At 59.0% G+C, this 50,547-nt stretch carries 44 protein-coding genes, 1 tRNA gene and 2 pseudogenes (1 of these 47 only partly in view); 26 read left to right on the plus strand and 21 right to left on the minus strand.

Translation table 11 applies throughout. The annotated features are described in order from the left end of the window. The 4 genes from D8U69_RS14390 to D8U69_RS14405 all read right to left on the minus strand — a co-directional run. Positions 1-141, minus strand: the beginning of a protein-coding gene (locus D8U69_RS14390) for a universal stress protein (protein ID WP_130907574.1). It extends 744 nt beyond the left edge of the window; only the first 141 of its 885 coding nucleotides appear in the window; the start codon lies at positions 139-141; its stop codon lies off the left edge, out of view. A 51-nt stretch (positions 142-192) separates the two neighbouring features. Next, complete coding sequence (locus D8U69_RS14395) at positions 193-1,098, minus strand: universal stress protein (protein ID WP_056855344.1); 906 nt, start codon at positions 1,096-1,098, stop codon at positions 193-195. A gap of 19 nt (positions 1,099-1,117) precedes the next feature. Further along, entirely contained in the window at positions 1,118-2,041 is a 924-nt protein-coding gene (locus D8U69_RS14400) for a universal stress protein (protein WP_130907575.1), read from the minus strand. An 82-nt stretch (positions 2,042-2,123) separates the two neighbouring features. After that, positions 2,124-2,393, minus strand: coding sequence for a hypothetical protein (locus D8U69_RS14405; protein ID WP_130904846.1), 270 nt, complete (start codon positions 2,391-2,393; stop codon positions 2,124-2,126). A 352-nt stretch (positions 2,394-2,745) separates the two neighbouring features. On the opposite strand from D8U69_RS14405, the gene D8U69_RS14410 reads away from it, so the two are divergent. The 6 genes from D8U69_RS14410 (at position 2,746) to D8U69_RS14435 (ending at position 7,233) form a co-directional block, all read left to right on the plus strand. After that, a complete protein-coding gene (locus D8U69_RS14410) occupies positions 2,746-3,180 on the plus strand; it encodes a YeeE/YedE family protein (protein ID WP_056855346.1) in 435 nt (144 codons plus the stop codon). A gap of 2 nt (positions 3,181-3,182) precedes the next feature. Further along, the gene (locus D8U69_RS14415) at positions 3,183-3,602 is read left to right on the plus strand and encodes a DUF6691 family protein (protein WP_130907576.1); all 420 of its coding nucleotides are present in this window, start codon (positions 3,183-3,185) and stop codon (positions 3,600-3,602) included. A 355-nt stretch (positions 3,603-3,957) separates the two neighbouring features. Beyond that, on the plus strand, positions 3,958-4,443 hold the full coding sequence (locus D8U69_RS14420) for a hypothetical protein (RefSeq protein WP_130907577.1): 486 nt from the start codon (positions 3,958-3,960) through the stop codon (positions 4,441-4,443). Between the two features lie 514 nt (positions 4,444-4,957). Beyond that, positions 4,958-5,650 carry a 3-oxoacid CoA-transferase subunit A gene (locus D8U69_RS14425; protein WP_056855348.1) on the plus strand — a complete coding sequence of 231 codons (693 nt, stop codon included), beginning with the start codon at positions 4,958-4,960 and terminating at the stop codon, positions 5,648-5,650. A gap of 8 nt (positions 5,651-5,658) precedes the next feature. Continuing rightward, positions 5,659-6,300, plus strand: coding sequence for a 3-oxoacid CoA-transferase subunit B (locus D8U69_RS14430; RefSeq protein ID WP_056855349.1), 642 nt, complete (start codon positions 5,659-5,661; stop codon positions 6,298-6,300). A 117-nt stretch (positions 6,301-6,417) separates the two neighbouring features. Beyond that, on the plus strand, positions 6,418-7,233 hold the full coding sequence (locus D8U69_RS14435; protein WP_130907578.1) for a DUF1206 domain-containing protein: 816 nt from the start codon (positions 6,418-6,420) through the stop codon (positions 7,231-7,233). Between the two features lie 15 nt (positions 7,234-7,248). On the opposite strand, the gene D8U69_RS14440 is transcribed toward D8U69_RS14435, so the two are convergent. Genes D8U69_RS14440 through D8U69_RS14460 form a run of 5 tightly spaced genes read right to left on the minus strand, consistent with a single transcriptional unit; the run spans position 7,249 to position 13,159 of the window. Next, positions 7,249-8,976: an ABC transporter ATP-binding protein gene (locus tag D8U69_RS14440; protein ID WP_130907579.1), complete on the minus strand. Its 1,728-nt coding sequence runs from the start codon at positions 8,974-8,976 to the stop codon at positions 7,249-7,251. Between the two features lie 58 nt (positions 8,977-9,034). Beyond that, positions 9,035-10,231 (minus strand): aminotransferase class I/II-fold pyridoxal phosphate-dependent enzyme, encoded by a 1,197-nt coding sequence (locus D8U69_RS14445; protein ID WP_130907580.1) that lies wholly within the window; start codon positions 10,229-10,231, stop codon positions 9,035-9,037. Further along, positions 10,218-10,478 carry an acyl carrier protein gene (locus tag D8U69_RS14450; RefSeq protein ID WP_056855353.1) on the minus strand — a complete coding sequence of 87 codons (261 nt, stop codon included), beginning with the start codon at positions 10,476-10,478 and terminating at the stop codon, positions 10,218-10,220. Before D8U69_RS14450 ends, D8U69_RS14445 begins: the two co-directional genes overlap by 14 nt. A 36-nt stretch (positions 10,479-10,514) precedes the next feature. Beyond that, positions 10,515-11,432, minus strand: a complete 918-nt coding sequence (locus tag D8U69_RS14455) for an NAD(P)-dependent oxidoreductase (RefSeq protein ID WP_177434569.1) — start codon at positions 11,430-11,432, stop codon at positions 10,515-10,517. Continuing rightward, on the minus strand, positions 11,429-13,159 hold the full coding sequence (locus D8U69_RS14460; RefSeq protein WP_130907581.1) for a fatty acyl-AMP ligase: 1,731 nt from the start codon (positions 13,157-13,159) through the stop codon (positions 11,429-11,431). Before D8U69_RS14460 ends, D8U69_RS14455 begins: the two co-directional genes overlap by 4 nt. A gap of 430 nt (positions 13,160-13,589) precedes the next feature. Here D8U69_RS14460 and D8U69_RS14465 point away from each other — a divergent pair, with 430 nt between their 5' ends. The 9 genes from D8U69_RS14465 (at position 13,590) to D8U69_RS14505 (ending at position 22,615) form a co-directional block, all read left to right on the plus strand. Next, positions 13,590-14,732, plus strand: a complete 1,143-nt coding sequence (locus D8U69_RS14465) for an N-acetyltransferase (protein WP_130907582.1) — start codon at positions 13,590-13,592, stop codon at positions 14,730-14,732. Further along, positions 14,716-15,546 (plus strand): nucleotidyltransferase family protein, encoded by an 831-nt coding sequence (locus tag D8U69_RS14470; protein ID WP_130907583.1) that lies wholly within the window; start codon positions 14,716-14,718, stop codon positions 15,544-15,546. The genes D8U69_RS14465 and D8U69_RS14470 overlap by 17 nt, the downstream gene beginning before the upstream one ends. A 54-nt stretch (positions 15,547-15,600) precedes the next feature. Continuing rightward, entirely contained in the window at positions 15,601-16,674 is a 1,074-nt protein-coding gene (gene lptF / locus D8U69_RS14475) for an LPS export ABC transporter permease LptF (RefSeq protein WP_056855358.1), read from the plus strand. Further along, positions 16,671-17,753 carry an LPS export ABC transporter permease LptG gene (lptG, locus tag D8U69_RS14480; RefSeq protein ID WP_130907584.1) on the plus strand — a complete coding sequence of 361 codons (1,083 nt, stop codon included), beginning with the start codon at positions 16,671-16,673 and terminating at the stop codon, positions 17,751-17,753. Before lptF ends, lptG begins: the two co-directional genes overlap by 4 nt. A 116-nt stretch (positions 17,754-17,869) precedes the next feature. Next, positions 17,870-18,976, plus strand: a complete 1,107-nt coding sequence (locus D8U69_RS14485) for a CDP-alcohol phosphatidyltransferase family protein (protein ID WP_241668660.1) — start codon at positions 17,870-17,872, stop codon at positions 18,974-18,976. Beyond that, positions 18,966-19,937, plus strand: coding sequence for an acylglycerol kinase family protein (locus tag D8U69_RS14490; protein WP_241668661.1), 972 nt, complete (start codon positions 18,966-18,968; stop codon positions 19,935-19,937). Before D8U69_RS14485 ends, D8U69_RS14490 begins: the two co-directional genes overlap by 11 nt. A gap of 15 nt (positions 19,938-19,952) precedes the next feature. After that, positions 19,953-20,918 (plus strand): hypothetical protein, encoded by a 966-nt coding sequence (locus D8U69_RS14495; protein WP_130907586.1) that lies wholly within the window; start codon positions 19,953-19,955, stop codon positions 20,916-20,918. 38 nt (positions 20,919-20,956) lie between these two features. Then, positions 20,957-21,718, plus strand: a complete 762-nt coding sequence (locus tag D8U69_RS14500; protein WP_056855362.1) for an aspartyl/asparaginyl beta-hydroxylase domain-containing protein — start codon at positions 20,957-20,959, stop codon at positions 21,716-21,718. A 63-nt stretch (positions 21,719-21,781) separates the two neighbouring features. Beyond that, positions 21,782-22,615 (plus strand): metallophosphoesterase, encoded by an 834-nt coding sequence (locus D8U69_RS14505; protein WP_130907587.1) that lies wholly within the window; start codon positions 21,782-21,784, stop codon positions 22,613-22,615. A 16-nt stretch (positions 22,616-22,631) separates the two neighbouring features. On the opposite strand, the gene D8U69_RS14510 is transcribed toward D8U69_RS14505, so the two are convergent. Beyond that, on the minus strand, positions 22,632-23,441 hold the full coding sequence (locus D8U69_RS14510) for a phosphocholine cytidylyltransferase family protein (RefSeq protein WP_056855364.1): 810 nt from the start codon (positions 23,439-23,441) through the stop codon (positions 22,632-22,634). A gap of 202 nt (positions 23,442-23,643) precedes the next feature. Between D8U69_RS14510 and D8U69_RS14515 the strand changes: the two genes are divergently transcribed. After that, complete coding sequence (locus tag D8U69_RS14515) at positions 23,644-26,004, plus strand: ELM1/GtrOC1 family putative glycosyltransferase (RefSeq protein WP_130904854.1); 2,361 nt, start codon at positions 23,644-23,646, stop codon at positions 26,002-26,004. Between the two features lie 50 nt (positions 26,005-26,054). Here D8U69_RS14515 and D8U69_RS14520 read toward each other — a convergent pair whose 3' ends face one another. Then, on the minus strand, positions 26,055-26,939 hold the full coding sequence (locus D8U69_RS14520; RefSeq protein ID WP_130907588.1) for a LysR family transcriptional regulator: 885 nt from the start codon (positions 26,937-26,939) through the stop codon (positions 26,055-26,057). 166 nt (positions 26,940-27,105) lie between these two features. Between D8U69_RS14520 and D8U69_RS14525 the strand changes: the two genes are divergently transcribed. The 3 genes from D8U69_RS14525 (at position 27,106) to D8U69_RS14535 (ending at position 30,345) form a co-directional block, all read left to right on the plus strand. Next, positions 27,106-28,461, plus strand: coding sequence for an MFS transporter (locus tag D8U69_RS14525; RefSeq protein ID WP_130904856.1), 1,356 nt, complete (start codon positions 27,106-27,108; stop codon positions 28,459-28,461). 15 nt (positions 28,462-28,476) lie between these two features. Further along, the gene (locus D8U69_RS14530; protein WP_130904857.1) at positions 28,477-28,932 is read left to right on the plus strand and encodes a type II 3-dehydroquinate dehydratase; all 456 of its coding nucleotides are present in this window, start codon (positions 28,477-28,479) and stop codon (positions 28,930-28,932) included. Positions 28,933-29,049: 117 nt separating this feature from the next. Next, positions 29,050-30,345: an OprD family porin gene (locus tag D8U69_RS14535; RefSeq protein WP_130904858.1), complete on the plus strand. Its 1,296-nt coding sequence runs from the start codon at positions 29,050-29,052 to the stop codon at positions 30,343-30,345. A gap of 75 nt (positions 30,346-30,420) precedes the next feature. On the opposite strand, the gene D8U69_RS14540 is transcribed toward D8U69_RS14535, so the two are convergent. Then, positions 30,421-31,194 (minus strand): IclR family transcriptional regulator C-terminal domain-containing protein, encoded by a 774-nt coding sequence (locus D8U69_RS14540; RefSeq protein WP_130904859.1) that lies wholly within the window; start codon positions 31,192-31,194, stop codon positions 30,421-30,423. Between the two features lie 145 nt (positions 31,195-31,339). Here D8U69_RS14540 and D8U69_RS14545 point away from each other — a divergent pair, with 145 nt between their 5' ends. The 4 genes from D8U69_RS14545 (at position 31,340) to D8U69_RS14560 (ending at position 36,049) form a co-directional block, all read left to right on the plus strand. Continuing rightward, positions 31,340-32,158: a shikimate dehydrogenase gene (locus D8U69_RS14545; protein ID WP_130904860.1), complete on the plus strand. Its 819-nt coding sequence runs from the start codon at positions 31,340-31,342 to the stop codon at positions 32,156-32,158. 33 nt (positions 32,159-32,191) lie between these two features. Continuing rightward, on the plus strand, positions 32,192-33,970 hold the full coding sequence (locus tag D8U69_RS14550; protein WP_130904861.1) for an FAD-dependent oxidoreductase: 1,779 nt from the start codon (positions 32,192-32,194) through the stop codon (positions 33,968-33,970). Continuing rightward, positions 33,939-34,259: an NIPSNAP family protein gene (locus D8U69_RS14555; protein WP_130904862.1), complete on the plus strand. Its 321-nt coding sequence runs from the start codon at positions 33,939-33,941 to the stop codon at positions 34,257-34,259. The genes D8U69_RS14550 and D8U69_RS14555 overlap by 32 nt, the downstream gene beginning before the upstream one ends. Positions 34,260-34,330: 71 nt before the next feature. Next, positions 34,331-36,049 (plus strand): FAD-dependent oxidoreductase, encoded by a 1,719-nt coding sequence (locus D8U69_RS14560; protein ID WP_130904863.1) that lies wholly within the window; start codon positions 34,331-34,333, stop codon positions 36,047-36,049. A 13-nt stretch (positions 36,050-36,062) separates the two neighbouring features. Here D8U69_RS14560 and D8U69_RS14565 read toward each other — a convergent pair whose 3' ends face one another. Then, positions 36,063-37,508 (minus strand): mechanosensitive ion channel family protein, encoded by a 1,446-nt coding sequence (locus D8U69_RS14565; protein WP_056855366.1) that lies wholly within the window; start codon positions 37,506-37,508, stop codon positions 36,063-36,065. Positions 37,509-37,802: 294 nt separating this feature from the next. Here D8U69_RS14565 and D8U69_RS14570 point away from each other — a divergent pair, with 294 nt between their 5' ends. Further along, complete coding sequence (locus D8U69_RS14570; RefSeq protein WP_130907589.1) at positions 37,803-38,450, plus strand: MliC family protein; 648 nt, start codon at positions 37,803-37,805, stop codon at positions 38,448-38,450. 3 nt (positions 38,451-38,453) lie between these two features. Here the strand turns inward: D8U69_RS14570 and D8U69_RS14575 are convergent, their stop codons facing one another. The 8 genes from D8U69_RS14575 to fdnG form a co-directional block, all read right to left on the minus strand. Continuing rightward, entirely contained in the window at positions 38,454-39,527 is a 1,074-nt protein-coding gene (locus D8U69_RS14575) for an AI-2E family transporter (RefSeq protein ID WP_056855368.1), read from the minus strand. A gap of 109 nt (positions 39,528-39,636) precedes the next feature. Next, positions 39,637-39,732 (minus strand) — tRNA-Sec (locus D8U69_RS14580). Between the two features lie 5 nt (positions 39,733-39,737). Then, on the minus strand, positions 39,738-41,645 hold the full coding sequence (gene selB, locus D8U69_RS14585; protein ID WP_130907590.1) for a selenocysteine-specific translation elongation factor: 1,908 nt from the start codon (positions 41,643-41,645) through the stop codon (positions 39,738-39,740). Then, positions 41,642-43,072: an L-seryl-tRNA(Sec) selenium transferase gene (gene selA / locus D8U69_RS14590; RefSeq protein WP_130907591.1), complete on the minus strand. Its 1,431-nt coding sequence runs from the start codon at positions 43,070-43,072 to the stop codon at positions 41,642-41,644. Before selA ends, selB begins: the two co-directional genes overlap by 4 nt. 51 nt (positions 43,073-43,123) lie before the next feature. Beyond that, positions 43,124-44,050, minus strand: coding sequence for a formate dehydrogenase accessory protein FdhE (gene fdhE, locus D8U69_RS14595; RefSeq protein ID WP_130907592.1), 927 nt, complete (start codon positions 44,048-44,050; stop codon positions 43,124-43,126). A 3-nt stretch (positions 44,051-44,053) separates the two neighbouring features. Next, a complete protein-coding gene (locus D8U69_RS14600; RefSeq protein WP_130907593.1) occupies positions 44,054-44,716 on the minus strand; it encodes a formate dehydrogenase subunit gamma in 663 nt (220 codons plus the stop codon). Continuing rightward, positions 44,713-45,648 carry a formate dehydrogenase subunit beta gene (fdxH, locus tag D8U69_RS14605; protein ID WP_130904869.1) on the minus strand — a complete coding sequence of 312 codons (936 nt, stop codon included), beginning with the start codon at positions 45,646-45,648 and terminating at the stop codon, positions 44,713-44,715. The genes D8U69_RS14600 and fdxH overlap by 4 nt, the downstream gene beginning before the upstream one ends. Then, a complete protein-coding gene (fdnG, locus tag D8U69_RS14610) occupies positions 45,649-48,714 on the minus strand; it encodes a formate dehydrogenase-N subunit alpha (protein WP_153189007.1) in 3,066 nt (1,021 codons plus the stop codon). Positions 48,715-49,132: 418 nt separating this feature from the next. Between fdnG and D8U69_RS14620 the strand changes: the two are divergent. Both D8U69_RS14620 and D8U69_RS14630 read left to right on the plus strand, forming a co-directional pair. Continuing rightward, positions 49,133-50,177: pseudogene (locus D8U69_RS14620) on the plus strand (PatB family C-S lyase). Between the two features lie 232 nt (positions 50,178-50,409). Next, positions 50,410-50,547 (plus strand): annotated as a pseudogene (locus tag D8U69_RS14630) (NAD(P)-dependent oxidoreductase); the annotation flags it as partial.

Here is a 50,547-nt window from a genome sequence, read left to right on the forward strand (position 1 = left end):
CAACCATTTGAACGAAGGGATCAGCGCGGTGATATGCAAACTCGCCCCGCAGGCCTTGGCCAGGGATGCTGCATGGCTCACGGCTGGGGAATGACGCAGTACCGGATTGATGATCAGCAACAAGCGTTGATACAGGCTCATGATAAATCTCCGGGTGACGGAAATATTTGACGCAAACCGCTTATGGATACGTCAGCGTTTGGCCCTGACCGCCAGAATGCTGCCAGGCACGGAGTACAGCGCGCGCTCTGTGTTGCTGCCAATCAGCCGGTCAAAACCCGTACGGTGCACCGTGCCCATTACCACGACATCAGCCAGGTATTGCTCGACAAACTCACTGATAACCGGCACCGGCAACCCCATGACGAAATGCCGACGCTCTGGCGGTACGCTATAGCGCTGCGCCAGTGCGATAAACGCCTGGTGCAAGGATTGACGCAGTTCCTCGATCAGGTCCACGCCCCACCCTCCCCCGGCCAGTGGTGCGTCGCTATTGAAAACGGGCGACAAATCATAGGCGTACAGCAGGTGTAACGGCGCATCGCATTGCAGGGCCAAGGCGTTCGCAGTCTGAATGATCGTATCGTTCAATCCGCTGATTTGTGTCGAAGGATCGAATGGGTCCACTGCCGCAACAACCCTGTGCGGCAAGCTGTAGCGAACCTGGTTGACCAGATGCACGGGGATCGGGCATTCACGCAACAAGTGACAATCAAGTGGCGTAATGAATACCCGCTTGAGCGCTGGCTCAAGGGTGACATCCTTGATCAACAGGTCGGGTTTGAGATTCTCGACCGTCTTCAAAATATCCAGCAACGGATGGGTAGTGAAGACGGCTTTAACCGTTGCCTGTAAACCCAGGTCGCTGAGCCGGTCCAGTTCTTCGGCTTCCCAGCGACGGTAGCGACGCACATAACGCTGTTGCTGTGCATCGTCGACCTGTTCTTCAAAATAATGAATCACCGGCGCAGGTTCGACAAAGACTCGTACATCCAGTACAGCCCCTGCTTCCATGGCCAATGCAACCGCGCGCTGTTGTGCAGGTGACTCATGCAAAGATTGATCGGCGATCAATAGAAAACGTTGGTAATTTCCCATCACACACCTCCGTTCTGCGTCAGGATTGCAGCATTTTTTGTGGTTTGATCGCGAGCAAACTGCAAGGCGCCCGGTGCAGAAGTTGCTCGGCCGTGGTGCCCAGCAGTTTGCTCAAGCCCTTGTGCTGCACCGTACCCATGACGATGACATCGGTATGGTTCTCGCCAACAAATTCACAGATGCTCGGCACCGGAGCACCTTCGATGAAGTGCCTGCGCTGCGGTGGCACGCCGTGGCGCTCAGCGATGGCTGCAAAGGCTTCAAGTTGGGCCGCGCCCAACATTTCGTATATCCCGGTTGCCAAAGGCAACGCGCCAAAACCCATGTCGTGAACGTATGCGGACGTCCAGTCATAAACGTGCAGCAGGTCAAGGCTGGCATCGCAGATCGCCGCCAGTTTCGAGGCTGCGTCGATAATCTGGTCGTTAAGCACATGGCCCTGATCCTCATCGCGAAACACATCAATGATGGCCAGTACCTTATGCGGTCGAGCATTGAGCGGCGTGGTCACCAGATGCACCGGTACAGGACAGTCACGCAGCAACTGCCAATCCAGCGGGGTAAAAAATACGCGCTTGAACGCCGATTCTTCCTGAGCATCCTTGATGATGAGTTTCAGCGGCATCTCGTTGATAAAGGTCAGGATCTCCTCGTAGGGATCTTGCACCCACATCACCTCGGTAGTGACCTGCACCCCATGTTTTCTCATCAATGCGGCCTGGTCGGTGAGCCATTGGCGATGGGTGTGCAGATAGCCGTCTCGAGCCAAATCGAATTGCTCAGGGGCGAACAGCCCTGCCACCGACAGGGCCTGTGAATAGTCGAACGCCACGATGTGCAAGGGTAATTGCATCGCCAGCGCCAACGCTGCAGCCCTGTCGAAGGACGGGGTACGAGTCATGGCTGGAGGGGCGATCAAGAGTAAACGTTGAGTCTGCGGCATGGGGCACCTCGGCACGCGGCCATTACAATCCAGAACCAGAGTCACAGATTGATCAATGCCTGTTCCGGTCATTTGATATTTGTCAGTTACGCACGCGATGTCCGTCAGGAAATCCCCATGCCTGCTCATTGATATCTTTGTTATGGGCGCGAGCCATTTGCCGCTCAGGCATCCGAATGGGTTCTTTTGCCAGGTCAGCGACACTGGGCCAGATATGCGGGGCCTCGATACGTGCCTTGAGTAGACCCACAAATGCCTGTGCTTGGCACAGACTGTTGAAGTTCACTTGCAAGGCATCCATGCACACGACCCAGCAATGGCTTGCCGGTTGCTCCGTGATATCAATGATCATAAAGACCTCCGTATTGCTTTGAGAAACAGCACGCAAAGCCTTCCGGCTTTATCGCGACCTCCTTGACGGCTATTGCTCCTTCAGTGAAAAAGCCGTGCGCTGCACATCCTCAAGACTGCACCGTAGAGACCGGCAAAAGATTGATCATGGTCAATAATTTCGTTATCGGGCGATGTCCACACAACTGCATGTCAGGCTTCGTTCGATCGACTATTTTTGACAAAGATCAAACCTGCCGCCCCTAACCTCTGCAGGCTTGTTGGAAGACTTCCGCCGTGGCTAACGGATCAACCGATCACCTGGTGCAGATGTGTCACCTCTGTTCAATCGCTCTTTGCTCCGGAGAGGCTTCATGAACGTCGACTGGCTGAACTTCACTCCTTGGTCGTCTCTTGCAGGAGGCGCATTGATTGGTCTGGCTGCCAGTCTTTTCGTTATCTTCAACGGGCGTATCGCCGGTATCAGTGGTCTGATTGGCAGTCTTTTGCAGCGTGGGAGTGAGGGTGTGAGTGAGAAAGCACTTTTTCTCCTGGGCCTGGCCATTGCCCCGCTTGTATGGCGTTTGTTTTCCTCGCTGCCGCCAATTGAGTTCAAGAGCGGCTGGTTTGGACTTTCCTTGGCCGGCTTGATGGTGGGCATCGGTACACGATACGGCTCGGGTTGCACCAGTGGACATGGCGTTTGCGGCCTATCGCGTCTCTCGCCACGATCGATGGTCGCTACCGCGTGCTTCATGTTCAGTGGTTTCGCCACGGTGTTTATCGTGCGTCATCTGCTCGGGGGGTGAACGTGATCAAACTGAGTGCATTCATTGCAGGCTTGCTGTTCGGCATCGGCCTGCTCCTGGCTGGCATGACCAATCCGGTGAAAGTACTGGCCTTCCTGGATGTAGCCGGTGCATGGGACCCCTCCTTGGCTTTGGTCATGATCGGGGCCATTGGCATCGCCGTGGGGCCGCTAGCCTGGGCACGCCAACAATCCCGTTCGCTGCTGGGAAGGCCAATGCAGCTTCCGATCAAACGGGAGTTGGATACTCGTTTGATCGGCGGGAGTCTGGTGTTTGGAGTCGGCTGGGGATTAGCAGGCATTTGCCCCGGCCCCGCAGTGGCAATTCTGCTGACAGGACGCTGGCAAGGGATCGTGTTCATGCTGGCCATGCTGACCGGCATGTGCTTGTTTACTGTGCTGCAGGCCCGACGAAACCAATGAAGGGGAAATCGCCATAAAAACGGACACTCGAACCATAGGCCCTCGCCTTTTCGCCCACCCCACCGTTTGATGCGCTGCAACTGGCCTTGGAATTTCTCTTTGGGAACAGTGAACACCGTTGATTTCTTCATCGATGGCTGCATGGTCTCGTTGGCAATGTTTCGTTCCCCACGCAAATGAGGACCCCGGTGTATCAATACGGCATCTGATATATATCAAGGTGCGTTGTGACAGTGCTGCTAATTACTAGGTGGTCGGGCTGTGGTTTTTGATGTTGGCAAAGTGATCTGACGCAAACAGCAATGTTCATTCAAAACCCTGGCTCAGCTCCCCCCACTAAAAAAGGCAGCTAGACATGAAATACAGCAGACTGGCCATGCTCTTGTTTACTGCATCGTTAGCCCCCACAGGGACATTTGCAGCAGAGCAAGCTCAAGTGACGCAGACGCAACAACAAGCTCCAAATGTTGCCGAGTTCGATAAACAGATGGTTCAGGCGCAAGATACCTTCAAGAAAATGCAGGCACAGATGGAGAAAATTCAGCAAACCCAGGATCCCCAGCAAAGGCAGAAGCTTCTTCAGGAACATTGGAGTGCGATGCAGAATGCAATGAGCATGATGAACGGTATGTGGGGGCCGGGAATGATGGGCAGAGGACACATGATGGGTGGTAGCCACAAGATGGGGTGGCATGACTACGCGAACATGACCCCTGAGCAACAGAGTCAACGCCAATACATGATGGACAGGTATACGGGGATGCAACAGATGATGATGGATAACATGATGAAGCATCAGAACTACATGCAAGGGCAGCCGCCTACAAAGCCTGGACAATAGGCACTTGTACTCTGCTTTGTGAAGTGCGTTTTCGGTGGACTGGGAACGCACGCCTCTATCGCTTTTAGCGCGAACAGATTCACTCAGACCTGCCAAAGGTTTCAACGCTTGATAAGGTCAATACCGATGACCTTGATATCCTCAATGTTAGGAAACCTAGCCGTCTTGAGCGACGAGACCTTTTTGCCGACCATACCTCAACGGTATCGTACAGCACTCAAATGATATTAGACCCCGATTGCCTTCGAACTTAGCCTGTGAGTCCTCAGGCTATGCGTACGAATAAAAATAAATGCTTTTTCGAAGCAATCATGAGTTCTCATTGTTCGATACCCCAACGCAATTCATCGCGCTGCCCGCCATGGTTCTGTTCGTTAATCGCACGACATCGGCTGCCGAGCCCCCCGCCTCAACTCATTTCTTGGCACGCTATACACACCTTGGCAATCACCGTGATTCACGTGGCTTGCCGTCAGATCATTCTGTTCAGCCAACATAAAAACAGGAGTATTCCTTGATCAATAAAACATTTGAATCAGTCGCGGCTGCACTAGACGGCATTGCCGATGGTTCGGTCCTCATGGTGGGTGGATTCGGCACTGCCGGGATGCCGTCGGAGTTGGTCGACGGCGTTATTGCTTCGGGCGCTCGCGAGCTGACCATCATCAGCAACAATGCCGGCAATGGTGAAATCGGTCTGGCCGCATTGCTCAAGGCCGGGCGTGTTGCCAAGGTCATCTGCTCGTTTCCACGCCAATCCGATTCCTATGTCTTCGACGAGCTCTACCTGGCAGGAAAGGTTCAGCTCGAAGTGGTGCCACAAGGCAACCTGGCCGAACGTATTCGCGCGGCAGGCTCTGGTATCGGTGCTTTCTATTCACCGACCGGCTACGGCACTTTGCTGGCCGAAGGTAAGGAAACCCGTGTGATCGACGGTCGCAACTACGTGCTGGAAATGCCGTTGCATGCCGATGTCGCACTGATCAAGGCCGAAAATGGCGATCGCTGGGGCAATCTCACTTACCGTAAAGCCGCGCGTAACTTTGGGCCGATCATGGCGATGGCCGCGAAAACGACAATCGCCCAGGTCAATCGGATCGTGGAGTTGGGAGAACTGGACCCCGAACACATCATTACGCCGGGAATCTTCGTTCAGCGCGTGGTCGCAGTGCCCCGCTCCCCTTTCACGAAAGCCAACGTCAACTGAGGTTCGCCATGACTGTCATGAATAAACTATCGCGTAGCGAAATGGCGCAACGTGTGGCCGACGACATTCTCGAGGGCTCTTACGTAAACCTGGGTATTGGCGTGCCTACGCTGGTGGCCAATTACCTGGGTGACAAAGAAGTGTTCCTGCACAGTGAAAACGGTGTGCTGGGCATGGGCCCGAGCCCTGCGCCGGGTGAGGAAGACGATGACCTGATCAACGCGGGCAAACAGCATGTGACACTGCTGCGTGGCGGAGCCTTTTTTCACCACGCCGATTCGTTCTCGATGATGCGTGGCGGGCACATCGACATTGCCGTGCTGGGCGCTTTCCAGGTCTCGGTCAACGGCGACCTGGCCAACTGGCACACCGGAGCCGAAGGTTCCATTCCGGCTGTGGGTGGCGCGATGGATCTCGCAACCGGCGCGCGCCAAGTGTTCGTAATGATGGATCACCTGACCAAGACGGGCGAAAGCAAATTGGTGCCGCAATGTACCTACCCGCTGACCGGCATTGGCTGCGTGACCCGGATTTATACCGACCTGGCTATCCTGGACGTCACTCCAAAAGGCTTGCAGGTCAGAGAAATTTTTGCCGATATCAGTTTTGAGGCATTGCAAACGCTCAGTGGCGTGCCACTGATTCGGTAAAGCCGGTTGGCGCCCACCCCGCGATTGGGCGCCCCTCCTCACCGAATATTCGCCCTTTATCGAACCCCTTCCCGAGCGACAGGTCTGCATCTTTATAACTCCTCGGGAATGAAGCCAATGTCCGCGCAACACACCCTTGTCGTGCTCGCTCGGGGCGGATATGCCGCTCGAGGTGTCCTGTACCTGATCATCGGTATCTTCGCTCTGCTGGCGGCACAAGACTCGACAAAACCCAAGGACAGCCACAAAAGCCTGGAGGCTTTGCTAAGCCAGCCTTTTGGTTACGTCCTGGTCGGGCTGGTGGTGGCTGGTTTACTCGCATTCGCAGGCTGGCGAGTGTTGCAGGCCATTCGCGACGTCGATCATCACGGTACGTCGCTCAAGGGTCTGGTCATTCGTGCAGGGTTGTTCGCGGGTGGTTTGATCAATGGCGCACTGGCGTTTTTTGCGCTGGGCCTGCTCATCAGTGGTATCAGAAGCTCAAGCAATTCAGGCGGCGGGAATACCCGGGATCTGCTGGCGCATCTTTTGTCGTGGGATCACTCAAACGTGTTGATCTACCTGGTGGCGCTGATCCCACTGGGTGTAGGCATTGCTCACCTCATCAAGGGGTGGAAGGCAACATTCGAGAAGTACTTCGAGGCCGACGAAGAGGTGATGCGCTCCATACGTCCCGTATCTCGGTTCGGACTCATAGCCCGAGGCGTCGTGTTTATCGAGATAGCGGTGTTGCTGGTAATCGGCGGCTCACGTTATCAAGTCAAGGATCCCCCGGGCATGAAGGAAGCGCTTGATGCTCTGCAGAATCTGCCAGCGGGAAGCGTGATTCTGATGGTGATGGCTTTGGGCTTGATCGCCTTTTCGGTTTACAGTTTTTCCGAAGCCGCCTGGCGCAAAATCAATATGGATGTGCCTGGAGTCCCGGCATCGTAGTGGCATGACGGCACCTCAGGCTTTCGCTTCTTGCGTGATTGTGCCATCACGATCGGCGGCATTGGGTACTGGCAACACCCTGCCCTCGCGCACTTCAAGAATCTGGTCTGCAATGCGGATCATGGCGGGCCGATGGGACACCGCGATGACGGTTATGCCGGGGGTCAGGCTTTTCAGTACCTGGCATATTTCGGTCTCCGATTCCGGATCGAGCGCGCTGGTTGCTTCGTCCAGAATCAGAAGCTTGGGGCGATGGGCCAAGGCACGTGCGATGACGATACGCTGCCTCTGGCCGCCGGACAGTTTGGCACCTCGCTCGCCGACGATCGATTGCAGCCCGCCTGGACATTCCTGCACAAACTGCCACGCGCCGGCCTGACGTAGCGCACGCTCTGCATCGTCGGCATTCAACGACCTGTCCCCCAAGGTGACGTTCGCCAGAATGCTGTCGTGCAGCAGCAAGGTTTCCTGTGTAACGTAGCCGATCATCCGCCGCCAGGCCCTGCGGTCCAGGTCGTGCAAGTCACAGTCGTCTACCCTGATGCGTCCGGATTGAGGCGCGAGCAGCGAACAGATCAGGTCGAGCACGGTGGTTTTGCCTGCACCGGAAGGACCGATCATGGTGGTGAATGAACCGACCGGAAAACTCATCGACACGCCGTCGAGCACTTGCCGTCCGCCGTAGCCAAAGCTGATGTTTTCAAAAACGATATGGCGCTTCAAGGCAGGGACGCAGTTCCCTCCAACCGGCTCGGCATCGGCCACGGCATTGTCGATTGCTTCGTTGATGGCCCAATAGGCGCTCTCTTGCGCGGCCATCCGGTGATAGCGCTGTTGCGCTTTGTGCAGCAATCCCAGCATTCGCACCACCACGAATATGAGCACCATCACCGAAGACAGCGGCAGTCCGCCGATGACAAGCCCGGCGTAGAGTCCCGCGGCGGCAAGGATTGCCAGCATGGGTTCCTGCAAGGCCCGCAATGTTTCGCGGCTCATCACTTCGCGCTCCAATGCGGTGTTGAGCTCGCCGGCGTGACCGCGCAGCAAGGAATCGGCAATGTCATCCCGGGCCATGGCCTTGAGCGGTTTAACCGAAGCCAGCGTATCCGTCAGGTAGACCAGCAGCTCACGCATCAAGCGGGTCTGGCTTTTGCCCACGCGACGTGACGTCTTGACCAGTCCCCGCACGGCCACCAGCAGGACAAAACCGATCAGCAATGAGAGGAACGCTGCCTGCCAGGAGACGAAAAGCGCGATGATTGCATAGGCCGCTGCCTGGATGCCCAGCGCCAGCATATTGGCCGCATGCTCATAAGCGGTGGAAGCGCGGTAGGCTTCCGTTGCCACGGCGTTGGCCAGTGCCCCGGCAGGCTGGCGCAGATAATATTCCCAGCGACTGCCCAGAGAGGCTTTGATCAGGTCGATGCGCAGGTCGGTCGCCACATGTGCCACCGTGTAGCCAACCTGCCGATTGCCCAGCAATATCAGCAGGTTACTCAGCGTCATGCCCACGACAATAATCACCAGCATGTTGGGGATCGAGGGCTCAAGGCCGAGCGTGTCCATGACGGCGAAGACCTGAACCGCCAGCTTTGAATGCGGCTGGTCTTCAAGCACCGCCGATATCAGTGGCAGCATTGTGCTCAGGCTGACGCTTTCGACCACCCCTGCCAGCAGCAAACTCAGGAGCATCAGGACGGTACGGGCCGGATAAGAGCGGCCAAAGGCAAAAATAATCCGCATGAGTGTCGTTCACTATGACGTAGGTAAAGATTAGCTCACCGACAGCTCGCGACACTGTTCAAGCGCCCACTGTGACGAGGTCCACCGGGCTACGCAATGACGCGAAGGCCTCGATGATCTGGTCTATTTGCTCGGGTGTATGGGCCGCGCTGACGCTGCAACGTATCAGGGTGACGGCACCGGGCGTCGCTGGAGGCAGGACCAGATTGACATAGACGCCCTTCTCTATCAGCGCCCGCCAGAAGGCCAGCCCCTCGTGTGGCGACTTCAGCATCACGGCAATCACCGGACTGGCTTGTGGCCCCAATTGGTAGCCTGACTCTGCCAACCCCTGATAAAGCCGCCGGGCATTCGTCCACAGCTGACGCCGCAGCTCCGGACGTTCCTTGATGGCCTTGAGCGCTGATCTCACGGAGGCAATGGCCGAGGGCGCGGGTGAAGCGGTAAAGATATAGGGCCTGCTGGCGTAGCGAAGCAGGTCCATTTGCGCATCGTGACAAGCAGCGAAGCCACCGACCGCGCCCAGGCTCTTGCTGAACGTGCCCAACAGAATGTCGACTTCCGAGTCCACCCCCAACTCTTCGGCCAGCCCTCGCCCCTTGGCACCCAGCACACCGAAGGAATGCGCCTCATCTACCAGCAGGTAACCTCCGAGACGACGCTTGACCTCGACTATTTCTCTGAGCGGAGCCTGATCACCCAGCATGCTGTAGATGCCTTCCACCAGGATAATCGCTTCGCGCGCGCGGTCGCCGAGCCGGACCATGCGCCGCTCCAGATCAGCGACATCGTTATGGCGAAAGCGGATGATCTCTGCACCACCCAGCTTGCAAGCGTCGTAGATGCTCGCGTGGCAATCGGCGTCAAGCAATACCACTTCGCGCGCGCTCGCCAGGGTCCCGATGACACCCAGATTGGCGACATAGCCTGTGGAGAACACAATGACGGAACGCCGCCCCAGAAAATCGACAAGTTCCTCCTCCAACGCGCTGTGCCCGGCGTAACTGCCATTGGCCATACGAGAGCCGGTGGTGCCGGTCCCTTCAAGCTCCAGCGAGCGCTGCGCCGCCTTGATGCCGTCGGGATCGAACGTCAGCCCGAGATAATTATTGGTACCCGCCAGTATGACTTTTTTCCCCTGGATACTGCCCTCTGTCGGGGAGTACATCTCGTCGATGCGAATTCCAAAAGGATGCGAATCCGAGAGGCTGGCGCGTTCCGCCGCCAGTTTGCCGAACTTGTCAAACAGTCCCATCGGCATGCTCCATCAAGTTGAGAATCGCGTGGGACAGCTGTGCAGGCGTTCGCACATCCATCAGGATGTTGAGGTGGATCGAGATGTCGAATTCGTCCTCCAGCTCCATCAGCATGTCCATCACCTTTATCGACTCCATCCCCAGGTCCTGGGCCAAATCGGTATCCGGGTAGATTGGCGTCCCGGGAGGTGCAAGCCGCCCGATGAGCATTATCACCCGTTCGAGTATCGCTTCTTGTGTGATCATCGTGGGTTTCCTTGAGTTCAGTGGCTCTTTGCCCGCTCAGAACATGTGATTGCGCAACGCTTGCCTTAACAGTATCTGCGGCTCCCAGCCCAGTGACGCGCTGATGCGCGCATTGCTGCAGGTCCAGTCCGGGTGCATCAGTTCATTGACTTTGCCGGGGGTCAGCATGGGTGCCCGGCGGGTGAACCGGGACAGCACCAGGTTCGCTCGTGCAAGGCCTTTCAGTACCCCGGCAGGCACTGCGGCTTGCCGTACCGGCGCATGGCGGATATCGCAAGCGATGCCGGCCAGGCTTGCCCAGTCGTACCCTTGCACCTGGCCATCACACAACTCAAAGGTCTGCGATTGCACGACAGGTGCGTCCAACCACTGCATGACGGCACTGACCAAATCGTCCACATGCAGAAAGCTGAACTGTGAATCGTCTCGACCGAGGGTTACCAGCCAGCCGCGCAAGAGCCAGTCGAACAGCGGACGCAACTCGCGGTCACCGGGACCGTATACGGCGGTCGGCCTGAAAATACACACGGGAATCGCTCCGGCAGCGGCCTTTACCTGGCGTTCGCCTTCGAATTTGGAAGCGGCGTACCAGGACAATGTCGGATGGCGCGCCGCAAGGGACGAGATCAGCAGAAAACGCTCGCAACTGCCGTTAAGGCGTGTCGCCTCCATCAAGTGTTTGCTGCCCTGCACGTTGACCGAGTCGAAATCCCGGGCAGCCCGGCCCCTGACCTTGCCTGCGCAGTGAATAACCGCATCTGCGCCCCGGGTAAGTTCGGCAAGGGCCGGCTCATCATCCAGTGTTCCCTTGATCCACTTCGTTCCATCCTCTGCCGTACCGCTCCCGGAGCGAGCCAACGCTCGTACCTCCACGCCTCGGGCAACAAGTCGTTCGCGCAGGACGCTGCCGATGAAGCCAGTGGCGCCAGTCAGCGCAACCACGCGAGCGCTCACGTCGTCTCCAGTGCCGGACAGGGAAGAACAGCGTTGGCCTGGGCCATGAACCGTTCGAGGGCTTCGGCGCGAGAGGGTTTGCCCGAAGAGGTTCGTGGCAATGAATGAGGTGGCACAAGGTGTACGTCGGCAGCAAGGCCGAACTCACTGATGATCTTGGCCAGCAGTGTCCGGACCAATTGCTCGCGGATTTCCGGCTCACGGACCCGGCATTGAACCTGGACCACGACCTGAGGTTCATCATCGCCGGGCACGACAAACACGATGGCATCGCCAGGCCTCAGATCGGGTTCGGACTCCACCAGGTATTCGATATCCTGCGGCCAGATGTTTCGGCCCCGGACTATGAGCAAATCCTTGCGCCGGCCAGTGATATGCAGCTCGCCCCCGGACAGATAGCCCAGGTCACCGGTGTCGAGCCAGCCATCTTTCAAGGCTGCCTGGGTATTTTGGGGATCATTGAAATAACCCGACATGACGCTGGGCCCCCAGACGAATATCTGGCCTACCTCACGCTCGGCGACCACCCGCCCCGCCGCATTGCGAATTTCCACGCGATGCCCTGGCAATGGCGCGCCACAATTGGTAAACGCACAGCTTCCCGGATCATCGGCAGCACATTTCTGCGCCCTGAGCTGATGTTCCAATGCCTGGCGAGCGACATGATCCACCAGCACCCCTGCCCCGCGGCGGGCGAAGCAGACGGCCAGGGTGCTCTCCGCCAGACCGTAGCAAGGCGTGAATGCAGCCGCATTGAATCCCGTGTCGAGAAAACAATCCGCGAAACGGCGTAACACCGATGCCCGAATGGGCTCCGCCCCAATCCCCGCGACACGCCAGCAGGAGAGATCCAATACGGCTTTTTCCGGGTCCCGGACTCGCCGGGTGCAGAGGTCATAGCCAAACGGCGGGGCAACCGAAACATTCACCCGATTCTGGCTTATCAGTTTGAGCCATTGCCCGGGTCGCGTGGCGAAATCCCGGGTGTGCAAGTAGTCGACTGTCAATTGTGCCGCCATGGGCGCCAGGACAAAGCCCACCAGCCCCATGTCATGATAAAAGGGCAGCCATGACGCACATCGGTCCCCCGGACGAACGCCGATACCGTTCACGACGATGCCTCTGATGTTGGCCATCACCGCACGCTGGGTAATGATCACGCCACGAGGAAATCGGGTACTGCCGGATGTGTATTGCAGGTAGGCGATGTCCTCCGGCAACACGCGGGGAAGCGTCCGCACGGGCGGTAAATCGCTCAATTGCTGGACAGTCCCGACGAACGCCTGAAGCGAGGTCCCCAGCGCTTCCCGTGCATAGGGAAGCCATTCCTCCTGTCCGAGGACGGCTGCCGGCGTGCAATTGGCGAACAGTCCTTTCAGCTTTTCCACGTAGGAATGATGGCTTCCCAAACTGGATGGCACCAAAAGAGGAACGGCGATCAGGCCCGCGTATTGGCAAGCGAAAAACGACTCGATAAAGCTTTGGTGCGTATCGGCGATGAGTGCGACCCGATCACCCTTCTTCAACTTGAGCCCAAGTAGACGTTTAGCCAGCGCGACAGCATTGCTTTTGAGCTCAGCGTATTCAACCGCAGCAATCAAGTGGCAATGCCTGTCGTAGAAGTTCATCCCGGTCTGACCAGACGCGGCATAATCGAGTGCTTCCACTAGCGTGGAAAAGTCCGCGAGACGTTGAGTGAGTGCCTGTTTTGCAACGGTTGCAGACATAAGGAAACACCCATCCATTTAGCCCGAGTAAGGATAAGTCAAATAGCGGGTCGACCCCCTGCGCCAGTAAAACACTTGTCGTTTTACTGCCCCGTTGCCGTTTCCATGGAGTCCAAGCTCCAGGGATAACCGGCTCGCAGAAGATCTTTCGGCTTTTTCAAGTATTTACAAAGCCTAACGCAATACTAATCGGCATCTGGGTGATCGCAAATTTTTTCCCGGATGAGCGACGACCGGCGAACATCGCATGTAGCTGTAGCACCTCGTTCTCAAATGCGACAGCCATCGAAAAGTACAGGGTATTTAAGCCTTAGAGGCGCATTCACGCCAATATTTAGATCACGCGCGCCCGACGCCAAAAGTTCAGCTACGCTCTGACGGCAAATCCGAAGAGAAGCTAGTTCAACTGCTACCGACTTTTGGGCCAACGATGATCAATAAGAAGTTGCCAATCATTACGCGACCCGTCCTTACACGTTTGGAACTCAAGACATTCATCAGCTTCCCCGGCACTCTTTATCGCAACGATCCTTGCTGGATCGAACCGATCCATTTCGAGCGCCAGGAACTCCTTTCCAAAAAGAACCCGGCGTCGTCCCATTTAACGTGGCAGGCGTGGCTGGCCTGGTCGGGAACGGAAGTCGTGGGGCGTATCACGGCACAGATCGACAGCCTTCACCGGCAATTGCACGGCAATGATTCCGGGCACTTCGGGATGTTTGAAGCCGTGGATGACCCGGCCGTAGTCGACAGCCTGTTCGCGGCAGCTGAGGCCTGGTTGCGCGAACGTGGCGCCGCGCGTATCACCGGTCCGTTCAATCTGACCATTAACCAGGAAAGCGGGTTATTGGTGGAAGGATTCGATCATCCCCCCTCTGCGATGATGGGACACGGACAGCCCTACTATGATCAAAGGCTCACCGCCATCGGCTATCGGCAAGCCACGGACCTGCTGGCCTACTGGATGCGCACCGACCAATTGCACTTTCCGCCGGCCTTGTCGGCGATGATGGCGCGCGAGCGAAAGCGCGTGGTGGTCAGGCCTCTGGACACCCGTCAGTTCCGGCGCGACATGCGCATCCTGCGTGAAATATTCAATGACGCCTGGAGCCGTAATTGGGGGTTTGTACCTTTCACCGAATCCGAATTTTTCGAGCTTGGCAGCCAGTTGAGGTTGTTGGTCCCCAAAGACCTGTTGTACATCGCTGAAGTCGATGGCGACCCCTGCGCTTTTATCGTGGCCATCCCTAACATCAACGAGGCGATCGCCTCTCTCAAAGGACAATTGCTGCCCTTTGGCTGGCTGCGGCTGTTGTGGCGGCTTTATGGCAAGGGTACGCGCACCGCACGCGTGCCCCTGATGGGCGTCAAGCAGCGTTACCAGTTCAGCCGCTTGGGACCAACACTCGCCCTGCTGTTGATCGAAGCGCTCAAGCCACCCTTCGTCAAACGGGGCATTGAAGCGTTGGAGATGTCCTGGATCCTGGAGTCAAACGCGGTGATGCGCAAAATCCTCGTCCAGATCGGTGCCACCCCTTACAAGCGCTACCGGATCTATGAAAAGCACATCTGAGGCGAAACAATTCACTGCGCTGGTGCTGGCAGCGGACAGGGGCTCGGCAGATCCGGTTGCCGCAATGGCCGGGACCAGCTGCAAGGCCTTGGTGCCGGTGGCCGGGATACCCATGGTCTGTCGGGTGGTCGGGGCGTTGCAGGACAGCGAGTGGATTGATCGAATCGTACTGGTAGGTCCTGCGCAAAACTTACTCGCGCAAGATGCCTCAATGACGCAACTGCTCGACAGCGCCGGTGTCGGTTGGCTGGAACCCGCCAACTCGCCCAGTGTTAGCGCCGCACAAGCCCTGGCGCTTCAGCCCGCAGACAGACCGGTGTTGGTGACAACCGCGGACCACGCACTGCTTTGCCGGGAGATGGTCGACTACTTTCTACAGCACGCGGCCTCGGGCGGGCATGATTTTGTGGTGGCGGTGACGCCCCTGGACACGGTTCTGGCGCGCTTTCCAGGCACCCGGCGCACCGGCATCCGGCTGCGCGGCGGCCCGTATTGCGGCAGCAATTTGTTTGCGTTCATGACCGAGGACGCCCGCCGGCTCGCCAGCTACTGGCAACGGGTCGAACAGGACCGCAAAAACCCTCGACGCGTCATTGCCGGTGCGCTGGGCTTTACAGGCGTTTTGCGCTACCTGATGGGCCGGTTGACCCTGGAACAAGCGCTACAACAGCTTTCCAGCAAGTTGGGGGTGAGTATCGGCGCGGTGATCATGCCCTTTGCGGAGGCCGCTATCGATGTCGATTCGCCGCTGGATTATCAAATGGTGGAGCGGTTTCATGCGCAGAAAAATCAGTCGATACCGAGCGGTTCCTGATGGATCTGGATGGCAACGCTCCGCGGTTTCGCGAGCGTTGGCAGGGTCCGGATTATGTTTCTGATCGAACGCTATGTGATCGCCGAGATCCGTCGACCGGTGTTGGTGATGGTCAGCATCCTGGTGTTCATCTTTGCCAGTTACTCCGCAGAGCGCTACCTGTCTGACGCGGTACAGGGAACCCTCGCTTTGCAGGCCGTGCTGCAAATGGTGTTCTACAAGGTACTGATTGCGCTGGAAATGCTGGTGCCGGTGGCGTTGTATGCCTCGGTGACCCTGGCGGTCGGGCGCCTGTGCCACGATTCCGAAATCATTGCGATATCGGCCTCGGGGGCAAACCCGCTGCGGATCTATCGGGCTGTCCTGTTATTGGCAATACCGATCTCGCTGGCGGTGGCCATGCTCTCGCTTTACGGGCGCCCCTGGGCCTATACGCAGGCCTATGTACTGGAACAGCAGTCGCGAACAGATCTGGACGTCAATCATCTGCAAGCGCAACGCTTCAATCTGAATAACGAAAACGGCAGGATGATTCTGGCAGAGCGGATCGATCGCACCGATGGCCGGCTCCACGATGTACTGATCTATGACCCGGGCGACTCGAAAACCCGTGTGTTTCGTTCCGCACAAGCGCGCATTCTGGATCCCGATCCAGACGATCCGGTCGTGGAACTGACGCAAGGCCATTCCTACTTGCTCAAGCACAGCACCTCAAAGGATATTTCAGAAAAATTCGAGCACATGCGGCTGCACTTGCTGCCCATCGAAAGGGCTGCCGAAGGTAAGCGCAAGGCGGCTCCCAACCAGGTGCTGGAGGCTTCCAGCGCACCGTTGGACAAGGCCGAACTGCAGTGGCGCCAGACGCGGGGCGTGAGCGCGACCATCCTTGCATTACTCGCCATTCCGTTGAGCCGCACCCGGCCCAGACAGGGACGATTCGCCACCCTGCTGCCCGTAACAGCCGCGTTCGCCCTGATTTATTACGCAGCGGACATCTGCAAGACAATGGTGGGCAACAGCACCTTGCCCCTGTACCCGGGGTTGTGGATCGTGCCGCTGTTGATGAGTCTGGCGCTGCTGATTTTCCTGGCGCGGGATCTGGCACTCTTTCGGTTCGGCCTACGATGAAAATCCTCGATCGCTACATCACCCGTCATGTGTTCTTCGGTTTCGCCGCTGCCGCAGCGCTGTTGCTGCCGTTGTTCACCACCCTCGACCTGGTGGGCGAACTCGATGATGTGACTGCTGACGGCTACCGATTGAGCCAGGCGATCGAAGTCGTCTTCATGACCCTGCCCCGTCGTATCGTCGAGCTGGGCCCGTTCATCGCCCTGCTCGGCGGCATTGCCGCGCTCGGGCAGTTGGCCGCCACCCGGGAACTGACGGTCATGCGCGCCACTGGCCTGTCGATTGCCCGCATCGGGTTCACGGCGACGCTGGCCGGGCTCGCGCTGGCGTTGGCATGGGCGGCGCTGGATGAATGGGTGGCCTCTCCCCTGCAGCAAAATGGCCTGGAGTTGCGCAACGAAGCCATGTCCGCCGGTGCTCAGGCCAGCAACGACCAGGGAAGCGTCTGGGCTCGCCAGGACGACCAAATCGTGCGGGTGGGCAATCTTCAGCACAAACGGCTGCCGGTCAATATCGAAATCTTCCGGTTCGACAACGACCACTCACTGGTGTCCTACCTATTTGCAGAGTCGGCGGACATACAGGACGCAGGCCAATGGCGTTTGAACAACGTCCAGGTCAAACAGTGGAATCAGGGCACCGAAACGACACAGCAACTCGATCATATGGTTTGGCATTCGATTTTTGGCGGAGCGCGACTGGGCGACATTACCCTGCCGACTGAAAGCCTGTCCGTGCGCCAACTCTATCGTTACATCGCCTACCTCAAAGGCTCGGGCCAGCCCTCGGCGCAATATGAAATGGCGATGTGGCAAAAACTCGGGCGGCCGATCCTGACCCTGGCGATGATCCTGTTCGCCATCCCGTTTGCCTTCGCACAACCGCGCTCACCCAACCTGGGGGCGCGGCTGGCGTTGGGTGCGCTGGTCGGGTTAATGGTCTATGTAAGTAATCAGATCATCGTAAACCTTGGTCTTCTGCTAAAGATGAACACACTGATCACTACCTTGGGGCCGGCACTGGTCTTGCTCGCGGTGGCGATCGGGATGGTGGGTTACATGGACCGGGGCAGTCGCTGAGACTGCCCACGCTATTTCAATGAACAGGGCGCTGAACAATGAAGACTCTCGTATACCTGATCTGTAGCAGCCCGGTGCGTCTGTGGGGCCTCACCTCCAGAGAACGAGTGGGCCGTATGCTCGCAAAGTTTCCCGACGCCCACCTCTGCGATGCAGGCGAGCCATTGCCGGCACAAGGCGAGGTCGTGCTGCTGCGCGAAGATTACCTTTACGATGATCGGGTGTTGCGGGGGTTGTTGAAAACGCCTGAGGTCGCCCTGCAAGACCCCAAGACCGGCGCCATCGTCGCCGCCCATGCCAGCGTGGAGCGACTCGCGCACCTGCCCAGCCTGGATACCGACGCCGTCGCCGCATTGCGTAAAGTGGTTCCCGCTACCGTGGCCACCGCCATGCAGACCCAACTGCGCAAGTTCGATCCTCCGTGGGTCGCGCAAATCACCGACAGCAATCAAGCGCACCTTGAAAAGTCGCTGTTCAACGGATCCTACAAAGGTGTCACCGACTTCATAACCCGAGCGATCTGGCCTGTCCCGGCGCGCTGGGCCACCGTCTGGTGCGTGCGGCTTGGGCTCAGCCCCAACCAGGTCACGGCAGCCAGCTATGTGCTGGCTATTCTGGCGGGTGTGCTGTTCTGGCACGGGCATTTCGGTGCGGGCCTGGTGGCCGGCTGGCTGATGACGTTTCTCGATACGGTCGACGGCAAACTGGCACGTGTCACTGTCACCTCCACCCGTTTCGGCAATATTTTCGACCATGGCCTGGACCTGATTCACCCGCCGCTCTGGTATATCGCCTGGGGAATGGGCTATGCGGCGACCTGGGACTCGGACATTCCGCTCAACCCCGTGCTCTGGGCCATTTTCCTGGGCTATGTCGCAGGTCGGTTGTGCGAAGGTGCGTTCAAGTTCGCCGCGCCCTTTTCAATGTTTCTGTGGCGCCCGTTCGACTCGCTCAACAGGCTTGTCACTGCGCGGCGTAATCCCAATCTACTGATACTGACCTGCTTGTGGGCGGTGGATGCCCATGACACGGGATTGATTTGGGTGGCCGTCTGGACCTGTGTTTCGACACTGGTGCTGGGGGTTCGCACAGTGTCCGCCATTGTCTTGAAACACCGGGGCCACCCGCCGCAGCCCTGGCTCAGCCGAATCGACATGGCCGCCGAGCGCGACCGCTTGATCGTGCGGATGTTTGCGCCGCGCTCGGGCCTCAATGATGCGTGACGCTTGTCCGCGGCCGCAGAAAATCGGCATCTTGCTCAACCCTTGCAGCGGCACCCTGCGACGTGCCTTGCCCAGGTTTCGTCTGCTCGCCCGCGACGTCCCCGGCGCCTCTGTGCTCGAAGCCACCTCGGCCGATGAGATCGCCGATGCCGTGTGCGATTTTCAGCTCCGGGAGAGTGACCTGCTGGTCGTTGTGGGTGGCGATGGGACCTTGCAAGCCGCGATCTCCTTTCTGCTGAGCCAAGAAACTGCGTGCCTGCCAACCGTACTGGTCATTCCGGGTGGCACCACCAATATGAGCGCGATCGATCTGGGGGCGCGCCTGAGCGCCGAAAAGGCCTTGACGGGCTTATCCGCCTGGCTCGCCGGCGATGCAACCGCCGCAAAAGTCGTATCGCGTGCTGCGCTTCGCGTTGATAGCGGGTTGCAACATGCGGCGCAATTCGGAATGTTCTTCGGCGTCGGCGCAGTCGTGAACGGCGTGCGTTACTACCATCGAACGCTGCGGCCCAAGCGCGTACCCGGGGCGCTGGGGCCGACACTGGCCTTGGGTCGAATGCTGTTTTCTGCGCTGCACAACCTGCCACACGACCTGTTTTGCGCGTTGCCCGCCCGCCTGGGCACTCATCGTGGTGTCTGGGAACGTGACTGGCTGGTGGTGTTTGCCACCACCCTGGACCGTCTTCTTGCCGGAAGCAGACCCTATTGGGGCACCGAACCGCAGCCCATACATCTGACCGCCATCGCGCATCGGCCCCGGCGCCTGGCCCTGGTCCTGCCGCTCTTGCTCTGGGGCCGGGCCGTCTCGCTGATCAAGGAGCAAGATGGCTACTTCAGCCACAATTTCACCCAGATGGATCTCGGTGGCGCTGACGAATACGTGCTCGACGGTGAAATTTTTCCAGCACAAGGCACGATCACCCTGGCCGCCACGGCCCCGATCCGCTTCATGACCTTTTAGGACCCCTGAGAGCCGATGCGAGCCTTTGATTGCCTACCGCCGCCCGTGGCCTTGCTCGAACAGGTCAGGGCGCAATGCACGCAGCCGATGCCCGCTGATCTGGACGGGATCGCCCAGGCCGTGCATGCACGCCTGGGCGGTGCATTGGTTGGGTTGCTGGTCTACGGTTCTTGTCTGCGCAATGGCGATCTGAGTGATGGCATGGTCGATTTGTATGCGCTGGTTGACAGTTACGCGCACGCTCATCCCAAACGCTTGCAACAACTGGCCAATGCATGGCTTCCGCCTACGGTAGTCGTCATCAGCGCTGCAACGCCCGATGGCCGGATGCTCCACGCAAAATGCGCCATTCTCTCGCTGCAGGACTTCGAGACAGGCACTCGTTCGTGGTTCCAAAGCTACCTCTGGGGCCGTTTCGCCCAACCGTGTCGACTGGTGTATTTCAAGGACGGGGATACGCAAAGGCGTATCCACTTTGCGCTGGCTCAAGCGGTGATGACGCTGCTGGGGCGCTGCATCGCTCATTTACCGGATCAATTCGACAGTTTTACGCTTTGGGAACAATCCCTTTCGCTGACCTACCGGACCGAGTTGCGCCCGGAATCAGCCGATCGGCCCAGGCAGCTGGTCAGGCATGACATGAATTATTACTCGCGCATCACTCAAGCCGCAGCGCCTGCGGTGAAGCAAATGGCCGTCTGTGCGCACGCAACGGATCGCTATCGCAACCTCTGTCCGCCGGCAGCACGCCGCCGTCATGAGCGACTGTGGAAGTTGCGGCGGATTCAGGGACGAACCTTGAACGTGGCACGCTTGGTCAAATCGTTTTTTACCTTCGAAAACGGTGTCGACTACCTTGTCTGGAAGCTGGAGCGTCACTTGGGTGAGCCCATCGTCGTGACTCATCGGTTGCGTCGTTTTCCTCTGGTCTTTGGCTGGTCCCTGCTCTGGCGCCTGCTCAAAAGCCGCCGGCTACGCTAAGAAATGCGCCTTGCCGACTCGAACAACAGAGGGCGACCATGGATAGAGACAACGTACGCGTCAGCACCCCACCCACCAAGCGCAAACATCGCCCCAGCGTGGCGCTCGGTTTGTGGATCATCAAGCGCCTGGAAAAGACCATCCTGCGAAACTCCACGGTGGGCGACAGCCCTTTCTTCGAGCCCCGACAGTTTGCCTGGGTGACGGAGCTGGAAGCGAACTGGCCAAGCATTCTCAAGGAGCTCGAAGTCGTCCTGGATGACCGCGACCGGTTGCCCAATTTTCAAGACATTTCTAAAGATCAACGCAACATTACCCAGGACGACAAGTGGAAAACTTATTTCCTCTACGGCTATGGCTACAAGATGGACAAGAACTGCGCCCGCTGCCCTGACACCACGAGAATCGTCGAAGCCATACCGGGCATGTTTACCGCGTTCTTTTCGATCCTGGCCCCGGGCAAACATATTCCCCTGCACCGAGGCCCTTACAACGGGCTGCTGCGCGTGCACCTGGGGCTGGTGGTGCCTGAGCCCCGGGAGAGCTGCCGAATCCAGGTCGGCGATCAGATCCGCCATTGGGAAAGTGGCAAATGCCTGATATTCGATGACACCTACCGGCATCAAGTCTGGAACGATACGACCGGGACTCGCGTGGTTCTGTTTCTCGACGTCGAACGACCGCTCAATGCGCGGGGTACGTTGCTCAACAGGATTGTGCTCCGGCTGATTCGCTGGTCGCCGTTCATTCAGGACGCGCGCCGCAACCACCGTGCCTGGGAGCGTGGTCTTGAACCATAGCGACGACCACGGGTCCCTCAGTAAGCACCCAGCACGCCCCGGCACAGAGGATTTCCAACAACGATGACCAGTCTTCTGCATATCTCCGACACGCATTTCGGCACGGAACTGCCCCCCGTCATGCAAGCCTTTGAATCGCACGTCAAGGCGCATGGCGCCGATCTGGTGCTGTTTTCAGGGGACATTACGCAACGCGCCAGACGCGCTCAGTTCGCCTCGGCGCAGGCATTCATCCAGCGCATCAAGGATTACGGAATACCTCAGGTGCTGACGATTCCCGGCAATCACGATATCCCCCTGTACAACCTGCTCGCGCGCGTGTTTTCACCCTATGGGAATTATCACCGGTACATCGACAGCAATCTGGCACCCATTTTCGAAAATGACGATGCATTGATCATCGGCTTGAACACAACGCATCCTTCACGGCGCAAGGCAGGCAAGGTCACTGCCCGACAAGTCGAGGAAGTGGCTGAGCGACTGCAGAGGTGCGATCGGCAAAAGTTGCGCATCGTTGTCGCTCATCAACCGTTCGGCGCTATCGTCGCGTCCGACCGGCGCAATTTGCAGATCGGTGCTCGGGCTGCACTGGAGCGTTGGGCTTCGTCGGGGCTCGATGTGGTGATGGGAGGGCATATCCATCTGCCCTATGTGCTGGCACTCAGCACGCAATATGCCGGGCTGTCCAAGGAAATCTGGGGGGTGCAGGCCGGCACCACGCTCTCGTCACGCCTGCGTGGCAATGCCCCCAACTCATTCAATCGAATCCATCTGGATAAACTGACAAGGCAAGTTAACGTTGAGCGCTGGGAATACTCTTCCTTGCAAAGCGCATTCGAGCGCTGCGAAGAAATTCGCTGCGACTGTCTGTTGCCCGGGGTTGCGAGCGCAAATTAACGGGGTTGCGTCACCGTCAGGAACTCTCCTTCGCTTCCTCAGCGAGGGAGAAGGCCGTGCCATATTTGCGGCCCGCCCAAAACTCGACCATTGCCTGCGCAGCCTGGAGGTCGGCGGGAAAGTCCAGCTCATTCCAGTCCAGTCCTTCGATGGATTGCGCGAACACCTGCCCTGTCGTCGCTGCGAGGTAATTGATAATGCTCAAGTACCACATTTGCAGGGCTTCGGGACGGCGCATACTTTCTTCCAGCGCATTGCGAAACAACGGTCCTCCGCCCGCCTGGAAATGCATCATGCCGATGGATTCCCCGTCGACCTTATCGAGCGCAATCTGCTTGCTGACAGCACTGATCCGTTCACCGGCGAGCTGGATCTTCATATCGTCGCTGTCATAAGCCGACTTCTTGTCGATCGCGAGTGTAATCGGTCTGACAGGCGCCTCCAGCAGCCTCTCCAGCACCGGCTGTTCGAACAACGTATCGCCATTGAGCAAGATGAAATCATCATGCATGACATGGCGAGCCATCCAGCAACTGGCCAGATTGTCGGCGACCTCGAAGAACGGATTGTAGATCGTCGAGATGACGCCCGGCCCATAGCGCTCGTTCAGAACCTGTTCAACCTGGCCTGCCCCGTAGCCAATCACGGCGGTGATCCGGCTTATTCCGGCAGCCAACAACGCATCAATCTGCCATTCAATGACCCGCAGCCCGCCGACTTCGATCAGGCATTTGGGAGAATTCGCTGTATATGGAAGTAGCCGTCGTCCTTGTCCGGCACTCAAAATAATTGCGGTTGTACGGGTGCGTTGTTCGAATAACCCCATATTTCCAGGCTCCCCAAGTCCAGGATCTGAACCACTAGCACCCTTCGATCAGTGAGGGCGTGCTTGGTAGACTAGATCAATGATTGGACTGAGGACGCCCGCCCATCGGCTCAATTCAATCAGTATCGCGACGAAGTTTTATTCTCGACGCCTCGGATTTTCGCTCTATGCTTCTGAAAACCAATTTTCGGAGGAAACGCCCATGCGCTTGGAGGGTTCAGTACAGCCATCCTCAAGCATTGACACCCTCGACCCCATCGTCGAAACGAACAGTGGGCAACCCGTGGCGATTCCCCGCATCGAGCCGATAGTCCTGGCGGCCAGGGCCGGCGCACCGCAAGCCCCCGCCGTGCGTATATTCCTTGGGACCGAGCCTGCGCAGTACCGTGCCGAACGCATTTTTGTCTTTGCGCTGGCGCAAGTGCGAAACCCGGATCGGCGCTACGAAATTTACCGCATGACTGGCCTGCCCGGTTTCGATCAGACCGGCTGGCGTACCGGTTTCACCAATTATCGCTTCGCTATTCCGGACCTGGCCGGGCGCCACGGCCGCGCGTTGTACAACGACGTCGATCAGCTCTACACCGCCGACCCGGCCGAGCTGTTCGACCAACCGATGGGTGAACACGGCTATCTGGCGCTCGCGCCCAGAGAAACGGCAGTCATGCTCATCGATTGCGAGCGGATGCAGCGTTGCTGGAATATGAAAGCAGCCACCACGATCAGTAAGAAAAAGCTGCATGCAGCTGCGTCAGACATTCCGGGGAACTTCGGAATACTGGATGCCATCTGGCACGCCCGGGACCTGGAATACAAACACGGCGAATCCCGGTTGTTGCATTACACGACGCTGCATCTACAACCCTGGCGACCGCTGCCTGCCCAATACAGCTATCAAATCCATCCCTATGCCGAAATTTTCCTCAGCCTTGAAGAAGCGGCAGACGCAACCGGGTATGAGCTCTACACGGCAGCCGAACCCAGTCCGCGATTCTTCCAGCTCAAGCGCGAAGCCACTGCACAACCGGCGCTGATGCCAGAGGATGTCATGCTGCGCAGCCGTAACCTGCAGTGTGCGAAGTTCGGGCTGATCGGGCCGTGGCAACAAACGCCGGCATTCGGCCCTGCTGTTCGGCAACTCGATGTGGAACAGCTGCGCCAGGTCGATTTACCTGCTCAGGATTTCATCGCTGCGCATGATCTTGAAAAGCTGGCACCGGAAGACCTGCCTTGGGTCGTGGATCGCCTGTTCGCACTGGCCACGCGAATGCTGTACGTCAAGGCCAGGCTCAGTGGCGATGGCTCGATGATCAGTTCTGTCAGCGGTTGGCGCCGGCTTCTGCGACGCATCGCGCGGCGTTATCCCGATCGGTGCTGGCAGCTCGATTGCGTCGATGAAAAGGGGCACACGCAGCGCTTCGTCGCTGACTATGCGCTGCGGCTCAATACCGCCGAAAGTCCTAAGGTATGGGTGCTGCTGAGCAATCATGCCGGTGACAATGCGCAGCTGATGGCCATGGCGGACGCCTTGGGCTGGCCTTACGAATGCAAACGGATCACCATTCCACCGCGTTCTTATCTGCTCGACGCCCTGCTGGGAAGCAAGCTGCCCAGACGGCCAATTCCTGGCCTGAACGCACCTTGGCCAGACCTGGTCTTCAGTTCGGGGCGACGCAGCGCCCAGATTGCCCAATGGATCAAACATCGCTCCAAAGGCACGACACAACTGGTGCATGTGGGACGTGCCCAGGTTCCGTTGTGGCGATTCGACCTGGTCCTGTCCACCCCGCAATATGGGTTGGCCCTGGCGGATAACGTTGTCGACCTCCCTGCGCCATACATGAACCCGCGTGCTCTCGATCAGGCGCAACTGGAGCAATGGCGACAGCGTTTCGCTTCACTGCCGCGCCCCTGGATCGCCGTACTCGTGGGAGCCAGCGCCTCTCCCTACTGCATGGACACGCAGGCAGTGCAACGACTCGGTGTTGAAGCCAATGCAGCGGTCAAAGCCATGGGTGGCTCGATTTTGTTATCGACCAGCCCGCGCTCATCCGCAACGACCACCGATACCTTGCTGTCGGTCATTGACGTTCCATGCTGGTCGTATCGATTCGGTGAGACCCAAGACAATCCTTATCCTGCGTTTCTGGCCCTGGCCGATGGTTTTATCGTCACCGGCGACAGCCTTTCAATGCTGACGGAAGCCTGCATGACCGGACGCCCGGTCGCGGTTTTTCCGTTGCCGATCCAACGCAACCGCAAAGCCCGACTTCGCCACGCACTGGAACAGCGCCTGGGAGTGATTGACCGGACAACGGGGGTGCGTGGCACGCCCAAGCAGCAGGAGGGATTCAGCAGGTTCTATTTCAAACTCGTGTCGGGCGGCTTGATCAGGCGGGAACGCCAATTCGAACAGGCGCACCTCGCACTCGGCGTGATGCCCTTGTCACAAGGCCCTCTGCAGCCGCCGCTGCTGTCTCCACAAGCGCTGCAAAGCGCCCGCGAACGAGCGATCAACGCCATTCGCGGCTTGATCATTGGCGAGCGGCCGTCAGGTTCGTGACCGGAATGAAGCCAGGATACCGAACATGCTTTGGCTCGAACGCACGGCGTTCATCCCCACCCATGGGCTTCTTCAATAAAGTGCAGCACCGCACTGGAACGCTCATCAATACGTGAAATGAGTGACAGCTCACTGACCATTTCCGGTTGAGACAGCGGCACGATCCGAATGCCCGGCATGGTCAACCGGCTCATCGTTTCCGGCACAATGCTCAGGCCGATGCCGGCAGCCACCAAACCGGGAATGCTCATCAGTGACGGTACATACATGATGTTTTCGGGGTGCAGTTGGTTTTGCCGGCATGCCTGGAGGGTGTGTGAGGTCAGGCCAATGCCGGCGCTATCCTGCAAAAACACAAATTTCTCGTGGCGCAGAGTGGCCAGGTCTCCGCTGAAACTTTGCGAAAGTTCATGGTTATCCGGAATCAGAAGGACGAGCCTGGACAGGCTGAAATGATGGGTGCGCAGGCGATCCGGCAAGTGATCCTTGAACACCCTGGCAAAGGCCAGGTCGAGCTTATGGTCCAGCAACATATCGAACTGCGCGCGAATCCCCGCATCCACCAGCGATACTTTGACTTCAGGGAACGTGCTGAAGTAATGCCGCAGCAGTCTCGGCAAGTTGGCCTCGAACAGCGCCGAGTGGTAACCGATGTTGATCTCGCCGACTTCACCGCGCCGGGCACGGCGCGCAGCGGCAGTCGCCAGTTCACTGGACTCGATGGACTGACGCGCATGCGGCAAGAAAGCCTCGCCAGCGGCGGTCAACGCAACGCCGCGGTTTTCCCGACGAAACAGTGCGAGGCCCAGCTCCGACTCAAGCGTGCGCATTAATTGGCTCAACGCCGGTTGCGCAATGCCCAGTTGTTCAGCCGCCCGGCTGAAGTGCTGCAAGTCGGCCGCGACGACAAAAGCTTTCAGATGACGCAATTCCATGAATCTCACCCATAAGGCCGGCTTATCTATTTGTCGTGATTTCGATAATTATTCTGTAGGGGGGATGCGCTAATGTCTACCCACTTCGACGTTTCCTGCTCGCGCCTGAGCTCGAACGGAATCGTATGGGTACCCCGTAACCATAAAAACAATGACGAGCACCTCAATGAGCACAACCAGTCACGAGACTCATGATTCGCGCATGCCTCGCAAAGCGGTGACCGCCGCGACCATTGGCACCGCCCTGGAATGGTTTGACTTCACCCTGTATGGCGCCGTGTCGGCGACCATCCTGCCAAAACTGTTTTTCCCGGCCATGGAGCCAACGGCCGGCCTACTCGCCTCGCTGGCAACATTCGGCGTCGGCCTGGCCGCTCGACCTTTGGGTGCCATTACCTGTGGTTACCTGGGCGACAAACTGGGCCGTCGCAACCTGATGCTGGCCACCGTGACCTTAATGGGTCTGGCTTCGGTACTGATGGGGTTGTTACCCACCTATGGCCAGGTGGGAATCTGGGCGCCGATCATGCTGGTGCTGCTGCGGATTATTCAGGGCTTTGCGCTGGGCGGTGAGTCTACCGGTGCGCAACTGATGGCGCTGGAGCACGCGTCCCCCGACCGCCGCGGGCGTTACTCCGGCATGCTCGGTTTGTGCTCACCGTTGAGCCAGATATTGGCCAACGGTGTGTTGATGGGCCTGGCTGCGACGCTTTCAAGCGAACAGTTCGAAAGCTTTGGCTGGCGAATCCCCTTCCTGATGAGCTTCGTACTGGTGGTGGTCGCGATCTACATTCGTTTGAAAGTCGATGAAACCCCCGCCTTTGTTGCTTTGAAAAAGACCCCGGTCAAGCAGGAAAAAAGTCCGCTCAAATCCGCAGTGGGCAGCCACTACAAAACCATCCTGCGTTTGATGCTGTTCTTCTGCTCGCCCGCTGCGCTGTTCTATCTGATCGTGATTTTCTCCCTCAGCTACCTGACCAAACATCTGGGCTTCAGCCAGTCCACCGGTTTCATGTCGCTGATGGTGGCTAACATTTGTGCCATTTTCGGTGCGCTGGCCGGTGGCTATCTGTCGGATCGATGGGGCCGTAAAAAGGCTCTGGCGTTCGGTTCGTGCATGACCCTGCTGATCCTGTTCGTCTATTTTCCAATCCTCAACACCCTGAACGTCGCCGCCATCATGGCAATCATGGGGCTGTTTCTGGGCTTCACCCAGTTTCAAAGCGGCATTCAACCGGTGGCATTCGCCGAAGCATTCCCGACCCAGGTCCGCTATTCGGGCTCGGCACTGGCCTACACCGGCGCTAACCTGGTGATCGGTGGTCCGATGCCAATGATCGCCGTGTGGCTAATGAGCCAGTCGAACAACTCGCCATGGCCTCTGGTGACGCTGTGCGCCGTGATCAACCTGATCTCGCTGGCAATGATCGTCATCGGTCCGGAAACCCGCGGCATCGACCTCAACGCCTTCGCTGAAGACGACGCCGTCGACTCTCGTGCTTCAGCCCTTCTCTCCAAATAACGCAACAGGACGACCATGAACCGCACCGTCTTCATCCTTAATGGCCCGAACTTGAACCTGCTGGGTCGTCGTGAGCCGCACATCTACGGTCACACCACGCTCGATCAGATTCGTCAACGCAGTGAACGACTGGCCGAGGAACTTGACCTGGTCTGCGACTTTCGCCAGACCAATCACGAAGGCGTGATGGTCGACTGGATTCAAGAAGCCTTCGAACAGGGCGCTGCCGTGATCATCAACCCGGCCGGTCTTTCGTTTCACTCGATTCCCGTACTGGATGCCCTGAAGTTGATCGACGCTCCGCTGATCGAGCTGCACCTGTCGAACATCCATGCTCGCGACGAATTGCATCGTCACTCCATCATGTCCGGCGTGGTCAATTCGGTGATCTGCGGCATGGGCGCCGACGGTTACCCCCTCGCACTCAGGGCCATTGACGACCTGCTTCGTCGCCAGGCGCCCAACGCTTAATCGCTAAACGCTTCTCCGGCGGTCCCTTGGCACGGGTTGCCAGGGCCGCCTGCGCCCGAAATTCAGGCGTCAGTTTAAAACTTGAAAAAAATAATAATTCACTGCGAGAGCACAACCATGCGCCACACCTTGTTTTGCCGTAATGAGTTTGCGCACCACGCCCTCATCGGCCTGACCCTGGCAATTAGCGCTGGGTCGGCAAGTATTGTTCATGCCGATGAAAACAGCGGTTTTATCGAAGGCGCTACCGCGACCCTGAATTTGCGCAACGCCTACATCAATCGCAACTTCGTCAATCCCGCCTACCCGAACAGCGCCGCACCGCAGAACAAAGCCGAGGAATGGACGCAGAACTTTATCCTCGACGCCCGCTCCGGCTACACCCAGGGTCCAATCGGGTTCGGCGTGGATGTGCTGGGGCTGTATTCACAGAAACTCGATGGTGGAAAAGGCACTGGCGGTACGCAACTGCTGCCCATCCACGACGATGGGCGCCCCGCCGACAACTTCGGACGCCTGGGGGTTGCCGCCAAGGCCAAGGTTTCAAAAACGGTGGTGAAAGTCGGCGAGTGGGTCAGTACCCTGCCGATCCTGCGCTCGGACGATGGCCGTTCGTTACCGCAGACTTTTCGTGGCGCGCAGATCACCTCCCAGGAAATCGGTGGGCTGACGTTGTATGGTGGCCAAATTCGTCAAAACAGCCCGCGTAACGATGCCAGCATGGAAGACATGTCCATGAACGGCAAAGCCGCGTTCACTTCCGACCGGTTCAACTTTGGTGGAGGTGAGTACACCTTCAATGACAAGCGCACGACAGTTGGGCTCTGGTACGACGAACTCAAAGATATCTATCAACAACAGTACTTCAGTCTCAGCCACAGCCAACCGGTGGGCGACTGGACGCTGGGCGCCAACATGGGCTTTTTCACCGGCAAGGAAAACGGTGCCAGCCTGGCCGGCGACATGGACAACAAGACCGCTTTCGGCCTGTTCTCCGCAAAATTGGGTGGCAACACGTTTTATGTGGGCCTGCAAAAGCTAACCGGCGATACCGCCTGGATGCGGGTCAATGGTGCGAGTGGCGGCACGCTGGCCAACGACAGCTACAACTCCAGTTTCGATAATGCACAGGAGCGCTCCTGGCAGGTACGCCACGACTTCAATTTCGTCGCCGTCGGTATCCCGGGGCTGACGATGATGAACCGCTACTTGAGCGGCGACAATGTGCACACGGGGGCAATCACGGATGGCAAAGAGTGGGGCCGCGAATCCGAGCTGGCGTATGTGATCCAGTCGGGTGCCTTGAAAAACCTCAGCGTCAAGTGGCGTAACTCCAGCATTCGCAGAGACTTCAGCACCAACGAATTCGACGAAAACCGGATCTTTGTCAGCTATCCGATTTCGTTGTTGTGATGCGACTCAAGTAACACGTTGCGGGCCGAGACTGTCGCTTGTGATGGACAGCTTTCGGCCATCAACACTCAGGTGTCACAGCGTCATGATCGGCCTAAGCAACGCCTGCCCTTCATACAACGCCGACAGATAGCGTTCGCGCATTTGTTCGATGCTCATGCGCGATGCATGAGTGGTCAGCGTCAAGGTCGCCTGCAACTGCCCTGCCCGATCAATCAGCGGCACACTCAACACTCGCATGCCCACTTCGTATTCCTGATCCACCAGCACATAGCCCCGCTGCGCCGCCAAGACGATTTCACTGCGAATCCGCGTTTCATCGGTGAATGTGTAAGGCGTAATGGCTTGTGGAGGGTTACGGTCGAAATAGGCGTCGAGTTCCTGCGCCGAAAGGCTCGCCAGCCACAGGCGACCACTGCCCGTGCAATACATCGGTACCCGAGATCCCGGGCGGATCGACATCGACGTTATGTGGCTGTAGCGACTACGCACGATATGCACGATGTCGTCACCATCGCGAACGCCAACCGAAACATGCTCTTGAGTGGTTCGTGCCACCTGTTCGACGATCGGTCGCAGCATGCGCGGCAGCACTGCCGAGTCGACATACGCCTGGCCGATACGCAGGGTCTTGGCCGTCAGCCAGTACTCACGGCCATCGGTCTGCGCGAAATCATCGTGCACCAGCGTCAGCAGAAAGCGCCGGGCAGCGCTCTGGGTCATGCCGGTCATTCGTGCCGCATCGGGCACGCTAAGACGCGGGTGTTCCTGGGAAAACAGCTGAAGTAACGCCAGGCCTTTTTGCAGGCCAACGATCAGATCCCGTTGATGGATGGTGGGCTGCTTCATCGGCTGAACTCTTTATTGAGCGAAGAGTGCGATTATCGCAGTCACGCTGCGTTTATCAACGTATTCGCCCTTGCCTTCGATTGTTCAGCGCCCACTCCCCCCGCAGTATCTGGCTCACAACACAGCCAATAAGCGGGAGCATCACATGATTCAGGGTTCGACTGAACTGGTCGCCATCGTCGGCTCACCTGTTGCCCAGGTGAAATCGCCGGAAAACTTCAACCGCTGGTTTGCCGACCGCCAGCAAAACATTGCCATGCTGGCGATCGATCTTGCCCCGAGCGCCCTGCAAAACTTCATCGAGACCCTGCGCGGCTGGCAAAACCTGCGCGGTTGTGTGGTCACTGTTCCCTACAAACAACTACTCGCTGGCCGTCTCGACAGCGTCAGTGAACGTTCGGCAGTGCTGGGCTCGGTCAACGTCATTCGACGCGAGAACGATGGTCGACTGGTGGGCGATATCGTCGACGGCGAAGGCTTCCTCAGTGCTGCACGCCAGCAGGGTTTCAACCCGCAAGGCAAACAGGCGCTGGTCATCGGTACCGGAGGTGTCGGCAGCGCGATTGCCTATGCGCTGTGTCAGGCCGGTGTCAGCCATTTGGTAATCACTGATTTGAGCGCGGAGCGGGTGCAGGTGCTCAGCGAACTGTTGCGCGGTGCCTTTGCGGATACCGTAATCAGCACTGATCCCGCCTCGCTCGAGCACTTCGATCTGCTGGTCAATGCCTCGCCCGTCGGCATGGCTGCCACCAGCGATGAAGGCCCGATGCCGCTGGCGCCGACCCTGATGCAATCGCTCAAAAGCTCGACGCTGGTCGCCGATGTCGTGACGTCGCCGGTCGTAACACCGTTTCTCGCCTTCGCTCTGAATCGGGGTTGCCGCATCCAGACCGGGCCGGAAATGGCCGTGGCACAACTGGGCAATCTCGGCCACTTCATGGGCGTGACGCCGCTGCAGATCTGACTTTGCGTCCATGTCCTCGAGAGGTGAAAGACAATGAACAACACGACTACCCAACCGCCTACCGGTGCCGACTTGCACTACGACGTGGTCATCCTCGGTAGTGGTGCCGCCGGTTTTGCCGCAGCGGTGACCGCCAGTTGCCGCGGCCTGAAGGTTTTGCTGGTGGAAAAGGCCGACGCCTTCGGCGGTACCTCGGCGATTTCCGGCGGTGCGGTCTGGCTGCACGACACCGATCAGGCGCGAGCCGCTGGGCATCACCTGAGCGCCGAACAAATGCGCCGCTATCTCAAGCAAGTGATCGGTGCCGGCTACAACCCGACGCTGGTCGATGCCTTCATCGACAATGGCCGCGAAGCCCTGCGTTACCTGGAGGCCCACAGCGAACTCCGATACAGCCTGCGGCCACTGTCGCCCGATTATTACCCGGACTTGCCCGGTGGCACGCAGACCGGCCGTGCATTGGAGATCGATGAGTACGACGCACGCAAGCTTGGTGAGCACTTCAAGGACCTGAAGCGCCCGCCAGATGGCATGTTGCTGTTCGGCGGCATGATGGTCAATCGGGTCGATATCCAACATTTTCTCAGCTTCAAGCGCTCGCCAAAATCCCTCTGGCACTGCCTGAAACTGATGGGACGCTATGCCATCGACCGCCTCAATCACCCCCGCGGCACGCGTTTGACGGTAGGCAATGCCTTGATCGCGCGCCTTGCCACTACGGCGTTCAACAATGGCGTCGACTTGTGGCTCCAAGCATCGCCCGAATCTCTGTTGATGGAACAGGGAACAGTAAAAGGCGTGCAAATATCTTGGCGTGGACAAACCCGCAAGGTGTTGGCCAAAGGCGGCGTGATATTAGCCACGGGCGGGTTCGCCGCCGGTGCTCAGGCCGCCGAACAACGGCCCGTTTCGGACTCTGAACACTGGAGCATGTCACCGCCCACCAACATCGGAGACGGACTGCGATTGGCCGCTACGGCCGATGCAGTTATCGGTTCCAACCTTTCGTCGAACTTCTTTTGGGCACCGGTTTCGGTGCTGCGCAGAGTCGATGGCAGCGTCGAGCGCTTTGCGCACCTGGTGACCGATCGCGCCAAGCCCGGAGTGATTGCGGTCAACCGCGCCGGACGACGCTTCGTCAATGAGTCGGACTCCTATCACTGCTTTGTCGAAGGCATGTTCGCCAACGGCGGTGCCAACGCGCCCTGCTGGCTGGTCTGCGACAACCAAGCTCTAAACCGCTACGGCATGGGCCTGGCCCGTCCGCGACCGGTCGATAACAGTGCCTTGATCGACGCCGGTTATCTATTGCGCGCAGACAGCATCGCCGAATTGGCGCTGCTGACAGACATCGATGCCAATGCGCTGGAGCAGACTATCGCACAGTTCAACGCCGATGCCGCCCAAGGCGTCGACCGTCAATTCGGCAAAGGCAGCAGCGCCTACAACCGCTACATGGGCGACCCGCTGCACGGTCCCAATCCGTGCCTGAAACCGCTGCGCAAGCCGCCGTTTTATGCCGTTCGACTGTTTACCGGTGACCTTGGCTCCGCCCGCGGACTGGTCACCAACGGCCAGGCCAACGTACTCGACCGCAGTGGCGCGCCGATCCCCGGCCTCTATGCGGCGGGCAATGAAATGAATTCGATCATGGACGGCACCTACCCGGGTCCCGGCATCACCCTCGGCCCTGGCATCACTTTTGGTTATCTCGCAGCCACTGACATCGCCGCCCGTCTTGACCGCAATGCAACCGAAGACCCTCGCACTGGAGAACAGCATGTACTACGAACTGCGCACCTACACGATTAAACCGACCCGCCTCGGCGACTGGCTGGCCCTGTACAAAAACGCGGCGCTGACCGTACAGCAGGAGCACCTGGGCAATCTGGTCGGCTTCTTCACCACCGAAATTGGCGAGGTCAACCAGGTCGTGCACATCTGGGCCTACTCCAGCCTCGACGATCGAATGGCCCGGCGCAATGCCATGGCGGCCGATCCTCGTTGGCAGGATTTTGCCCGGCAGAACAAGGAACTCGACGCCGTGGTGACCCTGGAATCGCGCCTGCTGCGTCCGACTGACTTTTCACCGTTGACATAACCATCGCCGGTTGAGCCGCTTTCACCTGAGAGCGGCTAGCCTCGCCGATAAAGACAACAAAGGAGATCGCCATGCGCGCCTTGCCGTCGATAGCTGTCGACGACCTTATCTGTGATGTCCTGGTCATCGGATCCGGTGCGTCCGGCCTGGCGACTGCGGTCACCTGTGCCGAGCTGGGCCTCGAAGTCATCGTCGTCGAAAAAGAGCCTGTGCTCGGCGGCACCAGCGCCTGGTCGGGCGGTTGGCTGTGGATTCCCCGCAACCCGTTGGCCGTCGCCGAAGGGTTTATGGAGGACCTCGAACAGGCGCGGATCTACCTGCGCAATGAACTGCACAGCGACGTACTCGACCCGCGAGTGGAGAAGTTCCTCGAAGTAGGCCCGAAGATGGTCGAGTTCTTTCACAGCCATACCGACGTCCGGTTTTTCTCCGGCAGCAAGATGCCTGACTTTCATGCCAGCGAAGGCTTCGCCAGCGGCGGCCGTTCGATCTGTGCCCTGCCATTCGATGGCCGTCGCCTGGGACCCTGGATCAATAAATTACGGCGGCCGCTCGACATCATCAGTCTCGCCGGAATGGGCATTGCCGGTGGTGCCGATCTCAATCATTTCCTCAATGCGAGCCGATCTGCACGATCACTGCTGTATAGCGGCAAACGCCTGCTGCGCCACGTCCGTGACGTGATATGCCACGGCCGCAGCATGCACCTGGTGAACGGCAATGCACTGGTAGCCAGGCTGCTCAAAAGCGCAGTGGACCGTAACGTGCGCTTGTTGACCGAATCGCCGGTACAGAATCTGCTGTTAGAGGATCAGCGTGTGGTCGGTGCACGCTTCGAGCACAGCGGACGCCTGAGCGACATCCGGGCACGACGTGGTGTGGTGCTGGCCTGTGGCGGTTTTCCCCACGACCGGCAGCGAATCGCCCACCACTTCGCCCACGCACCTGTCGGCACCGAACACTTGAGCGCTGCCCCCAAGGGCAATACCGGCGACGGCCTGCGGCTGGGTGAAAGTGTCGGGGCTGGCATGGCGTCCGACCTGGCGCATGCCGCAGCGTGGGCTCCAGTCTCTCGGGTGCCACGGGAGGACGGTGGTTTCAGTGGCTTCCCGCACTTGATGGAACGGGCTAAACCGGGATTTCTCGCAGTGCGTCCGGATGGGCGGCGCTTCGTCAACGAGGCTGACTCTTACCATGACTTCATGTCAGCACTGTTCGATGCCTGCGGACCGGAGGAACCACCGGTATCCTGGCTGATTTGCGATCATCGTGCGCAGCGGCGCTATGGCCTGGGCTGGTCCAAACCCTTTCCATTCCCGACGCAGTCCTATGTTCGCATGGGCTATCTGTTCAAGGATTCGACTTTAGCGGGACTTGCCAGCCAATGCGGGATTGATGCGCAGCAACTGCATGCCACGGTCAGTGCATTCAATCGATTTGCCGAGAAAGGCTGCGATCCGGCGTTTCGGCGCGGCGAATCGCTGTACAACAAAAACCAGGGTGAAATGCTGCATGGTCCCAATCCATCCCTGGGCAGCCTGCGTCACGGCCCGTTCTATGCTGTGAAGCTGGTTGCCGGCAGCCTCGGCACTTTCGCCGGACTCAAGACTGATGCCTGCGCTCGAGTGCTGGGCAACGATCAAACGCCGATTGCGGGATTGTTTGCCGTGGGCAATGACATGAACAGCATCATGAACGGTTATTACCCCAGCGGTGGTATCACCCTCGGGCCTGGCATGACCTTCGCCTACATAGCGGGAAAAACACTCGCAGGCCAGGCCGATGAGTAAGCCATCCTGCCCATCACCCCCGTCTACGCAACCATTGCAAAAAGCCTTTTTTCTCGATGGCCTTCGGCTCTTCCTGGGTCATGGTGTGGGCGATCTGCAAGCGGAAATCCAGCAACGCTTTCATCGCTTCACCGATGTCATGGCGGGCCTCAACGCACGGCCTGAAGAATTCCTTGTCGATCCGGTACAGGTTGCAGAACGTCAGTGCGGCAAATTCCGCTGGCAGCGCCGTACCCGAGACGATCCCGCCTTCGCCAATCACTTCGCCGGGGCCCATGCGCCCGGCTTCGAACTTCACTCCGGCGCGGCTCAAGGCCACCGTCACTACGCCCGATTCGATGATATACAAGTGATCGCTGACCTGGTTGGCCGGCAAAATCACTTCTCCCGGCTGAAAAATCTGCCGGGTCATGGCCTGGCTGACGTCGTCTTTTTCTTCCTCACTCAACGTTGTCGCGAAAATGCTCGCGTTGTCCAGCAAGCCCCGGGCTTTTGATTGCACCGGGGGCAAACTGGTTTCGACAGTCGACAGCCAGTTGATACCGGCCGCCTGCAAATGCCGATACGCCAGATCGTAGAGCTGGTTGCGCACATTGCGCTTCTGATCCATCGACACCACGAAGCCGCTGACTTCGTATTCCACGCCATTGCTACCGGTACTCTTGATCGTCACTTTCGGTGCCGGTTTGGTCAACAGGATGCGGCAGCCTTGCGCCGCCCGTTCAAGGGCATCGAACACCCGGTTCGGGCGCACAAGAGGACTGATCAGCAAGCTGATCGAGACCCCGAACATATCGCTGGGCCGACTGAAATTGGTGATCTTGGCCTTGGCCGCCATCGAGTTGGGGATCACGATCATGTTGCCCTGAGAGGTTTGCAGGAACGTGGCACGCCAGTCGATATCGGTGACCCGGCCTTCGGTGCCGTCGATGGCGATCCAGTCATCGATTTGATAAGGCTTGGTGGTGTTCAGGACGATCCCGGAGAACACATCGCTGAGGGTGCTTTGCAGGGCCAGACCGACAATGATCGCCAAGGCGCCGGACGTTGCCAGAACGCCCTTGACCGGCAGATTGAGCACATACGCCAGGGCGGCGATGACCGCTACCAGGAAAATCACTGCGCCGAGAAGATCCTGGAGCAAGCGCCCGGTGTGCCCTACCCGGTACATCATCACCGCACCGATGATGACTGTCAGGGTGCGTGCGCCGAACAACCACCACATGATCTGCAGCACGGTGGTCGCGAACTGCAGCGTCGCGTCATCGACCGCAGGCCCCGGCTCCCATGGGCTCAAGCCTTGATGGAACAACAGCGCGCTGTACAAGGTAAAAATCACCACCCGCGCAAGTACTTTCCAGTTGTACCGGTGGGAACCGACCACACGCCACATCACCATATCAATGAGGATCAGGAGCAGGCCGCCCATCAAGGGACTTTCAGAGAACAAGGACAACATCGGGCATCTCCCGCTCCAGCCAATGGTCGCCGCGCTACTGCGGACCTGTATCCGACCTTTGAAGGATAGTCAGGCCGGCCGAAAGAGGTCGGCGGATTGCGCGTGAACATGTCCCCCAAGGTGGCTTAGTGCAGTTTTTGTGGCTGCTCTGCGCCAGCCCTTTGCGCGCACCCAGCCGTCAGTCGGCGTGGCAAGTTCTGAACACTGACTTACACTGCGATACAGCCGCGTTCCAATGACTACTCAACGGATCGATGGGTCCCAAGGCAATCCGGTGATCTGGGTGACGCCAACATGAAAACGCTCATGGCCTGCTTGGCCGCTGTGTCCGCTGCCAGCGTTTGCCTGGTGACGGTCCCCTGCACCCAAGCCGCATCTTTTGCCACCAGCTACGATTGCACCAAGGCAACGGCTACGGTCGAGAAGCTGATCTGTCGCGACGCGCAACTGGCGCAGATGGATGTCGAATTGATGCGTCTTTATCGCCTGGCGCTGACGGATGAACATTCAGTTCCGCGCCCGGATAAAGTACTGATCGACCAGCAGTTCTGGGTCGATGCCCGTGACCAATGTGCCTCCAGGCCTGACCCCCGGGCATGCACGATCAGCAGTTATGCCCAGCGCGCGCACCAGCTGCGCCAAGGTTCGGCAATCGTCAGGACCAAAGACCCATACCGACTCACCGAAGGCCCTCTGGCATTTCGCTGTAACGGGCTGAACGCATTGGTTTCCGCGACTTTCTTCACCACCCAGCCAGGTGTCGTTTACCTGGCGTGGGCCAATAGCTCGATCACCTTGAACCAGGTGCCGAGTGACGTTGGTACTCAATACATTGGCAAGGATTTGCAGGGAACCTACAGTTTCCGGCAGGACGGCAGTGGCGTCCTGTTCCAGAAACCGGGCTCGGGAATATTGACCTGTACGGCTGAACCGACGGGCTGAAGTTCATGCCGGTGAATCGCGCACCCACTGCCAGAAAAGCTGATATCCGACCGCCAACACCACCGGACCAATGAACAAACCGATGATGCCGCTGGTGACCATGCCGCCCAAGGCGCCGATCAGTACCACCGGCATGGGTACGTCCACCCCACGCCCCAACAACAATGGCTTAAGGACGTTGTCCACCAGGCCGGCAACGAAGACGTAAATCGCAAAGATGATGGTGACCGTGCTGGGGCCTTCCGTGGCAAATACATAGGCGATCACCGGCACGGTAATCAGCGTCGCGGGCAATTGCATGATCCCCAGCAACAGCACCGCCAGGGCCAGCAGGCCCGCACCCGGCACGCCCTTGAGGACAAAGCCGAGCCCGACCAGCAACATCTGAATGAAAGCGATACCGACGACACCCAGCGCCACGGCACGGATGGTTGCCGTGCATAAGGCGGCGACACTGGCGCCCTTCTCCGGCCCGTTGATGCGCGAGGCAATCTGCACAGAAGCACGGCTGCCGGCTTCGCCGTAGGCCATGAAAATCCCGGCAATGATCAGCGCGAAAATAAAGGTCAGAAAACCCATGCCCACACCGGCCAGTTTGCCCAGCAGGCCCAGGCTGACGCCCTTGATTTGCGGGATGTATTTGGCGGTTAGCCCGGGAAGGTCAGTTGCCGCTTGCTGCCATAGCGCAAACACCCGGTCACCCACCAGCGGCCATTGCGCCACGGATGCCGCTGGCGCCGGAATATGCACGCCCTCGTCCTTGACGACGCTGATGGCATTTTCCACTGAGTCGGCAATCGAGGTTCCCAGCAGGTAAATCGGCACCATCAGAATGATGATTGCCACGAGCACGATGAACGTCGCAATGCGCCCGTCCTTGTGCCCCAACGGGCCTCTGAGACGCTTTTGCAGCGGATACAACGTGATCGCAAGGATCACCGACCACAACATCAAATCGCGGAACGGCCTGAAGATCTCGAAACAGAACAACACCAGCACAACAATCAGTCCTGCGCGGATCAGGACATCCAGCAAGCCGCGGGACAAGGCCTTCTCTGAAAGCGGTAGGGGCACCATGGATATCTCCTGGCAGTGCACTGGAAAGATAGAGTGTCGGTATGCCCAGCATAGTTGCTCATCGGCAAATGTGATGAATGTATAACTGTCGATAATCAGCGCAGGAAAGTGGCGGAAGGTAGCCGGAGTCGAACCTGCCCGGGAACGGATGCCGTCCCCAACCGGGTTTGAAGCCCGGCCGCGCCACCGGGCGCGATTACCTTCCTCAATTCAGTGCCCGGTTCGCCGGGCCAGGGCGTTGTCTGGACGAATCTGGCGACGATCGCCAACGCGTCGCGTCAGGCCCAGACGATCGAAGTATTCGAGAATCTGAATGCTGCGCTTGCGGCCCAGCCCCACGGCATCACGAAATGCCGAGACCTGGATCACCGGATTCTCATCGGCCAGTTGCAACAGCATAGCCGCCAGGCGATGGAGCGTTGCGTCGGTGTAAAACAAGTCACGCACGATCTGATGCACCCGCCCAAGCCTGGCCATTTTGCGCAGCAACAATCGCACAGCGGCTTCGTCGTGGCCCAGCTCGCGTATCCATGGCGGATCGAAACCCGCCGCGTCGAACAGCGGCTGCAATTGCAGCCACATCGCTTCATCCGCCGCGCTCAGGCGCACCTGGTGGTCGGGCAAATGCAGCCACGGCCCACTCGCAGTGATGGCGCCATGGCTGAGTAGATGGTCGAGCAGGCTCATGAATGTCGAGCGGTCGAGGGCAAAACCGGCGAATCGACGCAAGCGATCGCGGTCCGGCCCCATTTGATCGGGTTCCATTTGATGAAAGCGTGTCAGGTGTTGCAACAGCTCATCCTGCAATGTCTGCCACCGGGTGGTGCTGAACAACACGGTAGACTGCCGTGATTCGATCAGGCGCACGTCATCGGGCAGTGACCAGTTCGCTCGAAGGTGGTTGAACTGGCGCTCCAGACGTTGCGGATCGAACCCGGTAGCGCTGTTGGCCAGTAACACCGGCAGGGCATCTTCCAGGCGATTACTCGCGGCCAACGCCTGCAACTGCGCCAGTCGCTCCGGGCTGCGGCGATGTCGGCTGGGGGCGAACGGGTCAAGTACGCGTCCACCGCCGAGGGTCCGTTGCGCGCTCTGGTCACGTACGATCAGTGGATCGCCCTTCACGGCTTGCACCGGCGAATTGAGCAGGATCTGCGCCAACATCCGCTCGCCCGGTGCCACGCTCGCGCCCTCCAGCAATGCCACGCGCCCGGTAACGTCATGAGTGCCGATGTGTACGTGAACCGGCTGAAAATGCTCAAACGCGCGTGGCTCAGCGGGGAGTAACTGAAAGTCGATATCCAGGCGCTGAGTCGGCGCGTACAGCCACTCTGACACCAGCCACTGACCGCGATGCATGTGCTCCAGCGCCAGGCGTTCGCCGCTGATGTTCAACGCAACACGCTGCCCGGCCACTGCCACATCGGCTGCCTGATTTTGCGCATGCAAGCCGCGCACGCGCACGGTTTTGCCGAGCGGGCCGAGCATCAGGGTATCGCCCACCGCGACCTTGCCGGACACGGCCGTACCGGTCACCACGATACCGGCGCCGGCGATACTGAATGCCCGGTCGATGGACAGCAGAAAACCACCGTCGATTCCGTGTTGCGCGACCTGGTTTTGCGCTTGCAGCAGCGCTTCGCGCAAGGTGTCTACGCCCTGCCCGGTGACGCTCGACAGCGCAATCAATGGCGCTGCCGCATAAGGCCCAGGTACCAACAATGCGCTGACCTGCTCGCGCACGATGTTCACTCGGGAAGGTTCGACCCGGTCGCACTTGGTGATCGCCACAATGCAACGGGCGATGCCAAGCAGTTCGACGATGGCTAGATGTTCGCGGGTTTGCGGCATCACGCCGTCATCGGCGGCCACCACCAGCAACACCAGATCGATGCCCTGCGCCCCGGTCAGCATGTTGTGGGTGAAGCGCTCATGACCCGGCACATCAATGAAACCTGTCAGCGGTGCGCCGGGCACCAGTTCGGCGTAGAGATAGCCAAGGTCGATGGTCATGCCGCGCTCGCGCTCTTCCCGGCGCCGGTCGCCCGCCTGCCCGGTCAGGGCCTGGAGCAACGCAGTCTTGCCATGGTCGATGTGCCCCGCCGTGCCGACAATCACCCTGCCCGGTCCTCCACTTTCAATTGATCGAGCTGCGCCAGCCACGTCGGTTCATCATCGAGTTGCCGCAAGTCGAGCCACAGGGCGTCGTCATCGATGCGCCCGAGCACCGGAATCGGCAATGCCCGCAAAGCAGATTCCAGCGCCATCAGCGAGCGTCCGCGCAGTCGCTTGCTGGTGTTCGGGCGCAGGCACAGCGCGGCGCTCGGTAATCTCGCCACCGGTTGGCTGCCGCTGCCGATCATCCCCAACGCTGCTGTCGCGCTGACATTCCAGCCTTCGCCCAATTGTTTGGCCAAGGCCGGTTGCAGGCGCTCGGACTGGGCGAGGATGTCGGCCTGTGGCCGGGTCAGCAAGCGCAGACTTGGCAGACGTTCGGCCAGTCGATCCGGATTGCGGTACAAGCCGAGCACCGCTTCAAGGGCGGCCAGGGTCAGTTTGTCGACTCGCAACGCGCGTTTGAGCGGGTTTTTCTTGATTTTGCCGATCAGTTCCTTGCGCCCGACAATCAACCCGGCCTGCGGCCCGCCGAGCAATTTGTCACCGCTGAAGGTGACGATATCCGCACCATCGAGCAGCGCCTGGCGCACCGTCGGTTCAGCAGGCAACCCCCAGCGCGTCAGGTCCAGCAGGCTGCCACTGCCAAGGTCTTCGAGCAGCGGTAACCCATGCCGGTGCGCCAGTTGTGCGAGCTCGGCAGTCGGTACGCAAGCAGTGAAGCCCTGAATGCTGTAGTTGCTCGCGTGCACCCGCATGATCAAACCGCTGCGCGGGCCGATGACGGCTTCATAGTCGCGGACATGGGTACGGTTGGTGGTGCCGACTTCATGCAGTTTTACCCCGGCGCGGGCCATGATGTCGGGAATGCGGAAGGCACCGCCGATTTCGATCAATTCACCCCGAGAGATGATGCCTTCCTTGCGCGCGCCCAGGCTGTTGAGGGTCAGAAGCACGGCGGCGGCATTGTTGTTGACCACCGTCACTGCTTCGGCACCGGTCAGTTCGCGGATCAAGCCTTCGATCAGATCGTCGCGGTCACCGCGTTTGCCACTGAGCAGGTCGAATTCCAGATTGAGCGGGTAGCGTGCGGCCATTTGTACTGCGTCAATCGCCTCTTGCGGCAACAGCGCCCGCCCAAGGTTGGTATGCAATACGGTTCCGGTGAGGTTGAACACCCGCCGCACATGGCTGCGGTGTTGCACCTGCAGCCGTTCGCCCGCCCTGCCCGCCAACACTTCAGGACTGACTTCGATCGCTTGCAGCAAACCCTGTTGTACAGGTTCGCGCAATTCATCGAGCAATTGTCGCAACGTCGCCAGCAACGCGTCGCGCCCATAACGCTCGGCCAAAGGCTGAAACGCCGGATGACGCAACAGGCTGTCGATGGAAGGCAATCGCAGGTTGGGACTGGCACCGCTGGCGGACATCGGGCGCTCCTGAAATAGAAAGACCGTCGCGCCAGAGTGTAGACGCTGTGGTCATTCGTCTCCCGGAGCCAGTAACAGATTCGGTGCCAGGCGCTGATAGCCGTCCTGGGCCAGACGCATGTCGAGCATCAAGCTGCTCAAATCCGCCGACAACGCTTCAGCGGCCGCATCGTTTTCCAGGTAGAGCAGTTTCAGGTAGCTGTTGCAGCTCGGGCACATTTCGGCGCGCAGCGGTGCCTGGTTGGCGGCGTGGCGATCGTCTTCAAGGCTGAGGTATTGCAGGCCCTTGCTCTGCTCGCAATACACACATTTGACCCGCACCACGTGCCATTCACAGGCGCACAACGAGCAGACCAAATAGCGCAGACCGTTGTGCTTGCCACGATTGCGAATCACCCCGGCCATGGCCGGCGAGCCGCAACACGGGCATTGGCTGAGGCTGTCGCCCGGTTTGAGCTGCAGGTTCGGCGTGCGGAGCAGCCAATGGCTCCAGGCCGCTTGCAGGGCAGCACCGAGAAACGGTACCAACGCTGCCGGCACCAGCGAATATTGGCCGCTGACCAGCGCCACGGCCCACGCACGACGCTGGCCCGGGCTGGCTGTGCGCAACGTGGCCAATGCATCGTTTACCGCCGGTTGCGCTGGCGGTACATAGCGTTGCAGCAAGGCGTCCAGATACGCTTGCCAGTCGTCCTCGCGAGTCAGGCTGTCGGCGGCGAACGGCGGCAATCCGTGGTGTCGGCAAAGCTCGATGCGTTGTGCGTCGAGTGGCTCGCCAAGCGGCGGATCGTCCAGGATCTGCTGTTGCACCCGACACAGGTCTGCGATCAAGCGTAAATAGTCGGCCAACGGATGATCCACAGCCAATTGCTCCAGGCGTGCTGCGCGCAGGCTGAACAGGTTATGCGGTGGCAGGTGCAGAAACGGCGGCGAACTGGCCGCCGCTTCGATTTCTCCGGGTTCAAGTATGGTTGGCAAGCGTCAGCCCTTTTTGGTGATCGGTCGCTCGGGAGGTACGTCGCGCGTCTCATCGTGAGTCACTTGGCGATACCAGAGTTCGTGGTGTTTCCTGGCCCAGGCACGACTGACCCAACCGTGCGTCATGGCGCTGACCGAACCCTTGATCCAGATGCCCGCATAAATGTGCACGATGATGCTCAGGATCAGCACAAAACCCGCCAGCGCATGCAGCAGCATGGCCCAGCGAATGCTGGTGATGCCGAAGTAGGCACTGAAATATGCTCGCCAGATCACCAGGCCGCTGAACAGCAACACCAACATGCACAGCAGTAAAGTCCAGAACAGCAGCTTCTGCCCGGCATTGTATTTGCCCACCGGCGGCACTTCTTCCTCATTGTTGGCCATCACCCGATTGATGCGCCTCAGCCACAGGCGATCATTGGCAATGAAGTAGTTGGAACGCCAGAAGCTGAACACCAGCCCAAGGAAAAACACGAACATCAATACACCCATGAGCGGATGCAGAATGCGAGTCCAGGGGCCACCGCCAAACAGATTGCTCAGCCAGTACAGCGCCGGGTGGAACAACGCCAGCCCGGACAGCCCGGCCATCAGGAACAGAATCGCCACCAGCCAGTGGTTGGTGCGCTGGTTGCTGGTGTAGCGCAGGATGGTCTTGTTCATGGCCTGCCCTCCCCGCGTGGGTCATAGGTGTGCACCGCAGGATCGACCTGATGAACCGAAGTATCCGGCGGATCCGGGTATTCATCTTCCTCGACCCGATTCGGCCCGATGCGTACATAGTGGAAGAACCCGGCCAGCACGGCCGCGCCCATTGCCAGTAGCGCCAAGGGTTTGCTGATGCCTTTCCACAACCCCACCAACGGACTGATCGCCGGATGATCGGGTAAACCGGCGTACAGCCTTGGCGTGTCGGCGTGATGCAGCACGTACATGACGTGCGTGCCGCCGACCCCTTCAGGATCGTACAAGCCGGCATTGTCGAAACCACGACTTTTCAGGTCGACGATGCGTTCAGCCGCGTGTTCCTTCATGTCGTCCTTGGTACCGAACACAATGGCACCGGTTGGACAGGTTTTTACACAGGCCGGCTCAAGGCCAACCGAAACTCGGTCCGAACACAGTGTGCATTTGTAGGCTTTGTGGTCTTTTTGCGAGATCCGCGGAATGTTGAACGGGCAACCGGTGATGCAGTAACCGCAGCCGATGCAATGGTCCTGGTCGAAATCGACGATACCATTGGCATGTTTGATGATCGCCCCTGGGCTGGGGCATGCCGCCAGGCAACCCGGTTCGGCGCAATGCATGCAACCGTCCTTGCGGATCAGCCATTCCAGGTTACCGGCATCGGTTTCATGCTCGGTGAAACGCATCAAGGTCCAGGTGTCGGCAGTCAGGTCATGGGGGTTGTCGTAGGTGCCGAGGTTGTGGCCGACCTCGTCGCGCAACTCGTTCCACTCCGAGCATGCGACCTGGCAGGCCTTGCAGCCGATGCACTTGGTGGTATCGATCAGTTTGGCGACTTCCTCCACACCACGCACCGATGGCGCGGGCGTGGTGGTGGCCGAGCGGGCAATGATGTCTTGGCTGGCCATTTAGACTTTCTCCACGTTGACCAGGAATGACTTGGATTCCGGGGTCTGTGTGTTGCCATCGCCGAGGAACGGCACCAGAGTGTTGGTCAGGTAGCCGTGACGGGTCAGGCCGGTAAACCCCCAGTGCAGCGGGATGCCGATCTGATGCACGACCTGATTGTTGACCTGCAGCGGACGAATCCGTTTGGTCACCACCGCCACCGCTTCGATAAACCCGCGCTTGCTGCTGACCCGAACCCGATCACCGGCCACGATCCCCTTTTCCTTGGCCAGCACTTCGCCGATTTCCACAAACTGCTCAGGCTGGGTAATCGCATTGAGCTTGCAGTGCTTGCTCCAGAAGTGGAAATGCTCAGTCAACCGGTAACTCGTCGCGGCGTACGGGTAATCCTTGGCAACGCCGAGGGTATCCCACACCGAATCGAAGATCCGCGCTGCCGGGTTACTGGTGGCTTTTTTGTTGCTCGGGTGCAATGGATTGATGCCGATCGGCGTTTCGAACGGTTCGTAGTGCTCGGGAAACGGGCCTTCGTTCATCTTGTCGACGGCGAAGAAACGCGCCACGCCCTCGGGGTTCATGATGAACGGATTCATCCCGGCTTCCGGTGGAACATCGGCCTTGTAGTCCGGCACATCGGTGCCGGCCCACGCTTTGCCGTTCCACCACACCAGGCGTTTGTGCGGATCCCACGGTTTGCCCTGCAAGTCCGCTGAAGCGCGGTTGTAGAGAATCCGCCGGTTCGCCGGCCAGGCCCACGCCCAACCCTGATGCTGATGCATGCCGAACGGGTCATTGTTGTCGCGACGAGCCATCTGATTGCCCAGCTCTGTCCAGCTGCCACAGAAAATCCAGCAACCGGATGCCGTGCTGCCATCGTCCTTGAGCTGACCAAAACCGGCCAGCTGGGCGTTGGCCTTGATGGCCGCGCCCGTGGCGTCGGTGATGTCGGTGATGGCCGTGCCGTTGATTTCCCTGGCCAGTTCCTCGGGCGAAGGTTCGTCAGGGATCTTGTAAGGCCACGACAACTTGAGCAGCGGGTCGGGGAATTTGCCGCCATTGGCCTGGTAACGCTGACGCAACCGCAGAAACAGCTCACTCATGATCTGTACGTCGGTGCGTGCTTCGCCGGGACCGTCGGCACCTTTCCAGTGCCATTGCAGCCAGCGGCTGCTGTTGACCAGCGAACCGTCTTCTTCGGCGAAACAGGTGGTAGGCAGGCGTATCACTTCAGTTTGGATATCGGCGCTGTTGACGTCGTTGAACGGCCCGACTTTTTGCCAGAACTCAGACGTTTCAGTGGCCAGCGGGTCCATCACCACCAGCCATTTGAGCTTGGCCAGCGCAACCATCACCCGGTTTTTATCGGGCAGCGCGGCGATGGGGTTGAAGCCTTGGCACATGTAGCCGTTGACCTTGCCCTGGCCCATCAGGTCAAACACCTTGAGGATGTCGTACTGAGGAATGTCCAGTTTTGGCAAATAATCGAAAGCCCAGTTGTTTTCGACGGTGGCGTTGGCGCCGTACCAGGACTTCATCAAGCTCACATGGAACTTGCTGTAATGCTGCCAGTAGGACAACTGCCCCGGCCGCAAGGGAACTTGCGTTCGTTTGGTAATGTAGGCGGCGTAATCCTGTTCGGCGTCGCCCGGCAGGGTCAGATAACCGGGCAGTGAGTTGGACAGCAGCCCCAGGTCGGTCAGGCCCTGGATGTTGGAGTGCCCGCGCAAGGCATTCACGCCCCCGCCCGGCATGCCGACGTTGCCCAACAGCAATTGCACCATCGCTGCGCTACGGATGATCTGAGCGCCAATCGAATGTTGCGTCCAGCCCAAGGCATAGAGAATGGTCATGGTCTTGCCCGGTTGCGAGCAAGTGGCGATTTCCTCCCAGATTTTCTGCATGGCATCGACCGGCATGCCACAGATCTGGCTGGCCAGATCGATGTTGTAACGGCTGTAGTGCTGCTTCATCAATTGATAGACGCAACGCGGGTCTTGCAGCGTCGGATCGACCTTGACGAAACCGTCCTCACCGAGCTCGTAGCCCCAGCCGGATTTATCGGTGTACAGGCGCTTGTCGACATCGTAGCCACTGAAAATACCGTCCTCGAAGCCATACCCGGCTTTGACGATGAACGACACGTCGGTGTAGTTACGCACGTATTCGTGCTGGATCTTGTCCTCGGTCAGCAAGTAATTGATCAACCCGCCCATGAAGGCGATGTCGGTGCCGGTGCGAATCGGCGCGTAGTAATCGGCCACCGAGGCGGTCCGGGTAAAACGCGGATCGACCACGATCAAGCGCGCCTTGTTGTGCGCCTTGGCTTCGGTCACCCATTTGAAGCCGCACGGGTGCGCTTCTGCTGCGTTGCCGCCCATCACCAGAACCAGATTCGCGTTGGCGATATCGGTCCAGTGGTTGGTCATGGCACCACGGCCGTACGTCGGGGCAAGACTTGCCACCGTCGGGCCGTGTCAGACACGCGCCTGGTTATCGAACCCCAGCATGCCGAGACTGCGAATGACCTTGTGGGTGATGTAACCCGCCTCGTTGGACGCCGCCGATGCCGCAAGGAAACCGGTGGTCAACCAGCGGTTGACCGTTTGGCCCTGGGCATTCTTCTCGATGAAATTGGCGTCGCGGTCGGCCTTCATCAGGTCCGCCACGCGGTCGAGTGCTTCGTCCCAGGAGACGCGGGTCCATTCCGAGCTGCCGGGTTTGCGTACCTGCGGATATTGCAGGCGCCCGGGGCTGTGAATGAAGTCCAGCAGGCCTGCGCCTTTGGGGCAAAGGGTGCCGCGGTTGACCGGGTGGTCGGCGTCACCTTCTATGTGGATGATGTTTTGCGCGACATTTTTCGCTGCATCGCCCTGGCTGTACATGATCAACCCACAGCCGACCGAGCAGTACGGACAGGTGTTGCGGGTTTCTCGAGTGTGGGCAAGCTTGAAGTGGCGCACCTGCTCGGCGAAAGCGGCTGTCGGGGCCATGCCCAACGCGCCCAGGCTCGAACCAGCAAGGCCGATACCAGCGACCTTGAAGAACTGACGACGGCTGAGGTCCATCGTGCACTCCTGATCAGGTGGAAATCCGGTGCGTTGCCGGACTTTTCTGGACAATCACGGTGGCGGCAGTCTGGCTGCCAACACCTGAAATAGTAGACAAGGCTGTCGAAATCACCATGACAACCGACCGTCGGGCATTTGCGGACAACCACAGAACATTGTGGGAGCTGGCTTGCCAGCGATAGCGTCGTGTCATTTAACCATTTCGCCGTCTGACCGGCCCCCATCGCTGGCAAGCCAGCTCCCACAGGGGATGTGTTGCCGGGGATTGGCGCTTATCATGGCCGGCATGATTAACCAGCCTTTACGAGATTTGCGCATGACTTTCGATTTTGATCAGGTGTTCGACCGCCACCACACCGGCAGTACCAAGTGGAGCCGCTACCCGGCCGACGTGTTGCCGATGTGGGTTGCCGACATGGATTTCGCGGCACCACCAGTGATCGTCCAGGCCTTGCAAAAACGTCTGGAGCATCCGTTGCTTGGCTACAGCGTGGCTCAGGATGACCTGCGCGAAGCCATCGTTGCTGATTTGTGGAACAAGTACGTCTGGCGAGTCGAGCCGCAAGAGCTGATCTTCCTGCCGGGTGTCGAATCGGGCTTCAACATGGCCCTCAAGGCATTGGTGCAGCCGCAACAGAATGTTGTCGTGCAAGTGCCGAACTACCCGCCGCTGCGCCACGCGCCAGGGCATTGGGGCCTGAACAAGGTGGAGTTGAATTTCGATCCGCAAGCCGACGGCACCTACATCACGCCATTGGCCACGTTGAGCCAGTCGCTGCAAGGTGGCGGCGCCCTGCTGCTGAGCAACCCGCACAACCCATTGGGCAAAGCATTCCCTCGGGCCGAACTGCAAGCCATCGCCGACATCTGCCTGGAGCACGGTGCCTGGATCATCTCCGACGAAATCCACGCCGAACTGTGCTTCGACGGCCGCCAGCACATTCCGATGGCCTCCCTCAGCCCGCAAATCGCCCAGCGCACCATTACGCTGATGTCGGCGAGCAAGGCCTATAACATCGCCGGGCTGAAAACCTCGTTCATGATCATTCAGGATCGCCACCTGCGCGAGAAGGTCAACCATGCCCGCTGCGGCATGGTCGACAGCGTCAACCCGAGCCACGCGCGTCGCTTACAGCGAAGCCGGGCCATGGCTGGCCGCGCTGAAGGACTATTTGCAAAGCAATCGTGATTATCTGGTCGACGCCGTGCGCACCCGCTTGCCGGGCATCAGCATGAACGTGCCGCAGAGCACTTATCTGGCCTGGCTGGACTGCTCGGCGCTGGGGCTGGACAACCCACAGCAATTCTTTCTCGAACAGGCCAAGGTCGGTTTGAGCCCGGGCCTGGATTTCGGTGATGACGGCCGGCAGTTCGTGCGCTTGAATTTCGGCTGCCCGCGCTCGCTGCTCGAAGAAGGCATTGCGCGGATGGAGCGCAGTTTGCGCAACCTCAGGGCCTGACAAATCCCCCCGCAGAAGCGCACTTAAGGACGAACACTGTACCTGTGGCGAGGGAGCTCGCTCCCGCTCGGGCGCGAAGCGGCCCTGAAAAGGACTGCTGCGCAGCCCAGCGGGAGCGAGCTCCCTCGCCACAGGATGCTAACGTTTTCCCACCATCAAAAATCCAACCGAACTCAAGCCAAAACGCCAGGGTCAACCCTTTGACTCCCCCGCCTGAGACCGGAGATTGATGATGAACGAATACCCAAAACCACCCTTCCCGAAACAACAGCAACCCGTCCCTGGTTCCCAACGCAAAATGGATCCGTACCCGGACTGTGGCGAGCAAAGCTATAAAGGCTCGGGACGCCTGAACGGCAAGATTGCCCTG

Source organism: Pseudomonas sp. Sample_16, assembly GCF_004307665.1.
GTDB lineage: Bacteria > Pseudomonadota > Gammaproteobacteria > Pseudomonadales > Pseudomonadaceae > Aquipseudomonas.

Coding starts and splice junctions, on each gene's coding strand:
- D8U69_RS14450 (WP_056855353.1), bottom strand. CDS start 10,478: ATGATCACACAAGAAGCGATACTCGAACGGGTGATAATGCTCATCGGG.
- D8U69_RS14445 (WP_130907580.1), bottom strand. CDS start 10,231: ATGGGACTGTTTGACAAGTTCGGCAAACTGGCGGCGGAACGCGCCAGC.
- D8U69_RS14460 (WP_130907581.1), bottom strand. CDS start 13,159: ATGTCTGCAACCGTTGCAAAACAGGCACTCACTCAACGTCTCGCGGAC.
- D8U69_RS14505 (WP_130907587.1), top strand. CDS start 21,782: ATGACCAGTCTTCTGCATATCTCCGACACGCATTTCGGCACGGAACTG.
- fdxH (WP_130904869.1), bottom strand. CDS start 45,648: ATGGCCAGCCAAGACATCATTGCCCGCTCGGCCACCACCACGCCCGCG.
- D8U69_RS14430 (WP_056855349.1), top strand. CDS start 5,659: ATGACTGTCATGAATAAACTATCGCGTAGCGAAATGGCGCAACGTGTG.
- D8U69_RS14545 (WP_130904860.1), top strand. CDS start 31,340: ATGATTCAGGGTTCGACTGAACTGGTCGCCATCGTCGGCTCACCTGTT.
- D8U69_RS14395 (WP_056855344.1), bottom strand. CDS start 1,098: ATGGGAAATTACCAACGTTTTCTATTGATCGCCGATCAATCTTTGCAT.
- D8U69_RS14490 (WP_241668661.1), top strand. CDS start 18,966: ATGATGCGTGACGCTTGTCCGCGGCCGCAGAAAATCGGCATCTTGCTC.
- D8U69_RS14400 (WP_130907575.1), bottom strand. CDS start 2,041: ATGCCGCAGACTCAACGTTTACTCTTGATCGCCCCTCCAGCCATGACT.
- D8U69_RS14485 (WP_241668660.1), top strand. CDS start 17,870: ATGCTCGCAAAGTTTCCCGACGCCCACCTCTGCGATGCAGGCGAGCCA.
- D8U69_RS14500 (WP_056855362.1), top strand. CDS start 20,957: ATGGATAGAGACAACGTACGCGTCAGCACCCCACCCACCAAGCGCAAA.
- D8U69_RS14440 (WP_130907579.1), bottom strand. CDS start 8,976: ATGCGGATTATTTTTGCCTTTGGCCGCTCTTATCCGGCCCGTACCGTC.
- D8U69_RS14510 (WP_056855364.1), bottom strand. CDS start 23,441: ATGGGGTTATTCGAACAACGCACCCGTACAACCGCAATTATTTTGAGT.
- selA (WP_130907591.1), bottom strand. CDS start 43,072: ATGTCCGCCAGCGGTGCCAGTCCCAACCTGCGATTGCCTTCCATCGAC.
- D8U69_RS14560 (WP_130904863.1), top strand. CDS start 34,331: ATGCGCGCCTTGCCGTCGATAGCTGTCGACGACCTTATCTGTGATGTC.
- D8U69_RS14525 (WP_130904856.1), top strand. CDS start 27,106: ATGAGCACAACCAGTCACGAGACTCATGATTCGCGCATGCCTCGCAAA.
- D8U69_RS14540 (WP_130904859.1), bottom strand. CDS start 31,194: ATGAAGCAGCCCACCATCCATCAACGGGATCTGATCGTTGGCCTGCAA.
- D8U69_RS14515 (WP_130904854.1), top strand. CDS start 23,644: ATGCGCTTGGAGGGTTCAGTACAGCCATCCTCAAGCATTGACACCCTC.
- D8U69_RS14405 (WP_130904846.1), bottom strand. CDS start 2,393: ATGATCATTGATATCACGGAGCAACCGGCAAGCCATTGCTGGGTCGTG.
- D8U69_RS14495 (WP_130907586.1), top strand. CDS start 19,953: ATGCGAGCCTTTGATTGCCTACCGCCGCCCGTGGCCTTGCTCGAACAG.
- D8U69_RS14435 (WP_130907578.1), top strand. CDS start 6,418: ATGTCCGCGCAACACACCCTTGTCGTGCTCGCTCGGGGCGGATATGCC.
- D8U69_RS14565 (WP_056855366.1), bottom strand. CDS start 37,508: ATGTTGTCCTTGTTCTCTGAAAGTCCCTTGATGGGCGGCCTGCTCCTG.
- D8U69_RS14520 (WP_130907588.1), bottom strand. CDS start 26,939: ATGGAATTGCGTCATCTGAAAGCTTTTGTCGTCGCGGCCGACTTGCAG.
- lptG (WP_130907584.1), top strand. CDS start 16,671: ATGAAAATCCTCGATCGCTACATCACCCGTCATGTGTTCTTCGGTTTC.
- D8U69_RS14535 (WP_130904858.1), top strand. CDS start 29,050: ATGCGCCACACCTTGTTTTGCCGTAATGAGTTTGCGCACCACGCCCTC.
- D8U69_RS14570 (WP_130907589.1), top strand. CDS start 37,803: ATGAAAACGCTCATGGCCTGCTTGGCCGCTGTGTCCGCTGCCAGCGTT.
- D8U69_RS14470 (WP_130907583.1), top strand. CDS start 14,716: ATGAAAAGCACATCTGAGGCGAAACAATTCACTGCGCTGGTGCTGGCA.
- D8U69_RS14530 (WP_130904857.1), top strand. CDS start 28,477: ATGAACCGCACCGTCTTCATCCTTAATGGCCCGAACTTGAACCTGCTG.
- D8U69_RS14420 (WP_130907577.1), top strand. CDS start 3,958: ATGAAATACAGCAGACTGGCCATGCTCTTGTTTACTGCATCGTTAGCC.
- D8U69_RS14410 (WP_056855346.1), top strand. CDS start 2,746: ATGAACGTCGACTGGCTGAACTTCACTCCTTGGTCGTCTCTTGCAGGA.
- D8U69_RS14575 (WP_056855368.1), bottom strand. CDS start 39,527: ATGGTGCCCCTACCGCTTTCAGAGAAGGCCTTGTCCCGCGGCTTGCTG.
- D8U69_RS14555 (WP_130904862.1), top strand. CDS start 33,939: ATGTACTACGAACTGCGCACCTACACGATTAAACCGACCCGCCTCGGC.
- D8U69_RS14600 (WP_130907593.1), bottom strand. CDS start 44,716: ATGAACAAGACCATCCTGCGCTACACCAGCAACCAGCGCACCAACCAC.
- lptF (WP_056855358.1), top strand. CDS start 15,601: ATGTTTCTGATCGAACGCTATGTGATCGCCGAGATCCGTCGACCGGTG.
- D8U69_RS14465 (WP_130907582.1), top strand. CDS start 13,590: ATGATCAATAAGAAGTTGCCAATCATTACGCGACCCGTCCTTACACGT.
- D8U69_RS14550 (WP_130904861.1), top strand. CDS start 32,192: ATGAACAACACGACTACCCAACCGCCTACCGGTGCCGACTTGCACTAC.